Source organism: Limimaricola pyoseonensis, assembly GCF_900102015.1.
Taxonomy (GTDB): domain Bacteria; phylum Pseudomonadota; class Alphaproteobacteria; order Rhodobacterales; family Rhodobacteraceae; genus Limimaricola; species Limimaricola pyoseonensis.
The window spans coordinates 1-54262 of the sequence record NZ_FNAT01000001.1 but is presented as its reverse complement, the minus strand read 5'-3'; the positions used below and the strand labels follow the sequence as shown (position 1 = coordinate 54262).

Sequence of the window (54262 nt, the reverse complement as noted above, 5' to 3'; positions counted from 1 at the left end):
CCATCGGCAAGGTGAAGCCGGGCGAGCCCAGCATCCTGCATTTCGAGGTCCGCAAGGGCATGGACAGCCAGGACCCGACCAACTACCTGCCCTGATCCGTGCCGCCCGCCCGAACGAGAAAGGCCGCCCCCGTGGGGCGGCCTTTGTTGCATCGGCTTGCCGGAAACGGCAGGCAAAAGCTCAGCCCAGCCGCACCCCTTCGCGGCCGGCGAGATCGGTGAAGAACTGCCACGCCACCCGGCCCGAGCGGCCGCCCCGCGTCGCCTGCCATTCGATCGCCTCGGCCTTGAGCCGTTCCTCGGGGACCGCGAGGCCGAAGGCGTCGCAATAGCCGCGGATCATCGACAGGAACTCGTCCTGCGCGCAGGGATGGAAGCCCAGCCACAGCCCGAAGCGGTCCGAGAGCGAGACCTTTTCCTCGACCGCCTCGGACGGGCTGATCGCGGTGGAGCGCTCGTTCTCGATCATGTCGCGCGGCATCAGGTGGCGGCGGTTCGAGGTGGCGTAGAGCACCACGTTGTCGGGCCGGCCCTCGATGCCACCGTCGAGCACCGCCTTGAGCGATTTGTAATGCGCGTCGTCATGGCCGAAGGACAGGTCGTCGCAGAACAGCACGAACCGCTGCGGCGCATCGCGCAGGACCGAGAGGCAGCGGTCGATCGTGGGCAGGTCCTCGCGCTGGACCTCGACGATCTTGAGCTGCGGGTGATCGGCCTCGAGCGCGCCGTGAACCGCCTTGACGAGGCTCGACTTGCCCATGCCGCGCGCGCCCCACAAAAGCGCGTTGTTCGCGGGCAGCCCGGCGGCGAAGCGGCGAGTGTTCTCCAGAAGCGTGTCGCGCGCCCGGTCGATCCCCACCAGCAGGTCGAGATCGATCCGCGCGACCTTCGGCACCGGGATCAGCCGGTCCGGGTCGGGCTGCCACATATAGGCCGGGGCGCGGTCGAGATCCGGCGCCTCGCGCGGCGGCGGGCTGATCCGCTCCAGCGCCGCGGCGATCCGCTCGAGCGGGTCAGAGGTCATTTCGGCTCGTCCTCCTCGTCCTCGACCCACAGCCCCTCGGCCCGGAGCCGGGCCTCGCGCTGGCGCTCGACGCGGGCGACCAGCAGGATCGAGACCTCGTAGAGACCATAGACCACGGTGAACAGGATCACCTGGCTGATGACGTCGGGGGGCGTCGCCAGAGCGGCCAGCAGCAGGATCGCCACCACCGCGTATTTGCGGACCGCGCCGAGGCCCGCGGAGGAGACCAGACCCGCCTTGCCCATCAGCGTGAGCAGCACCGGCAGCTGGAAGCACAGCCCGAAGGCCACGACGAACTTGATGGTCAGCGACAGGTAGGCCTGCGCCGAGCCCTGGAAGGCGATGCCGGCCACGGCTGTCTCGGATTCGGGCCCGTCGACAAGGCTTCCGGGCTGCTGGAAGCCCAAGAAGAAGTCGAAGGCCAGCGGCGTCACCACGTAGTAGGCGAAGGCCGCGCCGAGGAAGAACATGAAGGGCGAGGCCACGAGGAAGGGAAGGAAGGCGCCCTTCTCGGACCGGTAGAGGCCGGGCGCCACGAAGCGCCACATCTGGTAGGAGATGACCGGGAAGGCCAGCACCAGCCCGCCCAGCATGGAGATCGAGACCGCGACGAAGAAGCCTTCCTGCAAGGCGATCAGGATCAGGCCGCAATCGTCCTGGCCGCGCTGCTCCATCGCGGCGCAGAGCGGGCGGGTGAGGAAGTCGAAGATCGGGTTCCACACCGCGAAGCTCACCGCCATGCCGGCCACGAAGGCCAGAAGCGAGCGGATCAGCCGGGTGCGAAGCTCGGCCAGATGCTCGATCAGCGGCGCGGAGCTGTCCTCGATCTCGTCAACGGGGCTCATGATCTGTCGTCATCCTTGCGGGCGGGGGCGTCCTCGGCCGTCTCGAGCGCCTCGGCCGGCGCGCTGATCGGCTCGGGCTCGAGGTCGGCCATCTCCTCGGGGGTCGGCGCCTCGGCTTCGCGGGCGCGGCGCTCGGCGGCGGCCTTGGCCGTCGCGGCCTCGACCTTGCGCTTGGCCTCGGCGCGCTCCTCGGAGAGCCCGCCGGCATCGTCTGCCGCGAGGCTCTTCTTCAGCTTGTCGGTGCCGAACTCCTTCGGGTCGGCGGCGGCGCGGATCGTCTTCTGGATGTCGCGCACGCCGCTTTCATCGGCGGCATCCTCCATGGCGCGCGAGAACTCCCGCGCCATGGCCTTCGCCTTGCCGGTAAAGCGCCCGACCGTGCGGAACATGCCCGGCAGGTCCTTGGGGCCGACCACGATCAGCGCCACGATCCCGATCAGAAGCAGCTCGGTCCAGCCAAGATCGAACATGTCGGTCTATCCTGCTGCGGCGGCCCTCAGACCCGGTCCTTGTCCTTGACGGTGCCCGCCTCGTCGACGGTCTGCGACTGGTCGTCAAGCTCGCGCTTGCCGTCGTCGACGCCGCGCTTGAAGGCGGTGATTCCCTTGCCGACCTCGCCCATCAGCGACGAGATCTTGCCGCGGCCGAACAGCACCAGCACCACGACGGCGATCAGAAGAAGGCCCGGAAGGCCAATGTTGTTGAGCATGGCGTCTCTCCAAACTGCGGCCCTTCCGGGCCGGTGACGTCTCGCGTCCTCCAGATACGCGCAGCGCGGCGCTCTTGAAAGGGCCCGGGGACGGGCGAGCGGGCCGGCGGCACACTTTTATTGACACCAGACTGTCAGTTGCCAGAATTCTGTCAGTAGCAGCCGCCAGAGGCCCGCATGACCCGCTCCGACCGTCTCGTCGAAATGATCCGCATCCTGCGCGACGGCCGGCTGCACCGGGCCGAGGATCTCGCCCGCAGGCTCGGCACCTCGCTGCGCACGATCTACCGGGACATGGATGCGCTGATTGCCGCGGGCGTCCCGATCGAGGGCCGGCGCGGGCTGGGATATCGCGCCGCGGCCGCCATCACCCTGCCGCCGATGAACCTCAGCGGCACCGAGCTCGAGGCGCTGCATCTCGGGCTGGCGGCGGTGGCGCGCTCGGGCGACCCCGAACAGCAGGAGGCGGCGCGGTCGCTGCTGTCGCGGATCGACGCGGCGCTGCCGGAGGACCGGCTCGACGCGGCGCCGGGCTGGCTCGGGCGCGGCCCGAGGATCGGCGACGCGGTGGCGGGGTTCCGGCACGTGGCCAGCCTGCGCGCCGCGATCCGGGCCCGGCAGAAGATCCGCGTCGCGGTAACGGCGCAGGCCGGCCCGCAGGCGGTGCCGGAAGTGGATGTGCTCAGGCCGCTGCGTCTGGACTACTGGGGCCGGGTCTGGACCCTGACGGGCTGGAGCGAGACGCGCCGCGACTTCGCCGACATCCGGGTCGACCGGATCGCGACGCTGAGCGTGCTGCCGCAGCTCTTCGTCGACGAGCCGGGCCGGACTCTGGGCGATCTGGAGGCCCGGCGCGACTGACGCCGGCCCGCCCCTATCAGCGTCCGCGCCTGGGAAAGACGAAGCAGCGGTCGCGCCGCATCATCAGCCACAGGCGGGTGCCGGGCTTGGGCAGGAAGACCGACGGCACCTGCGCGCGCAGGATCTCGCCGTCATGGTCCATCCGGAACTCGACGAGGCTCGAGGCGCCGAGAAAGCGTGCGCGCTCCACCGTCCCGGCGGCCGGCGTGCCCTCGGCCTTGGTCGGGTTCGGCCCCCGGCCGCCGCGGTCGAAGTCGATCCGCAGATGCTGCGGCCGGATCACGATCTCGACCTCGGTGCCGTCGGGCAGGCCCGGCGTCAGGAAGTCGCCGAAGGGGGTGTCGCAGAGCGCGCCCTCGACCACGCCCTCGATCACGTTGATGTCGCTGAAGAAGGCCGCCGCCTCGCGGTCGCGCGGGGCGTTGTAGATGTTGTAGGGCGCGCCGTGCTGCACCACGCGGCCGTCGCGCATCAGCGCGATCTCGTCGGCCATGCGCATCGCCTCGGCCGGCTCGTGGGTGACCAGCAGCACCGCCGTGCCCTCGGCCTTGAGCACCGCCAGCGTCTCGTCGCGGATGTCGTCGCGCAACCGGTCGTCGAGGCCGGAGAAGGGCTCGTCCATCAGCATGATGCGCGGGCTCGGCGCGAGCGCGCGGGCCAGCGCCACGCGCTGCTGCTCGCCGCCCGACAGCTCGTGCGGGAAGCGGTCGATGTGACGGCGCATGCCCACCTTGTCGAGCAGCGTCTCGACCCGGGCACGGATTTCGGCCCTCGGCCCCTTGAGGCCGAAGCCGACATTGCGCGCCACGTCGAGATGCGGGAACAGCGCGAAGTCCTGGAACATCAGGCCGATGCCGCGCTCCTCGGGCGGCACGTGCAGCGCGCCCTCGGAGATCGGCTTGCCGTCGACCAGCACCGCGCCCTCGTCCTGCCGGTCGACCCCGGCCACGACCCGGAGCGTGGTCGACTTGCCGCAGCCCGAGGGGCCGAGCAGGCAGGTCACCTGCCCCGGCATGATCTTGAGCGACACGTCGTCGACCACCCGCCGGCCGCCGAAGCTGCGGCAGAGGTTGCGGATCTCCAGCCGTGCGGCCGGTGGCGGGGCGGACTCGAACAAGGGCTATATCCCGATCAAATGCGTCGGGTTGCCCTAGCAATCCCGCCCCGCGCCCGCAAGTTCAGAGCGTCTGGTTGCCGACGCCGCCGTCGAGCAGGACGTTCTGGCCGACCATGAAGCCCGCATGCTGCGAGCACATGAAGGCGCAGGTGGCGCCGAACTCGGCGGCGGTGCCGTAGCGCCGCGCCGGGATGCTCGCCTCGCGCTGCGCGCGTGCCGACTCGACGCTGATGCCTTCCTTCTTCGACACGCCGCCATCGAGCGAGGCCGCGCGGTCGGTGTCGTGGATGCCCGGCAGCAGGTTGTTGATCGTCACGCCGTGCGGGGCGACCTGGCGAGAGGTGCCGGCGACATAGCCGGTGAGACCGGCGCGGGCCGAGTTCGACAGGCCGAGCTGCGGGATCGGCGACTTGACCGATTGCGAGGTGATGTTGACCACCCGGCCCCAGCCGCGCTCGATCATGCCCGGCATCAGCGCCTTCATCAGCGCGATCGGCGCCAGCATGTTGGCGTCGAGCGCCTTGATGAAGTCGTCGCGGTTCCAGTCGGTCCACAGCCCCGGCGGCGGGCCGCCGGCATTGGTGACGAGGATGTCGACGCCCTGCGCCGCATCGATCAGCTGCTGCTGGCCCGCCTCGGTGGTGACGTCGCAGGCCACCGTGACGACCTTCACGCCGTGGCGGTCGCGGATCTCCTGCGCCGCCGCCTCCAGCGCCTCGGCGCCGCGCGCGTTCATGACGAGATCGACGCCCGCCTCGGCCAGCGCCTCGGCGCAGCCGCGCCCCAGCCCCTTCGACGACGCGCAGACCAGCGCGCGCTTGCCCTTGATGCCCAGATCCATGTGGCTCCTCCTTGGTTCGGACAAAGGGCTAGCACCCCGGCCGGGGGGCGGCAATCGCCGCCCCGGCCGCGGCGGGCGGCCCGACCCGCCGGGACCGACCCGGGGCCTATGCCGCCCCTGCCCTACAGCGCGCCGACATCGGCATCGACGCTCACGCCGTCGCGCGAGACGCCGACATCCGCGTCGACGTCGAGCAGGCCGCCGGAGCCGCCGCCGCTGCCGGAACCGCCGCTGCCGGAGCCGCCGGAGGAGCCGGAACCGCCCACGCCCGCGTCGACATCCGCATCGACGAGGCTGCCGCCGGAGCCACTCGATCCGCCCGAGCCGCCAGAGCCGCCCGACCCACCTGAGCCACCGACCGACACGTCCGCGTCGGCATCGACGAGGCCGCCGGACCCGTTCGACCCGCCGCCGACGGAGACGCCGGCATCCGTGTCGACCAGCCCGCCGGAATTGCCACCCGTCGAGCCGCCGCCCGACCCACCGCCGGAGCCGCCACCCGAGCCGCCACCGCTCGACCCGCTCCCGCCGGAACCGCCGGAGCCGGAAGTTGCGCCGCCCCCGCTCGATCCGCCTCCGCCCGAGCCGGACGAGGTGCCGCCACCGGAGGCGCCGCCGCCCGCCGTGCCGCCGCCGGTTCCGGAACCGCCGCCCGTGCCCGAAGTCCCGCCGGACCCACCTCCGCCGGTGCCACCTGAGCCGCCGGCGCCACCGGTTCCGCCGGCGCTGCCGCCGTCGTCACTGCTCGATCCGGAGGCGCTCGCCGCGACGCTGCCCGTTTCGTCCTCTCCCATCGCCCCGCCATCGTCGCGGAACGCCATGCCGTTCGAAGGCTCGCAGCCGGCCAGGATCGTCCCGGCCAGCAGCAACCCGAGTGCGGTACCGCAAGTCGTCTTCGTCATGTCGAACTCCTTCGCTTGCAGCGGTCGCGCCCGTGCAGGGACGACCTGCTTGACGAGCAGCGTCATGGCCAATTGCGGCAGACTCGCGGTTTAAGTTTGATAAGTTATTGTTTTTGCTATATTAATAACCCAGACGTGATGGAACAACGTCATTACTCGCGCGTTAATAATCTCGCGCGATGTCCCGGCGCCTGCGGATCCGTCCCGATTGCCCTCGTTCCTGTGAATGCGTATGACCGCGCGCATGAGCAACCGCCCTTCCCTCCCGCCCGAGATCGCCCGCCGCCGGACCTTCGCGATCATCTCGCATCCGGACGCCGGCAAGACCACGCTGACCGAGAAGTTCCTGCTGTTCGGCGGCGCGATCCAGATGGCCGGACAGGTCCGCGCCAAGGGCGAGGCGCGGCGCACCCGCTCGGACTTCATGCAGATGGAGAAGGATCGCGGGATCTCGGTCTCGGCCTCGGCGATGTCCTTCGACTTCGACCGCTTCCGCTTCAACCTCGTCGACACGCCCGGCCACTCGGACTTCTCCGAGGACACCTACCGCACGCTCACCGCGGTGGATGCCGCGATCATGGTGATCGACGGCGCCAAGGGCGTGGAGAGCCAGACCCGCAAGCTGTTCGAGGTCTGCCGGCTGCGCGACCTGCCGATCCTGACCTTCTGCAACAAGATGGACCGCGAGAGCCGCGACACCTTCGAGATCATCGACGAGATCCAGGAGAACCTCGCCATCGACGTGACGCCGGCCTCGTGGCCGATCGGCGTCGGGCGCGAGTTCCTCGGCTGCTACGACCTTCTGAACGACCGGCTCGAGCTGATGGACCGGGCCGACCGCAACCGCGTGGCCGAAAGCGTCAGCATCTCGGGTCTCGATGACCCGAAGATCGCCGAGCACGTCCCGGCGCATCTGCTCGAGCAGCTGCGCGAGGAGGTGGAGATGGCGCGCGAGCTTCTGCCCGCGCTCGACCCCCAGGCGGTGCTCGAAGGGCACATGACGCCGATCTGGTTCGGCTCGGCGATCAACAGCTTCGGCGTACGCGAGCTGATGGCCGGGATCGGCGCCTACGCGCCCGAGCCGCAGCCGCAGCGCGCCGAGCCGCGCCAGATCGCCCCCGATGAAAACAAGGTGGCGGGCTTCGTCTTCAAGGTGCAGGCCAACATGGACCCCAAGCACCGCGACCGCGTCGCCTTCGTGCGCCTCGCCTCGGGGCATTTCGAACGCGGGCAGAAGCTTCTGCACGTGCGCTCGAAGAAGCAGATGGCGATCTCGAACCCGGTGCTGTTCCTCGCCTCCGACCGCGAGCTGGCCGACGAGGCCTGGGCCGGCGACATCATCGGCATCCCGAACCACGGCCAGCTGCGCATCGGCGACACGCTGACCGAGGGCGAGGCGCTGAAGGTCTCGGGCATTCCCTCCTTCGCGCCCGAGCTTCTGCAGACCTGCCGCGCGGGCGACCCGATGAAGGCCAAGCACCTCGACAAGGCGCTGTCGCAGTTCGCCGAGGAAGGGGCCGCCAAGGTATTCAAGCCGACCTTCGGTTCGGGCTTCATCGTCGGCGTGGTGGGTGCGCTGCAGTTCGAGGTTCTGGCCAGCCGGATCGAGATGGAATACGGCCTGCCGGTCCGCTTCGAACCCTCGCAGTTCACCTCGGCGCGCTGGATGGCCGGCGACAAGGCGGCGGTCGAGAGCTTCGCCGCCAAGAACAAGCAGCACATCGCCACCGACAATGACGGCGACCTCGTCTACCTGACGCGGATGCAGTGGGACATCGACCGGGTCGAGCGCGACCACCCGGAGATCCGGCTGACTGCAACCAAGGAGATGATGGCCGGCTAAAAATGCATCCCATGGGTTGAACTTTTCTCACGCATCCGTGAGCGTGCCTCGGCGTCAATACTCGGCGCGGAGAAAAGGACGACTGAATGTTCAAACCTATTCATTTCACAGCCCTCATTGCCCTTGGTGGACTCGCGGCCTGCAGCTCCTCTGGCGGCGGCGTCAGCTATGACGAGCTGGTCGAGGACGGCGAGGCGCTGGCGGCATTCTACGAGGATGCCGAGATCTTTCCGGCAGGCGACCTGCCGACCAGTGGCCGGGCCACCTACAACGGCTACATGGGCTTTGAAGTCGAAGGCGACGAGGGCGGGCTCGACGTCGGCGGCAAGATGGAGATGACCGCCGATTTCGATCCGGCCTCGGCCGATCCGATCACCGGCCGTGTCTACGACCTGGCCAGCGAGGAAGGCAGCATCGGCGGCTCGCTGCGCATCGACAATTCCACCCTCGATCGCAACGCCGATCCCGATGAGGAATGGCAGTTCGACGCGGACCTCACCGGTACGCTGAGCGAGGATGGCGACGATTTCGAAGTCAACGCCTACATCATGGGCGACTTCGTTGGCAGCGAGCGTGAAGGCGCGCGCGGCGTGGTCTTTGGCGAGATCTCCGACGAGGACGGCGCGTCGATGGACATGGAAGGCGGCTTCGTCGTCGAACGCTGACGCGGTCAGGGCGGCCTCTCGCTCGGGCCGCCCACACCATTGGCCGAGATCAGCCGACGAGCTTCGCATCCATCGTCACTTCGGCATTGAGCAGCTTCGACACCGGGCATCCGGTCTTGGTCGCCTCCGCGGCCTTTTCGAACTGCGCCTGGGAGGCGCCGGGCACCTTGGCGGTGACGTCGAGATGCACCTTCGTGATCGCGAAGCCGTTCTCCTGTTCCTCGAGCGAGACGGTGGATTTCACCTGGATGTCGTCAGGCGTGAGGTCGTCCTCGCCGAGATTGAGGCTCAGCGCCATGGCGTAGCAGCTGGCATGGGCCGCGCCGATCAGCTCCTCGGGGTTGGTGCCGGGCTTGCCCTCGAACCTGTTGCTGAAGCCGTAGGGCTGGTCGTCGAGCACGCCCGTCTCGGTGGAGACATGGCCCTGCCCCGTCTTCAGCCCGCCGGTCCACTTCGCCGTCCCGAACTTGTTGATCATGCTGTGCCTCTTTCTCTGCGTGTCGTGATCAAACGCGAGGGCATCCGCCGCGTTCCGGACGATTTCTTGACCTCGGAGGCAATTCGGCCTATGGGCCACCCAAGTCGAACGCCCCGGCAATCCGGCCGGGCGGGCCGCGCCTGCTTCAGCGGCCATCGGTGCCGCAGCAGCGAAAGGCTCACATGACCCAATTCAACGACCTCAACCTCGACCCCAAGGTGCTCAAGGCGATCGCCGAGGCGGGCTACGAGACCCCGACCCCGATCCAGGCCGGCGCGATCCCGCCCGCGCTCGAGGGCCGCGACGTGCTGGGCATCGCCCAGACCGGCACCGGCAAGACGGCGAGCTTCACGCTGCCGATGATCACGCTTCTGGGCCGCGGCCGCGCCCGCGCCCGGATGCCGCGCAGCCTCGTGCTCTGCCCGACGCGCGAGCTCGCTGCGCAGGTGGCCGAGAACTTCGACACCTATGCCAAGCACACCAAGCTCACCAAGGCGCTGCTGATCGGCGGCGTGAGCTTCAAGGAGCAGGACGCGCTGATCGACAAGGGCGTCGACGTGCTGATCGCCACGCCGGGCCGGCTGCTCGACCATTTCGAGCGCGGCAAGCTGCTGCTGACCGGCGTGCAGATCATGGTGGTCGACGAGGCCGACCGGATGCTCGACATGGGCTTCATCCCCGACATCGAGCGGATCTTCGGGCTCACGCCCTTCACCCGGCAGACGCTGTTCTTCTCGGCCACCATGGCGCCCGAGATCGAGCGGATCACCAATACCTTCCTGTCGAACCCCGAGAAGATCGAGGTGGCCCGCGCCGCCACCACGGGCGAGAACATCAAGCAGGGCGTGGTCAAGTTCGCCCCCTCGCGCAAGGACCGCGAAAGCGCCGAGAAGCGCGCGCTGCTGCGCCGGCTGATCGACGCCGAAGGCGAGGCATGCACCAACGCGATCATCTTCTGCAACCGCAAGATGGACGTGGACATCGTCGCCAAGAGCCTGAAGAAATACGGCTACAACGCCGAGCCGATCCATGGCGACCTCGACCAGAGCCAGCGGACCCGCACGCTCGAAGGGTTCCGCAGCGGCGACGTGACGATCCTGGTGGCCTCCGACGTGGCGGCGCGCGGTCTCGACGTGCCCTCCGTGAGCCATGTCTTCAACTTCGACGTGCCCAGCCACGCCGAGGATTACGTGCACCGGATCGGCCGGACCGGCCGCGCCGGCCGCAAGGGCACAGCCGTCATGATCTGCAGCCCGCGCGACGAGAAGAACCTCGAGGATGTCGAGCGGCTGGTGCAGTCGCAGATCCCGCGCCTCGACAACCCGCTGGGCACCACCGCGGCGGACGAGACGCCGGACGAGGCCGAGGAGCGCCCGCGCCGCGGTCGCAGCCGCCGGGTCGAGCGCAACGCGCCGAAGGCCGCGGAGCGCGACGCCAAGGCCAAGCCGGAGCAGTCCAAGCCGGAGCAGTCCAAGGCCGAGCAGCCCAAGGCCGAACAGCCCAAGGCCGAGACCGTGACCGAGGTGCAGCAGCCGCGCCCCGCACCGGCACCCGAGGCCAAGGCAGAGCAGCCCCGCGCCCAGCAGCGCGGCCGTTCGGGCCGCGACCGCCGCCGCGACGACGCCGACGAGCAGGTGGTCGGCATGGGCGAGGACGTCCCGGCCTTCATCCTCAAGAGCTTCAAGGAGCGCCGCGCCGGCTGACCCCGCCACCATGCGAACGCTCCTGCTCCCCGCCGCGATCCTCGCGCTGCTGCCGGCCCTGCCGGCGGCGGCCGAGGAGCGGCATTGCACCGCCACCGTCAACGGCCAGGAAACCGTCGTCACCTATGACGACGAGATCGCCTTCGACACCGAGATCGGCACCCGAGAGCGCATCGCCCGCTGGCCGGGCGCGGTGTGGAACCGCGCCTGGGGCCAGGCGCCGGATTGCGACAGCCGGGTGCTCTTCACCTATCTCGCGGTCGAACTGCCGCCCGAGGAGACCGAGGGCTACTGCCTCGCGCCCGACCCGGAAGACGCGGGCTGGCTGCTGGTTCCGGGCGAACGCGGCCGGACCGCGCAGTGCCGCGTCACGGCCTGCGACCGGGTCAATTCGGCGACCGACACGGCGATCGACACCGGCGCGGCGCTGGCCGGGCTGATGCTGACGCCGCCGCCGACGCCCGCGCAGGCGGCCGAGGACCCGGCGCGGCTGCTGCACAGCTCCGGCGCGCTGATCCTGAAGGGCACGGCCGAGTGGCTCGCCACCAGCATCGGCACCGCCGCCCCCGGCGTCACCGCGGCCCTGACCGGGCCGGTGGCGATCGGCGCCGCCGCCGCCTCGGTCGTGGTGATCGGCGGCGCGGTCTATGTCTGCAGCGGCTGACGCGGCCGCACCGGCCCGGCGCATCCGATCTGAGTGAGACATGAAAAAGGGGGGCGCGATGCCCCCTTCTTCTTGTGGCGCGGCCTCCGCGAGAGGCGCGGTGTCAGCTCAGCCGGCTGACCACCACGTTCACCTCGGGCTTCTTGCCGGTTTCGGCCTGCGCGGTCGAGCGGGTGATCCGGCGCAGCTCCTTGTCGAGACGGTCCTCGTTGCGCAGCATCTTCGCCCCGGCCCGGTTCACGAACTGCGCGAGATCCTCTTCCAGCACCTCGACCAGCGGCTTCTTGGAGCGGCCGGTCTCGGGCAGGCCCATCACCTCGCACCACGGCTCGCCCAGCGGCTCGTCGTTCTCGTCGACGATCATCGTCACGGTGACGTGGCCATTGAGCGCCATGCGGATGCGGTCGCGCACGATGCCGTCCATCGCCCCCACCATGACCGAGCCGTCGAGATAGCTGCGGCCGGTGTCGATGTACTCGGCCACCTTCGGCGCGTTCCCGGACAGGTCGAGCATCATGCCGTTCACCGCGACGATGCCCGAAAGGCCGCGCTCGGCGCCGAGCTTCACGTGTTCGCGCAGGTGACGGTGCTCGCCATGCATCGGGATCAGGAACTGCGGCTTGACGATGTCGTGCAGCAGCTGCAGGTCCGGCCGGTTGGCGTGGCCCGACACGTGGTAGAGGCCGTGCGTGTCCTCGATCACGTCCACGCCCTTCTCGGAGAGCAGGTTCATGATCTTGATCACGCCGCGCTCGTTGCCGGGGATGGTGCGCGAGGAGAACAGGAAGCTGTCGCCCTCCTGCAGCTTCAGCCCCAGATAGGAGCCCTGCGCCAGCTGCGCGCTGGCCGCGCGGCGCTCGCCCTGGCTGCCGGTGACGAGAAGCAGCAGGTTCTCGCGCGGGATCGAGGCAGCCTCTTCCGGGCCGACGGTCTTGGGGAAGCCGTGCAGCAGCCCGCACTCGGTCGCGGTCTCGACCATGCGGCGCATGGCGCGGCCCAGAAGGCAGACGGTGCGCCCGGCGCGGTCGGCGGCGACCGCGATGGTCTTCAGCCGCGCCACGTTCGAGGCGAAGGTGGTGGCGACGACCATGCCCGGCTGCGCCGCGATCAGCTTCTCGATCTCGGGGGCGAGCGTCGCCTCCGAGCGGCCCGGCAGCGGCGAGAAGACGTTGGTCGAGTCGCAGACCAGCGCCTTGACGCCGTCCTGCGCGACCTCGGCCCAGAGGTCGGGGTTGAAGGGCTCGCCCACCACCGGGGTGTGGTCGATCTTGAAGTCGCCCGAATGCAGCACACGGCCTTCGGGGCTGTCGATCACGAGGCCCGAGCTTTCGGGGATCGAGTGGCTGATCGGCACGAAGCCCACCTTGAACGGCCCGGCCTCGACGGTGGCGGGCCAGGGCTCGACCACGTTGAGGATGCTGTCGGGCGCGCCGTGCTCGTCGAGCTTGTGGCGCGCGATGGCCGCGGTGAACTTGCGGGCATGGATCTGCGCGCCGAGACGCTGCCAGAAATGCCCGACCGCGCCGACGTGATCTTCATGCGCATGGGTGATGAAGATCGCCTCGATGCGATCCTTGCGCTCGGCCAGCCAGGTGATGTCGGGCAGGATCAGGTCGACGCCGGGCGTCGTGTCCATGTCGGGGAAGGTCACGCCGAGATCGACGACGATCAGCCGTTCCTGACCCGGTTTGCCGTAGCCGTAGACATAGGCGTTCATGCCGATCTCGCCGGCGCCGCCGAGAGGAAGGTAGATCAGTCTTTCGCCGCTCATGCGGTCTCCTTGTTGTATCTGTGGATGACGGTCAGCCCGTGCATCGTCAAATCGTCCTCGATATCGTCGAACAGCATGTCGCCCTGCGCGAACAGGGGTGCAAGCCCCCCGGTTCCAATGATCCGCATCGGCCGGTCGCGCTCGGCCCGGATGCGGTCGCAGATGCCGCGCACGAGGCCGACATAGCCCCAGAAGATGCCCGACTGCATGCAGGCCACGGTGTTGGTGCCGATCACCTTCTCGGGCTTGCTGACATCGACATGCGGCAGCGCCGCGGCCGCCTGGTGCAGCGCCTCGAGGCTCAGGTTCACCCCCGGCGAGATCACGCCGCCGACATAGGCGCCGTCGGTGTCGACCACGTCGAAGGTGGTGGCGGTGCCGAAATCCACCACGACGATGTCGCCGCCATGCCGGTCCCAGGCCCCGACGGTGTTGACCAGCCGGTCGGGCCCGACCTGCGTGCCGGCATCGACGCGCGGCGCCACCGGCAGCCGGCAGTCGGGCTTGCCGACCACGACGGGCCGGCAGTTGAAGTAGCGGTCCGCGAGGACACGCAGGTTGAACACCACGCGCGGCACGGTCGAGGAGATGATCATCTCGTCGATCTCGGCCTCGATGCCGCGCATCTTCATCAGGGTGGACAGCCAGACGAAGTACTGGTCGGCCGTGCGCTGCCACTCGGTCGAGGTGCGCCACGTGGCGAGGAACTTGGTCCCGTCCCAGATCGAGAAGACGGTGTTGGTGTTGCCGCAATCGATGGCGAGAAGCATCCGGCCCCCCTAGAAGAACACGTCGGCCGCGCTGATGACGCGGCGGCCCTGCGGGGTCGAGAGGACGAGATTGCCGTCCTCGTCCACGGTCTCGAAGACGCCCGTGACCTCGTCGCGCCCGGTGCGGGCGGTGATCACCTCGCCCAGCCGCGCCGCGTGGCGCAGCCAGTCCTCGCGCATCCGGCGGAAGCCGAAGGCGTCGAGCTTGCCCTCCTCGGTGGCGTAGGCATCCGCGAGCACCGTCAGGAACTCTTCGGGGTCGACCTGCGGGCCGCCCTCGTCGGCCACCGCCACCGGTGGGAAGGCGGCGTCGCGCAAGCCCTCGGGCTTCGTCGCGAGGTTGACGCCGATACCGATGGCGAGCCAGTCGACATAAGGCCCCTGCCCGGCGCTCTCGAGCAGGATGCCCGCGACCTTGCCGCCGTCGAGCAGCACGTCGTTGGGCCATTTGAGCGAGAGGCGGGTGCGGTCGACATAGATCGACAGCGCCTCGAACAGGGCGACGGCGGCGGCGAAGCTGCGCTTGGCGGCCTCGTGCGGCGTGGCCTCGGGGCGGAATACCAGCGTGGCGGCGAGGTTGCCCTCGGGGCTGGTCCAGTCGCGCCCCCTGCGGCCGCGGCCATGCGCCTGCCGATGCGCCATGATCCAGGTGGGGCCATCAAGGCCGGAGGCCGCGCGTCGCGCGGCCTCCGCCATGGTGCTGTCGACGGTGTCGAGCACGACCCGCTCGTAGCCCTCGGGCCAGAGCCCGGCGGGGCTGCCGTCAGTCGACAAGGGTCGCCGCCGCGGCCGCGGCCAGCGGCTCGATGCCGAACAGGTTGACCACGCCGAACACCATCACCGCGGCCGAGGCCATCAGCACGCCCCACAGGAGCGGCGAGGTGCCGGTGTCGAGCGATTCCTTCTCCTCGCCAAAATACATGAAGTAGACGATGCGGAGATAGTAGTAGGCGCCGATCACCGAGGCGATCACCCCGAGGATGGCAAGCCAGGTCAGCCCGCCCTCATAGGCCGCGCGCAGCACGTAGAGCTTGCCGAAGAAGCCCACCATCGGCGGCACGCCGGCCAAGCTGAACAGCAGCACCAGCATCGCGAGCGCGCGCATCGGCGCGTAGCGCGAGTACATGTTCAGCGCACGGATGTCGGTGACCGGGCGGCCGTCGCGCTCCATCGACAGGATGAAGGCGAAGGTGCCGATGTTCATGGTGACGTAGATCGCCATGTAGATCAGCATCGCCTGCACGCCGAAGGCGGTGCCCGAGGCGAGGCCCATCAGCGCGAAGCCCATATGGGCGATCGAGGAATAGGCCATCAGGCGCTTGATGTCGGTCTGGCCGATGGCGGCGACGCCGCCCCAGAACACCGAGACCACCGACAGGAAGGCCACGATCTGCTGCCAGTCGCCGACCACGCCGCCGAAGCCGTCGAAGACGACGCGGGCGAAGAGCGCGATCGCCGCCACCTTGGGCGCGGTCGCCATGAAGGCGGTGACCGGGGTCGGCGCGCCTTCGTAAACGTCGGGCGTCCACATGTGGAACGGCGCGGCCGAGACCTTGAAGGCGAAGCCGGCGAGCAGGAAGACGAGACCGAAGATCACGCCGAGCGGCGTCTCGCCGGCCGTGGCCAGCAGGATGCCGTCGAAGGCGGTGGTGCCGGCGAAGCCGTAGACCAGCGAAGCGCCGTAAAGCATCAGGCCCGAGCTGAGCGCGCCCAGCACGAAGTACTTCAGGCCGGCCTCGGTCGACTTGACGCTGTCGCGGCGCAGCGCGGCGATGACGTACATGGCGAGCGACTGCAGCTCGATGCCCATGTAGAGCACCATCAGGTCGCGGGCCGAGACCATCACCATCATGCCGACCACGGCCAGAGCCACCAGCACCGGGTACTCGAAGCGCAGCAGGTTGCGGCGGGCGAGGTATTCCTGGCTCATCACCAGCACCACGGCGGCCGAGATCAGGATGGTCACCTTGGCGAAGCGGCCGAAGCCGTCATCGACGAAGCTGTCGCCGAAGGCCGGGTCGACCCCCTCGCGGGTGGCGATGAGGAAGGCCACGAGGCCGAACATCGCGGCGGTCGCCCAGATCAGGAGGCCGGCCGACTTGTCCTTGGTGGTGTAGACCCCGGCCATCAGTGCGGCCATGGCGTAGACCGACAGGATCACCTCCGGCAGGACGGTCTGGAGATCGAGAGAGAACATGTGTCCTGGTCCTTAGTGCTGTGCGGTCTCGGCGACGTCGAGGGTCGCCTCGGCGGCGTGGGCGGCGGTCGCGACCTCGACCTGATCGACGAGCTGCGCGACGCTCGGCCCGATCACGTCGGTCACGAGGCTCGGATAGACGCCGAGCAGGATCGTCATCACCACCAGCGGCGCGAAGATCCACTTCTCGCGGGCGGTCATGTCGGTGATCGACTTCAGGCTTTCCTTGATCAGGTCGCCCATCACCACCCGGCGGTAGAGCCACAGCGCGTAGCCGGCCGAGAGGATCACGCCCGAGGTGGCCACGAAGGCGACCCAGGTGTTGGCCTGGAACATGCCGACCAGCGTCAGGAACTCGCCGACGAAGCCCGAGGTGCCCGGCAGGCCGACATTGGCCATGGTGAACAGCATGAACACCGCCGCGTAGGCCGGCATCCGGTTCACGAGGCCGCCATAGGCGTCGATCTCGCGGGTGTGCATGCGGTCGTAGATCACGCCGACGCAGAGGAAGAGCGCGCCAGACACGAAGCCGTGGCTGATCATCTGGAAGATCGCGCCGTCGAGGCCCTGCTGGTTCAGCGCAAAGATGCCGGCGGTGACGAAGCCCATGTGGGCGACCGAGGAATAGGCGATCAGCTTCTTGATGTCCTGCTGCACCAGCGCGACGAGCGAGGTGTAGACGATGGCGATCGCCGACATCCACAGCACCAGCGGCGCCCACATCTCGGAGGCCACCGGGAACATCGGCAGCGAGAAGCGCAGGAAGCCGTAGCCGCCCATCTTCAGCAGGATCGCGGCCAGCACCACGGAGCCCGCGGTCGGCGCCTGCACGTGGGCGTCGGGCAGCCAGGTGTGCACCGGCCACATCGGCATCTTCACCGCGAAGGAGGCGAAGAAGGCGAACCACATCAGCGTCTGCACGCCGCCCAGGATCTGCACCCCGAGGATCGGGAAGGTCTCGGCCGAGAAGTTGAAGCTCATCAGCTGCTCGATGTCGGTCGTGCCCGCCTGCGCGAACATCACCACCATCGCCACCAGCATCAGCACCGAGCCGAGGAAGGTGTAGAGGAAGAACTTGAAGCTGGCGTAGATCCGGTCCTTGCCGCCCCAGATGCCGATGATCAGGAACATCGGGATCAGGCCGGCCTCGAAGAACAGGTAGAACAGCACAAGGTCGAGCGCCACGAACACGCCGATCATCAGCGTCTCGAGCACGAGGAAGGCGACCATGTACTCCTTCACGCGGTGGGTCACGTCCCAGCAGGCGGCGATGACCAGCGGCATCAGGAAGGTGGTCAGCAGCACGAAGAGCAGCGAGATGCCGTCGACGCCGAGCTTGTAGCGCATGCCGAGGAGCCACTGCCGGTCCTCGACGAACTGGAAGCCCGTGTCGGAGGGGTCGAAGCCCGCGAGGATGAACAGCGACACTACGAAGGTGAAGACCGTGGTGGCCAGCGCCACCCACTTGGCGTTGCGCTGCGCCGCCGGATCGTCACCGCGCAGGAACAGCGCGAGGATGCCGGCGCCGAGCAGCGGGATGAAGGTGGTCAGAGAGAGAAGGTTGCCCATCGTTTATTCGGCCCCCCCGGCCAGAGTCATCCAGGTCAGGATCAGGGCGAGACCCAGAACCATCGCGAAGGCATAGGTGAAGACGTATCCGCTCTGCGCGCGGCCGGCGAGCCGGGTGAAGAAGGGCACCACGCCCATCGCCACGCCGTTGATGCCGCCGTCGATGACGCTGCCGTCGCCGCGCTTCCAGAAGAAGCGGCCGATGGCCTGCGCCGGGCGCACGAAGACGAAGTCGTAAAGCTCGTCGAAGTACCACTTGTTGAGCAGGAAGTTGTAGAGCGGGCGCTGGTTGCGCGCGAGCCGGCCGGGCGCCTCGGGGTCGCGGATATACATCGCCCAGGCCAGCAGCAGGCCCGACAGCATCGCGACGAAGGGCGAGACCTTGACCCAGACCGGCGCGTGGTGCGCCTCGTCCATGACGTGGTTCTCGGGCGCCATGTAGATCGCGCCCTCGCCCGGCGCCGCGACGCCGGCCACGGCGTGGTCGTCATGCCCGGCACCATGGCCGTCCTCGGCCACCGCGTCCTCGGTCACGGCCTCGGCGGCGTGCTCGAGGTCGCCCTCGGCCAGCTCCTCGGTCGCGCCGGCGACGCCCTCGGCGTGGCCATCCGCGCCCTCGACGCTGTCATGCGCCGACGGGATGCCGAAGAACTGGTTGACGCGGGCATGGTCGCCGAAGAACGGCGAGTACCAGATCATGCCGGCCAGCACGGCGCCGAGGCTCAGCACGCCGAGCGGCACCAGCATCGTGCCGGGGCTCTCATGCGCGTGGTCGTGGGTGTGCTGGTCGCCGCGCGGCTTGCCGTGGAAGGTCAGGAAGATGAGCCGCCACGAGTAGAAGCTCGTCATCGCCGCCGCGATCACCAGCAGCCAGAAGGCGTATTCGCCACCGCCGGCCCAGGCGCTCTCGATGATGGCGTCCTTCGACAGGAAGCCCGCGAAGCCGATATGGGTCAGCGGAATGCCGACGCCGGTGATCGCCAGCGTGCCGATCATCATCGCCCAGTAGGTGTAGGGGATCTTCTTGCGCAGGCCGCCGTAGTTCCGCATGTCCTGCTCGTGGTGCATCGCGTGGATGACCGAGCCGGCCCCGAGGAACAGCAGCGCCTTGAAGAAGGCGTGGGTGAACAGGTGGAACATCGCCGCCGAGTAGACGCCCGAGCCCGCGGCCACGAACATGTAGCCCAGCTGCGAACAGGTCGAATAGGCGATCACGCGCTTGATGTCGGTCTGCACGAGGCCGACGGTCGCGGCGAAGAAAGCGGTGGTGGCGCCGATGAAGACGATGATCGTCTTGGCGTCGGGCGCGAATTCGAGGATCGGCGACATCCGGCAGACCAGGAAGACGCCCGCGGTCACCATGGTCGCGGCGTGGATCAGCGCCGAAACCGGGGTCGGGCCTTCCATCGCGTCGGGCAGCCAGGTGTGCAGCAGCAGCTGCGCCGACTTGCCCATCGCGCCGACGAACAGCAGCACGGCCACGATCTCGACCGCGTCGAACTGCAGGCCGATGAACTCGAGCTCGAGCCGGGCGATCTGCGGCGCCGCCGCGAAGATGTCGGAGAACTGAATCGAGTCGACGAGGTAGTAGAGCGCGAAGATGCCGAGCGCGAAGCCGAAATCGCCGACGCGGTTGACCACGAAGGCCTTCATCGCCGCGGCGTTGGCGCTGGGCTTGCGGAAGTAGAAGCCGATCAGCAGGTAGGAGGCGACGCCGACGCCTTCCCAGCCGAAGAACATCTGCACGAGGTTGTCCGCCGTCACCAGCGTCAGCATCGCGAAGGTAAAGAAGGACAGGTAGGCGAAGAAGCGCGGCCTGTAGCTTTCGCCCGGGCGGAAGTTCTCGTCATGCGCCATGTAGCCGAAGCTGTAGAGGTGCACGAGGAAGGAAACGGTGTTGATCACGATCAGCATGATCGCGGTCAGCCGGTCGAGCCGGATCGCCCAGTCGGTGGCGAGGCTGCCGCTCTCGATCCAGCGCAGGATCTGGATCTGCTCGAGCTGGCCGTCATGGCCAAGGAACACGATCCACGACAGCAGGCAGGACAGGCCGACCAGCGAGGTCGCGACCCATTGCGCGCCGGCCTCGGAGATCAGGCGCCAGCCGAAGCCGGCGATCAGCGCGCCGACGAGGGGTGCGAAGAGGATGATCGTTTCCATGACCCTCAGCCTTTCATCATGTTGACGTCTTCGACGTCGATGGTGCCGCGGGTGCGGAAGAAGCAGACCAGGATGGCGAGGCCGATCGCCGCCTCGGCGGCGGCCACGGTCAGCACGAACAGCGTGAAGACCTGGCCGACGAGATCGCCGAGGAAGGCCGAGAAGGCGACGAAGTTGATGTTCACCGCCAGCAGGATCAGCTCGATCGACATCAGGATGATGATGACGTTCTTGCGGTTCAGGAACAGCCCGAAGATCCCGATCACGAAGAGCGCCGCCGCGACGGTGAGGTAATGTTCGAGCCCGATCGGGCTTTCGGCGAGTACAGCGTCCATTCTTGTCCCTCCGGGCCTTGCCTACCCGTTGCAATATCTATCAGCGACCCGGGAGGGGCCGCGCGGCCGCGGCCCGGGGCCGCGGCGGAAAGCTCAGAGCCCCTGGCCGGGCTTCACGTCCTTCATCTCCAGCGCCTTGGCCGGGTCGCGATACATCTGCGCCAGCACGTCCTGGCGCTTGACGTCCTTGCGGTGGCGCAGCGTCAGAACGATCGCCCCGATCATCGCCACCAGCAGCACGAGACCCGCGAGCTGGAACAGCAGGATGTAGCGGTCGTAGAGCAGCATGCCCAAGCCCTGCGTGTTCTCGACGTCGAGCACGTAGGGCGCGGCGAGACGCTCGGCATAGCCTTCCGAGGTGTCCCAGACGCCGAAGGCCAGCGCCAGCTGCATCAGGAGAACCACGCCGATCAGCAGCGCCAGCGGCATGTACTTGGCCATTTCCGCCTTCAGCTCGGCGAAGTCGACGTCGAGCATCATCACCACGAAGAGGAACAGCACCGCGACGGCGCCGACATAGACGATGACCAGCAGCAGCGCGACGAACTCGGCGCCCACCAGGATGAACAGGCCGGCCGAGCTCAGGAAGGAGAGGATCAGCCAGAGCACCGAATGCACCGGGTTGCGGGCGATCACCGTGAACAGGCCGCCGGTGATCACCGACAGCGCGAAGAGGTAGAAGATGATGGCGACGGCGTTCATCGTTCACTGTCCTTTCCGGGATCCGCATCCATGACCTCGGTGGCGAGCTCCATCGCCTTGGTCATCGCGGGGACGCCGCCGAACATGCCCGCCTGGGCGATGGTCTCGGCGATCTCCTGTTTCGTGGCGCCGGCCTCGCGCGCGTGGCGCACGGTTAGGCGGATCTGGCTCTCGGCTTGCGCGCCGAGGATGGTGAGACCGGTCAGGGTCAGCAGCAGACGGGTCTTGGCGTCCAGCCCCTCGGGGTTGAGGGTGCGTCCCATGAACGCCTCCATCATCTCCTTAGGCATGGTCGGCCAGAGCTGTTCGAAGCCCTTGGGCGTGAAATGCTCGAGCGCGGGGTTCATCTGGCGGGCCCAGTCCTGGCCCATCTTCATCATCTGCGCGAAGGGGTTCTGATCGGTCATCGCCCGGTCCTTCAGCGGTACGGCGCGTCGAGCTCGAGGTTGCGCGCGATCTCGGCTTCCCAGCGGTCGCCGTTCGCCAGCAGCTTCGCCTTGTCGTAGTAGAGCTCTTCGCGGGTCTCGGTCGAGTACTCGAAGTTCGGCCCCTCGACGATGGCATCCACCGGGCAGGCCTCCTGGCAGAAGCCGCAATAGATGCACTTCGTCATGTCGATGTCGTAGCGCGTGGTGCGGCGCGAGCCGTCCTCGCGCGGTTCGGCATCGATGGTGATCGCCTGCGCCGGGCAGACCGCTTCGCACAGCTTGCAGGCGATGCAGCGCTCCTCGCCGTTGGGATAGCGGCGCAGCGCGTGCTCGCCGCGGAAGCGGACCGAGAGCGGCCCCTTCTCGTGCGGATAGTTCACGGTCGCCTTGCGGCCGAAGAAGTACTTCAGCCCGAGCTTCATGCCCTTGGCGAAATCCTGCAGCAGGAAATACTTGGCGGCGCGGGTGTAGTCGATCTGCGTCATGCTCAGACTCCCAGGGTCCAGCGGGCCCAGAACCCGCCCAGGACCTCGAATTTTGCGAGGAAGGACACGATCACCACCCAGGCCAGCGACAGCGGCAGGAACACCTTCCAGCCCAGGCGCATCAGCTGGTCGTAGCGGTAACGGGGGGTGATCGCCTTCACCATCGCGAAGATGAAGAAGACGAAGAACATCTTCAGGACCATCCACAGCACGCCGTCGGGCAGGCCGGGGATGGGCGACAGCCAGCCGCCGAAGAACAGCAGCGACACCAGCGCGCACATCAGCACGATCGCGACGTATTCGCCGATCATGAACAGCAGGAACGGGGTCGAGCTGTATTCCACCTGGTAGCCGGCGACGAGCTCGGACTCGGCCTCGGGCAGGTCGAAGGGCGGGCGGTTGGTCTCGGCCATGGCCGAGATCAGGAACAGGAACAGCATCGGGAAATGCGGCAGCCAGTACCAGTTGAACAGGCCGAAATCACCGTCCTGCGCCGCCACGATCTGGCCGAAGTTGAAGCTGCCGGTCGAGATGATCACGCCGACGATGATCAGGCCGATCGAGACCTCGTAGGAGATCATCTGCGCCGCCGAGCGCAGCGAGCCGAGGAACGGGTATTTCGAGTTCGAGGCCCAGCCGCCCATGATCACGCCGTAGACCTCGAGCGAGGAGACCGCGAAGACGTAGAGCAGCGCCACGTTGAGATCGGCCAGCACCCAGCCATCCGCGAAGGGGATCACCGCCCAGGCGATCACCGCCATCACGAAGGAGATCATCGGCGCCAGGAAGAACACCGAGCGGTCGGCGCCGGCGGGCACGACCACTTCCTTGACGATGTATTTCAGAAAGTCGGCGAAGCTCTGCAGCAGGCCGAAGGGCCCGACGATGTTCGGCCCCTTGCGCATCTGCACCGCCGCCCAGACCTTGCGGTCGATCAGCAGCAGGAAGGCCAGCGCCACCAGGAGCGGCACGATCAGCAAAAGCGACTGACCGAGGATCAGCAGCACCTGACCGATGCTGGTTTCGGTGAAGAATTCGACCATGGTGCGTCCCTCAGACCGTCGGGATGCCGTTCAGACCGCAGTTTTCCACGGTGACTTCGGCATCGATCGTGCGCGACCCCTGCGGGAGGGCCGGCGAGATGGTGTAAACAGCATCGGCGCGCCAGTTTCCAGCCGATTCATCGATTTGCGTCCGCACGTGCCGGGCGAAACCGTAGCCCCGGATCAGCGCGTATTGCGCCGCCGCGCATTCGGCGTAGCGCGTCACGTCATCCGCCCCCGCGCCGCCCCGCATCGCGACGTGGAAGTTGACGAGATCGCCGTCGAGCAGGCGGGTTTCCACCCCCTGGTAGAGCGGGGCCGCCGCCGAACCCCGCGCCGCCTCGGCGGCGGGGCTGCAGCCGGCCGAGAGGCCGGCCAGCGCGATGAGCGCGACGGCCCGCACCCTCACTCCGCCGCGAGCGCGCTCTGGCGCCGCGCCCGCGCGTTGCCGGCCAGCTCGCCCATCAGCTCGCTGGCGCGGGCCACCGGGTTGGTGAGGTAGTGCTCGGCGACGGTGCTCTCGAAATCGCCCAGCGACTCGTCGAGGCTGCCCTCGGGCAGCGGCTGCCACTCGTTCTCGGCGACCTCGTCGATGCGCTGCAGGTGCGGATGCGCCGCGACCAGCGCCTGGCGCAGCTGCGCGATCGAGCTCCAGGGCTGGGCGGCGCCCAGCTCGGCCGAGAGCGCGCGCAGGATGGCCCAGTTCTCCTTGGCCTGGCCCGGCGCGAAGTTCGCCCGCAGCGCCAGCTGCGGCCGGCCTTCGGTGTTGACGAAGAGACCGGTCTCCTCGGTCCAGGCCGCCGCCGGCAGGATCAGGTCGGCGCGGTGCGCGCCGCGATCGCCGTGGCTGCCCTGATAGATGACGAAGGCGCCATCGGGCAGCGCGATCTCGTCGGCGCCCATGTTGTAGATCACGTCGGCGCCCTCGAGAGCGGCCGCGACGCCGCCCTCGGCGGTGGCGCCCACATCCATCGCGCCGACCCGGCCCGCGGCCGAATGCAGCACGAGAAGCTTGCTCTTGGTGCGCTCGGCCAGCGCCATGGCGTGGCCCAGGACGGCCTCGCCATCGGCCCCGGTCAGAGCGCCCTGCCCGACCACGACCACCGACGGCTCGTCGAGCACCGCGCCGAACTCGTGGCCCAGCAGGTCGGCCAGCGCCTTGCGGCCGGTGCCGGCATGGTGATGCTCGTAGGTCAGCTCGGCGGCCTTGCCGACATGGCCGACATTGGCGCCCGCGAGCCAGGCCTTGCGGATCCGCGCGTTGAGCACCGGCGCCTCGACGGCCGGGTTGGTGCCGACCAGCATGATGTGCCTGGCGGTGTCCAGATCCTCGACCCGGGCGGTTCCGACATAGGCCGAACGGTTGCCCGCGGGCAGCTTCGCGCCGTCGGTGCGGCATTCCACGACGCCGCCCTGCCCTTCGACCAGCTGCTTGAGCGCGAAGGCCGCCTCGGTCGGGGCGAGATCGCCCACCAGGCCGGCGAGCTTCTGGGCGCCGCCGATCGCGGATGCGGCCGCGGCCAGCGCCTCGGGCCAGTCGGCGCGGCGCAGCTTGCCGTTCTCGCGGATGTAGGGCGAGTCGAGACGCTGGCGCGACAGGCCGTCCCAGACGAAGCGCGCCTTGTCGGAGAGCCACTCCTCGTTGGTGCCGTCATGGTTGCGCGGCAGGATGCGCATCACCTTGCGGCCCTTGGTGTCCACCCGGATCGACGAGCCGAGCGCGTCCATCACGTCGATGGTCTCGGTCTTGGTCAGCTCCCAGGGGCGGGCGTTGAAGGCGTAGGGCTTGGAGACCAGCGCGCCCACGGGGCACAGGTCGATGATGTTGCCCTGCAGGTTCGAATCGAGCGTCTCGGCGAGGTAGCTGGTGATCTCGGCATCCTCGCCGCGACCGGTCTGGCCCATCTGGCTGATGCCCGCCACCTCGGTGGTGAAACGCACGCAGCGCGTGCAGGAGATGCAGCGCGTCATGTGGGTCTCGACCAGCGGCCCGAGATCGAGATCCTCGACCGCGCGCTTGGGTTCGCGGAAGCGCGAGAAGTCGACGCCGTAGGCCATGGCCTGGTCTTGCAGGTCGCATTCGCCGCCCTGGTCGCAGATCGGGCAGTCGAGCGGGTGGTTGATGAGCAGGAACTCCATCACCCCTTCGCGCGCCTTCTTGACCATCGGCGAGTTGGTCCTGACCTGCGGCGGCGCGCCTTCCGGCCCGGGGCGCAGGTCCTTGACCTGCATGGCGCAGGAGGCGGCGGGCTTCGGCGGACCGCCGACGACCTCGACCAGGCACATGCGGCAGTTGCCGGCGATGCTCAGCCGCTCGTGATAGCAGAAGCGGGGAATTTCGATCCCCGCGGTCTCGCAGGCCTGGATGAGCGTCATCGCCCCCGGCACTTCGATGACCTTTCCGTCGATGCTGACTTTGCGCAAATCGGACATGGCAGGCCGCCCCTTTCCTCGCGTCGGACGCGGCCACCGACAGGGGGGCCGCGGTCCGGGGCCTTCTAGCGTGCCTCGCCCGGCGATGCCAGACGCATCCATAGCCGGTATCGGGGAAAATTGTCGCGCGGGGGGGCCTGCGCCCCCCTGCCCGCTATTGCAGCAGCGTGCCGATGCGGCTGCCGGCGGCGATTTCGCGGCGGCCGACCTCGCAATAGGTCTCCCACTGGCCCTCGACGCCGCCCTTGGCCTCCAGCAGCGCCCGCGCCTCGGCCTCGAGGATGTCCTTCTCGGCGTCGTCGTCGATGAAGGCGCTGATCTGCGCCCGGCTGTAGCCGAGGTCGAGCGCATGGCTGCGCAGGGAGTTCAGAAAGCCGATGCCCGTCAGCCAGCGCGCGTCGAGACTGTCGCATTTGCGGCCGATCTCGTAGGCGATGGCGGTCGAGATCAGCCCGTCGCGGATCTTCTGGTTGTCGCGCAGCGCCGGCAGCGCCGCGGTCGCGCCGGCGACCAGCACGAAGCCAAGGATCAGCGCGGATCCCTTGACGATATGGGGAACGGTCATCGTGGTCTCTCCTCAGGGGGCGCCGGTTCGGGCGGTGCTTGTCGGCCCGCCGGCGCTTCTCGGGGCAGAGACTGGACCCGGTGCGGCGATATTCAATATCACGCTGTCGCGATGCGTTATCCCGGGCGGAACACCGCCGCGCCGAAACGAAAAAGGCCGGCCCGGAGGTCCGGGCCGGCCGTGTCGTCCAGGGCTTCCGCCCGTCAGCTTTTCGACTTGCGTCCGCCGGGGGCTTCCTCGGCTTCCTCGCGCTTCATCTCGGCCGGCGTGGTGTTCTCGTAATCGGCGATCAGCTTCTCGACGATCGGCACCGCGACGTAGGAAATGAGCGGCACCGTCAGCGCGGTCGAGATCAGGATCTCGATCCACAGCGCCACCTCGATGCCGAGCCACTTGAAGCCGTAGCTGAAGGCCAGCACCGAGGGGTAGACCGCGAGCCAGACCCCGACGTTCTTCAGGATCTCGTCGCGCAGCTTCATTCGGCCGCGACCGCGTGGGTGCTCCGGCCCTTGATCCGGTCCTCGATCTCGTCGCGGAAGTTGCGGATCAGGCCCTGGATCGGCCAGGCCGCCGCGTCGCCGAGCGCGCAGATGGTGTGGCCCTCGACCTGCTTGGTCACGTCGAGCAGCATCTCGATCTCCTCGACCGCCGCGTCACCGCGCACCATGCGCTCGAGCACCCGCATCATCCAGCCGGTGCCTTCGCGGCAGGGCGTGCACTGGCCGCAGCTCTCGTGCTTGTAGAACTTGGCCAGCCGCCAGATCGCCTTGATCATGTCGGTGGACTGATCCATCACGATCACCGCCGCGGTGCCGAGGCCCGAGCGCTGCTCGCGCAGCCAGTCGAAGTCCATGATCGCGTCTTCCATGGTCTCGGCGCGCAGGCAGGGCACCGAGGAGCCGCCGGGGATCACCGCCTTGAGGTTGCCCCAACCGCCGCGGATGCCGCCGCAATGCTTGTCGATCAGCTCCTTGAACGGGATCGACATCTCTTCCTCGACCACGCAGGGCTTGTTCACGTGGCCCGAGATCGCGAAGAGCTTGGTGCCGGTGTTGTTCGGCCGGCCGAAGCCCGCGAACCATTCCGGCCCGCGACGCAGGATGGTCGGCACGACGGCGATCGACTCGACGTTGTTCACCGTGGTCGGGCAGCCGTAGAGGCCCGCGCCCGCCGGGAAGGGCGGCTTCATGCGCGGCATGCCCTTCTTGCCCTCGAGGCTCTCGAGCAGCGCGGTCTCCTCGCCGCAGATGTAGGCGCCAGCGCCGTGATGCAGGTAGAGGTCGAAATCCCAGCCCGAACCGGCGGCGTTGCGACCCAGAAGGCCCGCGTCGTAGCACTCGTCGATGGCGCGCTGCAGTTCCTCGCGCTCGCGGATGTATTCGCCCCGCAGGTAGATGTAGCAGGCATGCGCGCCCATCGCGAAGGAGGCGATCAGGCAGCCCTCGATCAGCGTGTGCGGATCGTGGCGCATGATCTCCCGGTCCTTGCAGGTGCCGGGCTCGGATTCGTCGGCGTTGACGACGAGATAGGCGGGCCGGCCGTCGCTTTCCTTGGGCATGAAGGACCACTTCAGGCCGGTCGGGAAGCCGGCGCCGCCGCGGCCGCGCAGGCCGGACGCCTTCATCTGCTCGACGATCCAGTCGCGCCCCTTCTGGATGATGCCGGCGGTGCCGTCCCAGTGGCCGCGCGAGCGCGCGCCCTTCAGGCTGCGGTCGTGCATCCCGTAGAGGTTGGTGAAAATGCGGTCCTGATCCTTGAGCATCGGCTCACCTTTCGTCGTCCTGGCGCGCGCGCCAGGTTTGATATGTCATCCACAAGCCCATGACGAACCCAGCGAGGGCCATCAGGTCGAACAATCCGCGCCAGCGCTGCGGCAGGTCCAGAAGGATCCCCGCCGCCGTCGCCGCGATCCAGAACACGCCGGTCCCGGCCAGCACCAATGCCGCCCGCCGGCCCCGCGCGCCCTCTCGGCTCACGCGGATTCCTGCCCGGTCAGCTCGCGGGCCTGGCCGATCCAGTCATCGCGCAGGATGCGGCCCCTGAAGCCTTCCAGGTGGTCGTCGATCCAGAGCGCCTCGGCCTCGCTCCAGCCGGCGATCTGGTCGAGATGCCAGACACCGAGCCGGTTGAGCTGCTCCTCGAGCTTCGGCCCGACGCCGCGCAGCTGCTTGAGGTCGTCTCCGGCCCCGCCGCGCGGCGCTTCGAGCAGCTTCGGCGCGCGCTGCGCGTCGGCCGCCACGGCGTCGGGCATGTCGACATCGCCGGCGGCGGCGGTCTCATGGTGCGTGATCCCGCTCACCTCGTCGCCAAGATCCGCATCCTCCTGCTCGACCTCGTCCGAGCCGGCCTCGTCCAGCACGGTCGCGCCGTTGACCGGCCGCGCCATCGCGCGTTCGGACGGCACGCCGGCCTCGGCCGGCCTTTCAGGTGTCGCCTCGGCGGTATCGGGCGCGTCGCGCCGCGCCGCCGCATCGCCTTCGCTCTCGGCCGCCCGGTGCTCGGGCTCGGCCGTGGGCGTCGCGAAGGGCGCAGGCGGCGTCTCGGCCTCGTCGATCCGCGCCGTCTCCGGCGTGGTGCCGCTCTCGCCGCCCGCCGCGGCATCCTCGCCGGTGCAGACATAGGCGAGCAGCAGGAACCCCGCCGCTACGGCCAGCGCGGCGCCGATCAGCAGCGAGGTGAACAGCCCCCGCTCGCCGGCCGCCAGCAATAGCGCGATCAGCAGGCCGCCAAGCGCGGAGCCCCCGATCGAGATGGTCCGGCAGTCCAAGTTCATGCCACGTCCTCCCTCTGGCCGGGGCTCGCGGCCCCTCCCTTCGTGATAGGACGCTGCGCCGCCGAATCAAACGCCGACACGGGCCACGCGGGCCCGCACCGGTCATCCGTCCCTGCGGCGCGAGGCGGCATCATTCCTCCGAGGGCTTCTTCTTGTCGCCCTCGCCGGTGCCGCCCGGCTTCTGGGTCTTGGGGGCGTTGTAGACCCCGCCCGGCGCGGCCGGGTCGGCGGTGCCGGCCTTGTCGGCGGTCTCGTCGTCCTCGTCGACGATCGGCGCGGCCTCGCCCTCGTCCACCACCGGCTTGCCGCCCTCGGGCGTTTCGTCGCCGTCGACGGCGTCGCGCGGCTCCTCGGCCGGGAAGTCGGCCGAGACCGGCTTGGCGGCGCTGGAGGCCGGGGCCTCCTGCTCGGTCACGCCAGAGGCGTCGGCCGGGCGGTCATGCGCGGGCGCGGGCTCGGCCGGGTCCTCGAGACCCTCGGCCTCGTGGTCGTCCTGGCGCTGCCAGGAGGCGACCAGCGGCACCTCGGTGCCGTCGATGCGCTTGATCGTGTCGCCGATATCGGTGGCCAGCGCGACCGAGGCGTTGCCCGCCGCGCGGCCCTCGGAGCCCTCGGCCAGCGAGGTCAGGTTCTCGAGCGGCTCGGAGGCGTAGCGGCCGTTCTGCGGCCCCGGGGTCGGCACGCGACCGGCGGCCATCTCGTCGAGGATCTCGGCCAGGCGCTCGGTGGTCAGGTCCTCGTAGTAGTCCTTGCCGATCTGCGCCATCGGCGCGTTGGCGCAGGCGCCGAGGCACTCGACCTCCTCCCAGGAGAACTTGCCGTCGGCCGACAGCTCGTGCGGCTTGTCGGCGATCTTCTCGCGGCAGACCTTCATCAGGTCCTCGGAGCCGCAGAGCATGCAAGACAGCGTGCCGCAGACCTGCACATGCGCCACCGAGCCCACGGGCTGCAGCTGGAACATGAAGTAGAAGGTCGCGACCTCGAGCACGCGGATATAGGCCATGCCGAGCATGTCGGCGACATGCTCGATCGCCGGGCGGGTCAGCCAGCCTTCCTGTTCCTGGGCGCGCCACAGCAGCGGGATCACCGCCGAGGCCTGGCGGCCTTCGGGATACTTGGTGATCTGCGCCTCGGCCCAGGCCTGGTTGGCCGGGGTGAAGGCGAAGCTCTCGGGCTGATGGGGGTGCAGTCTGCGCAGCATCGTTCGGTTCCGGTCGTCTGGGCGCCGCTCGCCGGCGGCGGAAGAAAATCAGGGGCGCAGGACGCCCGGGGTCACAGGCAGCTCGGCGACAGCACCCTGATGGTGCCCTCGTCCGAAACCCGGACACGGCCCTCGGCGGCGAGCTCGGGGGTGATCCGCATCAGCTCCTGCTGGGTCAGGTTGGCGCGCAGCAGCACCGCGCCGACATTCTCGGCATTGAGCCGGCAGCCCTGCGCCTCGATCGCGGAGACCAGGCGGTCCTGCGGCGAGACCGGCATGGCGGGCTGCGCGGCGGGCGCCACGCTGGTCGGGGCCAGGCTGCCCACCACGCCGCGATTGCCCAGCTGCACCCCCGCCGAACAGGCCGAGAGCGCGCCGAGCACGCCGAGAGCCACGATCACACGCATCGCCGTCATTCCGTTCCCGTCCCGTCTGGGGGCCGCCGCCGCGCGGAGGCCCGATTGAGATGCGGCCGGCCGCCTTAGCGGTCGACCTCGCCGAACACGATATCCATGGTGCCGATGATCGCCGCCACGTCGGCCAGCTGGTGGCCCTTGGTGACGTGATCCATCGCCTGCAGGTGCAGGTAGCCCGGCGCGCGCAGCTTGGCGCGGTAGGGCTTGTTCGAGCCGTCGGCCACCAGGTAGACGCCGAACTCGCCCTTGGGCGCCTCGACCGCGGCATAAGTCTCGCCCGCGGGCACGTGGAAGCCCTCGGTGTAGAGTTTGAAATGATGGATCAGCGCTTCCATCGAGGTCTTCATGTCGCCGCGCTTGGGCGGCGTGATCTTGCCTCGCGCCAGCACGTCGCCGGGCTCGTTGCGCAGCTTCTCGCAGGCCTGCTGGATGATCTTGATGCTCTCGCGCATCTCGGCCATCCGCACGAGGTAGCGGTCGTAGCAGTCGCCGTTCTTGCCGACGGCGATCTGGAAGTCGAACTCGTCGTAGCACTCGTAGGGCTGCGCGCGCCGCAGGTCCCAGGCCATGCCCGAGCCGCGCACCATCACGCCCGAGAAGCCCCACTCCTGCGCCTCGTCCTGGCTGACCACGCCGATATCGACGTTGCGCTGCTTGAAGATGCGGTTCTCGGTCAAGAGCCCGTCGATGTCGTCGAGCACGCTGGGGAACTCGCGCGACCATGTCTCGATGTCGTCGATCAGCTCGGGCGGCAGGTCCTGGTGCACGCCGCCGGGGCGGAAATAGGCGGCGTGCAGCCGCCCACCCGAGGCCCGCTCGTAGAAGATCATCAGCTTCTCGCGCTCCTCGAAGCCCCACAGCGGCGGGGTGAGCGCGCCCACGTCCATCGCCTGCGTGGTGACGTTGAGCAGATGCGACAGGATGCGCCCGATCTCGCAGTAGAGCACGCGGATCAGCTGCGCCCGGCGCGGCACCTCGGTGCCGGTGAGCTTCTCAATGGCGAGGCACCAGGCGTGTTCCTGGTTCATCGGCGCCACGTAGTCGAGGCGGTCGAGATAGGGCAGGTTCTGCAGGTAGGTGCGGCTTTCCATCAGCTTCTCGGTGCCGCGGTGCAGCAGGCCGATATGCGGATCGCAGCGCTCGACGATCTCGCCGTCGAGCTCGAGCACGAGCCGCAGCACGCCGTGCGCCGCCGGGTGCTGGGGCCCGAAGTTGATGTTGAAGTTGCGGATCTTCTGTTCGCCGGTCCTGGCGTCTTCGAAGCCGCGCGCGTTGATCGTGCTGCCGTCCATCGCCTTACCCCTTCGCGCCCGCATCGCCGGCCTTGTCGTCGCCGGGAAGCACGTATTGCGCCCCTTCCCAGGGGCTCATGAAGTCGAACTGCCGGTACTCCTGCACCAGCTTCACGGGCTCATAGACCACCCGCTTCTGCACCTCGTCGAAGCGCACCTCGGTGTAGCCCGTGGTCGGGAAGTCCTTGCGCAGCGGATGACCGCGGAAGCCGTAATCGGTGAGGATTCGGCGCAGGTCCGGATGCCCGGAGAACAGGATGCCGAACATGTCGAACATCTCGCGCTCGAACCAGTTGGCCGAGGGGTGCAGCTCGATGATCGAGGGCACCATCTCGTCCTCGCGCAGCTCGGCGCGGATCCGGATGCGCTGGTTCTGCCACATCGACAGGAAATGGTAGACCACGTCGAAGCGCTTCTCGCGGCCCGGGTAGTCCACCGCCGTGATGTCCACCAGCGTGGTGAAGCGGCAGGTCGGGTCGGTCTTGAGCAGCTCAACGAAGCCGGGGATCGCCTCGGGCGAGACGGTGACGGTCAGCTCTCCGAAGGCGACCTCCCACCCGATCACGCAATCGGGGCGCTTGGATTCGAGATGCGCGCCCAGGTCGTTCAATGCCTCGCTCATGGCGATTCCCCCAAAGGATGGTCAGGGCCGGCGCGCCGGGCGCCGGCGAGGCTTCAGCGGACGATCGTGCCGGTGCGGCGGATCTTGCGCTGCAGCTGCAGGATTCCGTAAAGCAGCGCCTCGGCGGTGGGCGGGCAGCCCGGCACGTAGACGTCGACCGGAACGACCCGGTCGCAGCCCCGCACCACCGAGTAGCTGTAGTGGTAGTAGCCGCCGCCATTGGCGCAGCTGCCCATCGAGATCACGTAGCGCGGCTCGGGCATCTGGTCATAGACCTTGCGCAGCGCCGGCGCCATCTTGTTGGTCAGCGTGCCCGCGACGATCATCAGGTCGGACTGGCGCGGGCTGGCGCGCGGCGCGGTGCCGAAGCGCTCGAGGTCGTAGCGCGGCATCGAGGTGTGCATCATCTCGACCGCGCAGCAGGCCAGACCGAAGGTCATCCAGTGCAGCGAGCCGGTGCGCGCCCAGTTGATCATGTCCGCGGTCGAGGTGACCAGGAAACCCTTGTCGGTCAGCTCGCGGTTCAGGGTCTGGGTCGCGACCTCGCGGTCCGCGCCCGCGGTGTTGGCGCCGGTCATCACTCCCATTCGAGAGCTCCCTTCTTCCATTCATAGGCGAAGCCGATGGTCAGCACGGCGAGGAACACCATCATCGACCAGAAGGCCAGCATGCTCAGCTCGCCGAAGGCCACGGCCCAGGGGAACAGGAAGGCCACCTCGAGGTCGAAGATGATGAACAGGATCGAGACGAGGTAGAACCGCACGTCGAACTTCATCCGCGCGTCGTCGAAGGCGTTGAAGCCGCATTCATAGGCCGAGACCTTCTCCGGGTCGGGCCGGCGCACCGCCAGCACCACCGCCGCGAGGATCAGGATCGCGCCCAGCGCGACGGCGAGGCCGAGAAAGATCAGGATCGGAAGGTATTCCGCTAGGAGCAGTTCCACGTCGGGTCCTTTCACGCGGGAGCTGGCAATCGATTGGGCGATCCTTAAACCCGCCCCCCGGAAGGGTCAACCGAGCGAGGGGGTTGCGGGATGCGTCAGGTGCGCGCGGAGGGCGGCGGCTTTCGATCCCGGCGCGGCCGGCGGGCCTCGTCGTCCGGCCAGTCACGCAATTCCTGCTTCACCTGCTCCAGCTCGCGGTCGAGAAAGAAGGAGATGAGCGAGCGGATGATCACCAGCAGGCCGAGGAAGACGAGGTCGGCCAGCGCCAGGCTCAGCGCGGTATGGATGATGTCCGAGACGATGAACAGCTCGAGCCCGGCGAGGATGTAGCGCCCCAGCTCGATCCGCTCGGCATTGGTGGCGCGCACCCGCTCGCCGTCGTCGCCGCGGATCTCGGCCTTCGCGACCCCGGCGATGAAGCGCGCCGCGCCCAGAAGCAGCAACGCGATGGCGAAGAGGTCGATAATCGCCGCCACCCATTCGAGCCCCGCCACCAGCCAGTCGAGGTGATGGTGCAGCACGCCGCCGTCGCTGCCGGTCTCCCAGATCGATTCCATGCCGCGCCTCCGTCGTCGTCCTTGGCGAGAACTGGCCCGCCCGGCCGGGGCGTCAAACGCCGCGCCGGGGTGGAACCGACCACCCTGCCCGGCGTTGCCCGGCCATGACACGCCTGCTCGCGCCCCTGCTCGCCCTTCTCGCCCTGCCCGCCCCGGCGCTTGCCGAGAAGGTCGGCCAGGTCGGGGTCGACTGGGTCGGCAACGACATCATCGTCGAGGCGATCCCGGATCCGGAGGTCGAGGGCGTGACCTGCCACATCGCCTATTTCGAACGCTCGATCATCGACCGGCTGAGCCAGGGCAACTGGTTCGAGGACCCGTCGAACGCCTCGATCGACTGCCGCCAGACCGGCCCCATCACGCTGGGCGACATTGACCGGTCGCGCGACGGCGAGCCGGTGTTTCGCGAAAGCCGCTCGATCATCCTCAAGACGCTGCGGATCAGCCGCATCTACGACGAGACCAACCAGGTGCTGATCTACCTTGCCCATGGCAACGAGCTGACGCAGGGCTCGGCCAAGATGTCGATCTCGACCATCCCGCTCTACGACACCGACGCGATCGAATAAGCCCGCGGCGCGAGCGACGGCCGGATCTGCGAAACGGCTTAGAGCAGCACGCCGAGGGCGCGCTGCATGTTTCCAGTGAAACGAAACGGCAGATGGCCGCGGCGCGCTCAGCCCAGCGCCTGCACCGCCGCCACCAGTTCGTCGTAATGCGAGATCAGCGCCTCGGGCCGCAGGTCGGCCGTGCGGTGGCCGTTGGGCCCGAAGGCTACCAGGATCGACGGCACACCGGCCGCGCGCGCCGTGACACGGTCGGTCTCGGTGTCGCCGACGAGGACGCAATGCGCCGGATCGCCGCCCGCCCGGCGCACGGTCTCGCGCAGGCATTCCGGGTCGGGCTTGCGCATCGCCAGCGTGTCGGCGCCGACGAGGCAGGCGAAGCTTGCCCGCACGCCCAGCCGGACGAGGAGCTTCTCGGCCAGGGCTTCGGGCTTGTTGGTGCAGATGCCCACCGGGTGGCCCAGCCGCGACAGCTCCGCCACCGCCTCGACCGCACCGGGAAAAAGCACGGAATGCCGGTCGATCTCCTCGTCGTAATAGGCCAGCAGGCGCGGGTATTGCCGCTCGATCTCCTGCTCGTCCACCTCGCCCACCCGGCTCAGCCCCAGCCGCAGCATGGCCCGCGCCCCGTGCATCGCGGTGGCCGCGTCCTCGCGCGGATCGAGCAGCGGCCCGAGTCCGAGATCGCCAAAGCACCGGTTGGCGGCGGCGATCAGGTCGCCGCTGGTTTCCGCGAGAGTGCCGTCGAGGTCGAAGATCACGGTGCGCATGGCGCCTCCTGTAACGATGCGTAGCCGGATTTGATCGCGTCCCGGTCATTCAAGCCTTGTCGCCATGGTTGCGGCTAGTAGAACAGCGGCCAAACGACAAGAGGGGCAGAGATGGGCACGGCCTTGATCGTCCTGGCCGCCGGCCGGGGCACACGGATGAATTCGGACCTGCCGAAGGTCCTGCACGAGATCGGCCAGTCGCCGCTTCTGCACCATGCGATGGCGGCGGGACTGGCGCTCGAGCCCGAGCGCATGGTGGTGGTCGCGGGCCATGGCGCCGAGGCGGTCGAGACGGCGGCGCGCGCCTTCGACGAGACGGCCGCGACGGTGCGGCAGGAGACGCAGGAGGGCACCGGCCACGCGGTCCAGCAGGCCCGGCCCGCGCTCGAGACCTTCTCGGGCGACGCGGTGGTGCTCTACGGTGACACGCCGTTCATCCGGCCCGAGACGCTCGAGACGATGCTCGCCGCCCGCGCCCGCGCCGATCTCGTCGTGCTGGGCTTCGAAGCCGCCGATCCCGGCCGCTACGGCCGGCTGGTGACAGAGGGCGACCGGCTCGACCGGATCGTCGAGTTCAAGGACGCCGACGAAGCCACCCGCGCCATCCGGCTGTGCAACTCCGGGGTGATCGCGGCCGATGCCGAAACCCTCTTCGGCCTGCTCGACCGCGTCACCAACGACAACGCCGCGGGCGAATACTACCTGACCGACATCGTCGGCCTCGCCCGCGAGGCCGGGCTTTCGGCCGAGGTGGTGCGCTGCGAGGAGGCCGAGACGCTGGGCATCAACACCCGCGCCGAGCTGGCCGCAGCCGAAGCCGCCTTCCAGACGCGCCGGCGCGCCGAGGCGATGGAGGACGGCGTCACCCTGCTCGCCCCCGAGACCGTCACCTTCGCCCGCGACACGGTGATCGGCCGCGACACGGTGATCGAGCCCAACGTGGTCTTCGGCCCCGGCGTCACCATCGAGAGCGGCGCCAAGATCCGCGCCTTCAGCCATCTCGAGGGCTGCCACGTCTCGCGCGGCGCCACCGTCGGCCCCTTCGCGCGGCTGCGGCCGGGCGCGGAGCTGGCCGAGGAGGTGCATGTCGGCAATTTCGTCGAGATCAAGAACGCGCAGGTCGGCACCGGCGCCAAGGTCAACCACCTGACCTATCTGGGCGACGCCGATATCGGCGCGGGCACCAATATTGGCGCGGGCACCATCACCTGCAACTACGACGGCGTGTTCAAGCACCGCACCACCATCGGCCGCGACGCCTTCATCGGCTCGAACACCATGCTGGTGGCGCCGGTGACGCTGGGCGACGGCACGATGACCGCCACCGGCACCGTGGTCACCCACAACGTGCCGGCCGGCGACATGGCGGTGGGCCGCGCCCGGCAGACCAACAAGCCGGGCTTCGCGGCCCGGTTCTTCGAGAAACTGCGCGCCGCCAAGGCCGCGAAATCGAAAGGCGACTGAGATGTGTGGAATCGTAGGCGTTCTCGGCCGTCACGAGGCGGCGCCGCTGCTGGTGGATGCGCTCAAGCGGCTGGAATATCGCGGCTATGACAGCGCCGGCGTCGCCACGCTGAACGAGGGCCGGCTCGAGCGCCGCCGCGCGGTCGGCAAGCTGGTGAACCTGTCGGACCGGCTGGTGCACGAGCCGCTGCGCGGCCATGCCGGCATCGGCCACACCCGCTGGGCCACCCACGGCGCGCCCACCGAGACCAACGCCCACCCCCATGCCGGGGCCCGCGTCGCGGTGGTCCACAACGGCATCATCGAGAACTACCGCGCGCTGCGCGAGGAGCTCGCCCGCGCCGGAATCTCGCACCAGACCGAGACCGACACCGAGACCGTCGCGCTGCTGTGCCAGATGCATCTCGACCAGCAGATGTCGCCGCGCGACGCCGCCGCCGCGACCATCGCGAGGCTCGAGGGCGCCTATGCGCTGTGCTTCCTGTTCGAGGGCGAGCCCGACCTGCTGATCGCCGCGCGCAAGGGCAGCCCGCTGGCGATCGGCCATGGCGAGGGCGAGATGTTCGTGGGCTCCGACGCGATCGCGCTCGGCAACCTGACCGACCGCATCACCTATCTCGAAGAGGGCGACCGCGCCGAGGTCACCCGCGCCGGCGCGGTGATCTTCGACGCACAGGGCCGCGAGGTCACCCGCTCCGAAAAGCGCATCGCCGCCGCCAGTGCCCAGGTCGACAAGGCCGGGCACAAGCACTTCATGGCCAAGGAGATCGCCGAGCAGCCGCGCGTGCTGGCCGATGCCATGGCGCATTACCTGCGGCCCGAGGGCGGCGTCGTCCTGCCCGAGCCCGGCATCGACTTCGCGTCGATCGACCGGCTGACGCTGGTGGCCTGCGGCACCGCCTTCTACGCCTGCAACGTCGCGAAATACTGGTTCGAGCAGATCGCCCGCCTGCCGGTCGAGATCGACGTGGCCTCCGAGTTCCGCTACCGCGAGCCGCCGGTGGCGCCGCGCAGCGCCGCGCTCTTCGTCAGCCAGTCGGGCGAAACCGCCGACACGCTCGCCGCGCTGCGCTACATGCAGGGCAAGGCCGAGACCGTGCTGTCGGTGGTCAACGTCACCGAAAGCTCGATCGCGCGCGAAAGCGACATCGCCCTGCCGATCCTCGCCGGCGCCGAGATCGGCGTCGCCTCGACCAAGGCCTTCACCTGTCAGCTCCTCGTGCTCGGCACGCTCGCGCTCGAGGCGGCGCGGCAGCGCGGCACGCTCGGGGCGGAAGAGCTCGCCCGCCTCGAGGCCGGCCTGCGCGCCCTGCCGGGGCTGATCCATCAGGGCCTGACCGTGGAGGCCGAGTGCCAGCGCATCTCGCGCCAGCTCGCCGAGGCGCGCGACATCCTGTTCCTCGGACGCGGCCGGATGTATCCTCTGGCCCTCGAGGGCGCACTGAAGCTGAAGGAAATCAGCTACATCCACGCCGAAGCTTATGCTTCGGGCGAGCTGAAGCACGGCCCGATCGCGCTGATCGACGAGCATGTGCCGGTGGTGGTCATCGCGCCGCATGACGAGCTGTTCGACAAGACCGTCTCGAACATGCAGGAGGTGATGGCGCGCGGCGGCAAGGTATTGCTGGTCACCGACGCCAAGGGCGCCGAGGTCGCCGGCGAAGGGGTCTGGGAGCAGATCGTCCTGCCCGAGATCGACCCCTTCTGGGCGCCGGTCCTCTATGCCGTCCCGGCCCAGATGCTGGCCTACCACACCGCCGTCTCGAAAGGCACCGACGTGGACCAGCCGCGCAACCTCGCCAAATCCGTCACCGTGGAGTGACACGGTCCGGGCCGGTGCTTCAGGCGCCGGCCCGTTCCTCCATCCAGCGACAGGCGAAATCGACGATGGCGCCCGCCCCGACCAGCAGAGCGGGCGCGTCGCCCACCCGCCCCTCGCGGCCCTGCCCCGACGCCACGAAGTCGCGCACGATGTCGCCGAAATAGTCGTCGCGAAATTCCGGCAGCACCGGTATCCGGGTCTCGAACTCCTCGATCATCCGCCACGAGACGCCGTCTTCCACCGCAAGCGGCACCTCGTAACGGCGCACGCGCCGGTCTGGCAGGCGGGCCATCTGCTCGGCGTGGTGCAGAAGCGTCATTGTCTCCCACGGCGCCCCCAGCATCAGCACCCGCCCGCCCGGCAGCGCGGCGAGCCGGCCGAAGGGCGAGTCCGCCCCGTAGCCGTAGTCATGGGGATGATCCCGCGTCAGGTCCGGCGCGCGGGCGCCCAGCGCCGCGCAGGCCGCGCCCGGGTTGGCGCTGCGGCGCGCCCCGGGCCGGGTGCGCAGCAGCTCCGGCCATGCGCCCACCTCGCGGATGGCGGGCGTGGCGGCCGGGTCGAAGGGCGGCAGGTGCGGCCGCCACTGCGCCGGCACCCGCCCCTCGCCATCGAGCAGGTCGTCATACTCGGTGCCGAAATCGGTATAGGCCATGACCGTTCCGCCGGGGCCCGTGGCGTCGAGCAGGGCATCGACCAGCACGACGGCGCCGCCCAGCACCCGGCCAAGCCGGCGCAGCGCGGCATGCACCATCACCGTGTCGCCCGCCCGCAGGCCGAGCGCGCGGAGGTCGCGCGCAAGGTCGGTGCGGCTGTGCGGATTGGCGGCCATGGGCGAAGGCTACGGCCCGCCCGGTCCGCCGATCAAGCCCTAGCCCCGGTAGACCGTGAGCTCCGGCAGCGAGGTGAGCGGCACTTCCAGCAGGCGCATCGCCGGCAGGCTGATCTCGCTGCCCGAACCCGCGGCGCCGCCCGAGGGGCGCAGCTCGAGCTTCACCGTCTTGCCGTTGGCGGCCTCGACCCGTCCTTGCGTGACCGCGCTGACGAGCGGCGTTTCCATCCACAGCCCCGGCTCGGCGGGCGCGCCGAGCGAGGCGATGGTGGTTCCGAGCTGCTGCTCGCCACCCGGCTCGGGGGCGCTGACCGCCTCGGCCCGCTCCTCCTCGGAGGTGGTGTCGAGCGCCGCGGCGCTGGCGCCCGCCGGCGGCGGGGGCGGCGGCGCGGGCCGCGCCGCCGGGGCGGGCTGCGCGGTGGGCTGGGCGGCCTCTGCGGCCGTCTCGGGCGCGGCGGCCTGCTGCAGTTCCGCGCAGCCCGAAAGCAGGCCGAGCGCGACGAGGGCGGAGGGAATGATCAGGCGTGTCATGCGCCGAGAGTAGCGGCGGCGCCCCCATCGGCAAGAGCCGCCGCAGACCCGCCGGCGGCCGTTTGCCGGCCCGGCCGCGCGGCGGGGTTTCACGATGCCCTCGCCACCGGCGGCTTCGCTTGCCAAGCGCGCCCGCGATACCTAGTTTCTCGGCATGACAGCCGCACCCATCCCGCAGCCTGCCGTCCCCCTCGTCGATCCTTTCGCGAGGGCGATCCGCTACCTGCGGGTCTCGGTGACGGATCGCTGCGATTTCCGCTGCGTCTACTGCATGTCCGAGAAGATGCAGTTCCTGCCCAAGGCCGAGCTTCTGACGCTGGAGGAGCTCGACCGCCTCTGCTCGGCCTTCGTCCGGCTGGGCGTCGAGAAGCTGCGCATCACCGGCGGCGAGCCGCTGGTGCGCCGGGACATCATGACCTTCTTCGCCGCCATGGGCCGGCATCTCGAAACCGGTGCGCTGAAGGAGCTGACCCTGACCACGAATGGCAGCCAGCTCGGCCGCCACGCGAAGGATCTCTACGCCGCCGGGGTGCGCCGTGTGAACGTCTCGCTCGACACGCTCGACGAGGCGAAGTTCGCCCGCGTCACCCGCTGGGGCCGGCTGCCGCAGGTGCTGGCCGGGATCGACGCCGCCCTCGCCGCCGGTCTGCGCGTCAAGATCAACACCGTCGCGCTCAAGGGCTTCAACGAGGACGAGCTCTTCGCGCTCACCGAGTTCTGCGCCGCCCGCGACATGGACCTGACCTTCATCGAGGTCATGCCGATGGGCGACATCGGCAACGAGGACCGGATCGGCCAGTACTGGAGCCTGCAGGACCTGCGCGCGGATCTGGCGCGGCGCTACACGCTGCACGACCTGCCCGACCGCACCGGCGGCCCCGCGCGCTACGTCATGCTGGGCGAGACGCGCCAGCGGGTGGGCTTCATCACGCCCCTGAGCCACAATTTCTGCGAAAGCTGCAACCGGGTGCGCGTGACCTGCACCGGCGAGATCTACACCTGCCTCGGGCAGGAGGGCCATTCCGACCTGCGGGGCCCGCTGCGCTCGAGCGAGGGCGACGCCACGCTCGAGCGGGCGATCCGCGCCGCGATCGCGCTCAAGCCCAAGGGGCATGATTTCGACTACTCGCGCGAGGATGTCGCGGGCCGCGTCAGCCGCCACATGAGCCACACCGGCGGATGAGCGGCACGCCCTGGCCGCTGCGACTGTGGCTCGGCGGATCGGCGGCGCTACCGCGGCCCGTCGAGGACCGGATCGCCCGCCGGGTCCATGACGGTCAGCGCGCCGCGCCGGACCGCCTGGCCGAGCGGCTCGGCCGGGCCACCCGCCCCCGTCCCGAGGGGCGTCTGTGCTGGATCAACGCCGCCTCCGTCGGCGAGGTGGCCTCCATCGCCGACCTGGCCCGCGACCTCGCGGAGGCCGGCTGGCGGGTGCTGGTCACGACCACCACCTCGACCGGCGCGGCGCGCGCGGCGCGCATCGAGGCGGGCGTGATCCACCAGTACCTGCCGCTCGACACCGCGCGGGCCGCGCGGCGGTTCCTCGATCATTGGCGGCCGGATCTCGCCTGCATGGTCGAGGGCGACCTGTGGCCCCGCCTGCTCGCCGAGGCCCGCGAGCGCGGCGTGCCGCTGGCGCTGCTCAACGCGCGACCCTCGCGCAGCCGGGCCCGCGCGCCGCGCCTGACCGCCGCGCTGATGCAGGGCTTCGGCCTCGTGACCGCGCAGGACGAGGACGTCGCCGCCGAGATCGCGGCGCTCGGCTTCGCGCGCGACCGGATCACCGTGCCGGGCGACCTCAAGGCCGCCGCCGCGCCGCTGCCCGTCGATGCCGAGCGGCTGGCCGCGGCGCGGCAGGCCATCGCGGACGCGCCGCTCTGGGCCGCGGTCTCCACCCATGCCGGCGACGAGGAGGCGGTCATCGCCGCCCATCTTCAGGCCCGGGCACGGCATCCCGGCCTGCGGCTGGTCCTCGCGCCGCGCCACCCCGAGCGCGCCGACGCCGTGGCCGCGCTGCTGGAGCAAGCCGGTCTTTCCCATGCCCGGCATACCGAGACGGCGGGCCCGGGGTCGCAGGAGGTCTGGTTGGTCGACGCGATCGGCGAGACCGGCCTGATCTTCCGGCTGGCGCCGCTGGTGTTTCTGGGCGGCTCGTTCGGCCCGCAGGGCGGGCACAACCCCTGGGAGGCGGCCCGGCTCGGCGCGGCGCTCCTGCACGGGCCGCGCCTGCACAACGCCCCGGCCGCCTATGCCGCGCTCGACCGGTCCGGGGCCGCGCGCTGCGTCGAGCGCCCCGAGGCGATCGGCGCCGTTCTGGCCGACCTGCTCGGCTCGAACGAGCTCGCGGCGATGCGCACCGCGGCGGGGCGGGTCATGGCGGATCGCGGCGCGGCACGGCTGCGGACGCTGTCGGCGCTGCGCCGCCTGTGCGACGAGGAATGACTTACAACGCCCGATGAAACCGCCTATGCAACCGGCGCCATGACCCGTACCGCCGTCATACTCAACGACACTTCGACCCGTTATCATCACGGCTGCGCCCGGGTGATGCGGCTTCTCGTCGATGGGCTCGAACGCCACGGGCTGGACGTGACCGCCCGCAGCCCGGCGCGCAACGACTGGACCCGCGACGAGGCCTTCCTGCGCGAGATGAAGCGCGCCAGCCTGATCGTCGTCAACGGCGAGGGCACGCTGCATCACGGCCGCGCCGCCGGCGCGGCGCTTCTGAAGGTCGCCGATCACCCGGCTCGCGGCCAGACCCCCCTGGCGCTGGTCAACGCGCTTTGGGAGCACAACCCCGACGAGTGGGGCGCGCGGCTGCGCCGCTTCGACCTGATCGCCGCGCGCGACAGCGCCAGCGCCGAGGCGATGCGCCTGGCCAGCGGCCGGGACGTGCGCTGGCTGCCGGACCTGTCGCTCTCGGCCCCGGCCGAGGTGTCCCCCACCCGGCGCAACGGCGTGATCGTCGGCGACAGCGTGAAACCCGCGCCGCGCCGCGTGCTCGGCGCCGCCGCCGCGCGCCTGCCGCAGGCGCGGCTGGTGCCGACCAAGACCCTGCGCTCGAAGATCTGGAGCGCCGCCCCGGCCCGCGCCGCCCTGGCCAGCGCCTGGTACGGGCGGCTACGGCTGCCGCCGCTCGAGATGCCGCGCGACGAGGCGGCCTATCTCGAACGGATCGCCGCGGCCCGGTTGCACCTCACCGGCCGGTTCCACGCCGTGTGCCTGTCGATGCTGACCGAAACGCCGTTCCTGGCGCTGGCCTCCAACGCCTCGAAGATCGAACGCCTTCTTTCGGATTCGGGGCTCGGCCTCGACCGGCTCATCGCGCTCGACGAGGCCGACGACCTGCCCGCGCGCCGGGATTTCGAGCCGCGCGAGACCGCTGCCATCCGTGCCTTCCTGGAAACCGCGCAGACCCGGGCCGAGGCGCTCTTCTCCGATCTCGCGGCGCTGGCGAAGGCGCGCAGATGAACCGGCTCCGCTTCGAGATCGCCAAGTTCCGGCAGGACGAGGCGCAACTCTCCACGCTGGGCCTGCCGCGCGCCGCGCTGCTGGAGCGGCTGGAGAGCCGGCGCGTGGCGCTGGTCGGCAATGCCCGCGCCCTCGCCGCCACCGATTTCGGGCGCGAGATCGACATGGCCGACCTGGTGATCCGGCTCAATTCCGCGCCGATGCCCGCCGCGCGCTCGCATGGCAGCCGCACCGACTGGCTCGCCATGTCCACCCCGGTGCCCGAGGCCACGCTCCGCGACCGCCGGCCCGACCTGCTGCTGTGGATGACGGCAAAGCGCAAGCGCCTGCCCTGGCGTATAGCCCGGCGCGAGGGGTTCCACCTCAACCCCGCGGACGAGAACGCGCGGCTGCGGCGCCGGCTGGACGCCCCGGCCACCACCGGCCTGATGGTGATCGACCTGCTGGCCCGCTCCGGCGTCAGCCGCGCCGCGCTCTACGGCTTCGACTTCTTCGCGTCGAAGTCGCTGTCGGGCCGGCGCGACGCCACGCAGGTGCCGCATGATTTCGATGCCGAGCGGCTCTTCGTCGAGATGCTGCTCAGCACCGATCCGCGCTTCGTCCACCGCAAGGGCTGAGGCGCGCTCAGGCCGCCGGCATCCGCCGCTCGACCAGCTCCGCCCACCACGAGCAGCCCGACGGGATCGCCTCGTCCGAGAAGTCGTATTCCGGGTGATGCACCGAGGCCGTGTCGCCGTTGCCGACGAGGATGTAGGCCCCGGGGCGCTCCTCGAGCATGTAGGCGAAATCCTCGCCACCCATGATCAGCGGCGCCTCGGCGCAGTCACCCGACACCGCGCGCGCCACCTCGGCCGCGAACTCGGTCTCGGCCTCGTGGTTGATCATCACCGGGTAGCCCTTGATGTAGTTCACCTTGGCGGTCGCGCCGAAGGCCCGCGCCGTGGTCTCGGCGATGGCGGTGAGACGCTCCTGCGCCATGGCGCGGAACTCGGGCGACATGGTGCGCACCGTGCCCTTCAGCGTCACCCGTTGGGCGATCACGTTGAAGGCCTTGGACGAGGTCTCGAAGGAGGTGACCGAAACCACGATCTGCCCGGTCGGGTCGGCGTTGCGGCTGGCGATCGATTGCAGCGCGATCACCACGTGGCTCGCCACCAGCGTCGAGTCGACCGTCTCGTGCGGCTTGGCGGCGTGGCCGCCCTTGCCCTCGATCGTGATCTCGAACTGGTCGGTCGAGGCGAAGAAGGCGCCGGGGCGGATCGCGAACTGCCCGAGCGGGATGCCCGGCCAGTTGTGCATGCCGTAGACCTCCTGCACGCCGAAGCGCTCCATCAGCCCGTCCTCGCACATCTCGCGGCCGCCGCCGCCGCCCTCTTCGGCGGGCTGGAAGATCACCACCACGGTGCCGTCGAAGTTGCGGGTCTCGCTCAGGTACTTCGCGGCGCCGAGCAGCATCGAGGTGTGGCCGTCATGGCCGCAGGCATGCATCGCGCCATCGGTCTTCGAGGCGTAGGGCTTGCCGGTCTGCTCGTGGATCGGCAGCGCGTCCATGTCGGCGCGCAGGCCGATCACCCGGCCCGAGTTCGTCTGCTTGCCGCGGATCACGCCGACCACGCCGGTGCGGCCCAGCCCCTCGGCCACCTCGTCGCAGCCGAAGGCGCGCAGCTTCTCGGCGACGACGCCGGAGGTGCGGTGGGTGTCGTAGAGGATCTCGGGGTTCTCGTGCAGGTCGTGCCGCCAGGCGGTGATCTCGGGCAGGAGCTCGGCGAAACGGTTCTTGATCGGCATCGGGAATCCTCGGCTGTCGGGGTCGCGCGCAGACTGCGCCCTCGCGCGGGCAGGTGCAAGCCGGCACCCCGCGCCAAGGTCGCCCCGCCTGCGCGGCCTAGTGCAGCTTCTGCCGGATACGCCGCAGTGTCAGCCAGACCAGCCCGGCCACCGGCAGCACCAGGACCGCCGTGAGCACCGCCTTGTCGATCCCGAGCCCGAGGGCGACGGGCCCGAACAGGTAGGCGGCGAGGCTCACCGCGTAGTAGCTGATGGCCACGACGCTCAACCCCTCGACCGTGCGCTGCAGCCTGAGCTGCATGTCGGCGCGCCGGTCCATCGACGCCAGAAGCTCCTGGTTCTGGGCGGAACGCTCGACATCCACCCGGGTGCGCAACAGGTCGGCGGCGCGGGCCGCGCGCTCGGAGAGCTGGGCGAGCCGGCGGTCGGTCGACTCGACCGTGCGCATCGCCGGGTCGAAGCGGCGCATCATGAACTCCGCGAAGGTCTGGCGGCCGCCGAAGCGGGTCTCGCGCAGCACGCCGATGCGCTGGTTCACCAGCGTCTCGTAGGCCCGCGTCGCGCCGGACCGGAAGCTCGACCGGGCGCGCAGCTCCTCGAGCTCGGACGACACCGACAAGAGCACCGCCAGCGTCGCCGCCGGGTCGCCGGGACCGGCCGCCATCTCGGAGGCGAGGTCCGAGAGCTTCGCCTCCAGCGCGGCGATCTCCGGCCCCATCCGGCGCGCCTGCGCCAGCCCCAGCATCGCCATCGCCTTGTAGGTCTCGATCTCGCAGAGCCGCTGCACCACCCGGCCGATCCGTCGCCCGCCGGTGCCGGGGCGCGCGAAGACGGCAAAGCGCATGTGGCCCGCCGCGTCGATCCGGAAGTCGCCCGCCACCATCAGCTGGTCGTCGAGCACGCGGCTGAGCGCGAGGCTCTCTGGCACGAACCACGATTCCGCCCGGCGCGCGATCTCCTCCTCGCCCGCCGCAAGCTCCACCCGCACCAGCGCGGAGGTCAGCCGCCGCCCCGGCGCGGCCTCGAGCCAGTCGGCGGGAAACCCGGCGAGACCCTCGCGGAACGGCGGCTCCGAGGCGCCGTCGGTCAGGATCATGTAGCTCACGAACTCGGTGTGGCTTTCCCATTTCAGCCGGTGCCGGCCGATCTGGCCGGACCAGTGCGTCGCCCCGGGCTGCGGATGCGGCGCGCCGAACCAGTCGAGCAGCGCCAGCAGATGCGCGCGCTCGGCCTCGGGGTCGCGGGGGTTGCCATCCTCGGGTCCGAGCGCCAGGTAGGCCGCCTGCCCCGGCGCATCCAGCGCCGGAAAGGGGCGCGCATGCAGCTCGTTGGCGAGCTCGTGCCGCAGCGGGTGGTCGGTGAGGGGCATCGGCGCTCTCCCGGTTTGACGCAGCGGCAGAATGACCGCGCCGCCCGGGCGAGTAAACCTGCGAAGTCGAACCCGGACAGCATGTTAGCGCATGTCTTCGCAGGCTGCGTCCGGGTTGTGCGCCCGCGGTGGTTTTCGCGCCGCTCCCGATCTCCCATATCGGGGGCCAAGCCAGGAGCAGATCATGCAGAACTATTCGCTACTCGACCTCGCGCCCGTGACCGAGGATGAAACCCCGGCCGAGGCGCTGCACAACGCCGCCGATCTCGCCCGCCATGCCGAGGCGCAGGGCTACCACCGCTACTGGCTGGCAGAGCATCACAACATGCCCGGCATCGCCAGCGCAGCGACGGCGGTGGTGATCGGCCATGTCGCGCAGGCGACCTCGACCATCCGCGTGGGCTCTGGCGGGATCATGCTGCCCAACCACGCGCCCTTGGTGGTGGCCGAGCAGTTCGGCACGCTCGACGCGTTGCATCCCGGCCGCATCGACCTCGGGCTGGGCCGCGCGCCCGGCACCGACGGCGCGACCGCGCATGCGCTGCGCCGCTACCACCAGAGCGCCGACGCCTTCCCGCAGGACGTGGTCGAGCTGATCGGCTATCTCGACGACGAGGACGGCCGCGCCCCGGTGCGCGCGGTGCCCGGCATGGGCTCGCGCCTGCCGGTCTGGATCCTCGGCTCCTCGACCTTCGGCGCGCAGCTCGCGGCCTATCTCGGCCTTCCCTACGCCTTTGCCAGCCATTTCGCGCCGCAGATGCTCGAGCAGGCGATCACCGCCTACCGCGAGGGCTTCCGCCCTTCGGCCCGGCTCGACAAGCCGCATTTCATGATGGCGGCGGGGATCTTCGCGGGCGAGAGCGACGACGAGGGCGAGTACCTTCGCTCCTCGCAGATCCAGGCCTTCGCGCGGCTCCGCACCGGCAATCCCGGCCGCCTGCCCCGCCCGGTGCGCGACGTCGCGGCCCATGTGCCCGCCCCGGCGCTGGCGGGTGCGCAGGCGGCGCTGTCGGTCTCGGCCACCGGCGGCAAGGACAAGGTGCGGCGCGAGCTGCGCGAGATGGTCGAGCGCTACCGCCCCGACGAGCTGATGCTGACCTCAATGATCTTCGATCCAGAGGCCCGCAAGCGCAGCGTCAGCATCGGCGCCGAGATCCTGTCGGACATGAAAACGCCCGTCCCGGCCTGAGGCCGGAACGGGCGCGAACCGTCGTGGGAATGCAGCCCCGCGGGTCGTGACCCGGGCGGAGCGCTCCGCCCGGGATCTCTCAGATGGTCACGACGTCCAGCGGCGGGAAGCCGTTGAAGCAGACCGAGGAATAGGTCGAGGTGTAGGCGCCGGTGTTGCGGATCAGCACCCGGTCGCCCGACTTCAGGCCCAGCGGCAGGTTCACCGGGCGCTTCTCGTAGAGCACGTCGGCGCTGTCGCAGGACGGGCCGGCGAGGATGCAGGGACCGGTCACCTCGCCGTCGCGGGCGGTGACGAACTGGTAGCGGATCGCCTCGCCCTCGGTCTCGGCCAGCCCCGAGAAGCGGCCGATCGAGAGATAGACCCAGCGGTGCAGGTCGCGCTCGGACTTGCGCGAGGTCAGCATCACCTCGCAGGCGATCATGCCGGCCTCGGCGACCATGCCGCGGCCGGGCTCGGCCATCACGCGGCGCGCACCGGGGAAGCGGGCCTCGACCAGCGCCATCACGGCGGCGGCATAGTCGGTCGGCGCCTGGATCTCCTCGCCGTAGAAGGCCGGGAAGCCGCCACCGATGTTCAGCAGCTCGAGGTCGTGACCGGCTTCCTTGGCGGCGGTCCAGATGCGCGACAGCTCGTCGAGCACCGGGGTCCACATCTCGGCGTGGCGGGTCTGCGAACCGACATGGAACGAGAAGCCCAGCGGCTCGAGACCCAGCTCGACGGCGCGGTCCAGAAGCTTCAGCGCGGTGTCGCGGTCGCAGCCGAACTTGCGGGTCAGCGGCCAGTCGGCGGTCGAGGTCTCGACGATCAGCCGGACATAGACCTGCGCGCCGGGCGCGTGCTCGGCGATCTTCTCCAGCTCCTCGTCGGCATCGACCGCGAACATGCGGATGCCGGCATTGTGGGCGAAGGCGATGTCGGAGACGCGCTTGATGGTGTTGCCGAAGGAGACGTGCTCGGGACGCGCGCCCTGGCTCAGGCACAGCTCAATCTCGGCGCGCGAGGCGGCGTCGAAATGCGAGCCGAGCTTCACGAGGCGCTCGATGATCGCCGGGTGCGGGTTGGCCTTCACGGCGTAGTGGATGTCGGCGCGGCCGAGGCCCGCCTTCAGCGCGTCGTACTGCGCCTCGACCCGGTCGACGTCGATCACCAGCGTCGGCCGGTCGAACTCGGCCGTGGCGGCATAGGCTTCCAGGCGGGAATCGGCAACGAAGGAGGGGGCGCTGGCGCCCGCGACGAATGCAGTCATGTGCATCTCCGATAGAGTGACGGGGGCCCGGAGGGGGCCGGCGGTTCCAAGGGAGACGTTACCGTCGCTGCATAAACGCGTGCTGGGGTCCGTTCTCGCCTCCCATCCGGGAGGCTCGACCAGGCGTGGCCAGAGGCGCGTGCGTTGGCGTCTTGCGGGCGCATTTGGGGCAAGTGCCGAGTCGGATCAAGGGAAAATTCCAAGTGCGGGCGGATTTTTTTCCCGCCGGCCTTTCGCGCCCTGCCCCGCCTTGTTCTATAGGGGTCCGAGCCCTTGGGGAGAGTGCCGCCGATGCCGCGACTGGTCCTGTTCAACAAGCCGATGAACGTGCTGTCGCAGTTCACCGACGCGCGCAGCCCGACCCCGCGCGCCACGCTGTCGGACTTCATCGACCGCCCCGGGGTCTACCCGGCCGGCCGGCTCGACCGCGACAGCGAGGGGCTCATGCTGCTCACCGACGACGGGCGGCTGCAGGCGCGGATCGCCGATCCGAAGCACAAGATGGAGAAGACCTATCTCGTGCAGGTCGAGGGCGCGCCGGACGAGGCCGCGCTCGAGCCGCTGCGCCGCGGCCTGACGCTCAAGGACGGGCCGACGCAGCCCGCCCGCGCGCGGCTGATCGAGGCGCCCGATCTGTGGCAGCGCGACCCGCCGGTGCGGTTCCGCAAATCGGTGCCCGACGCCTGGGTCGAGATCGGTCTGCGCGAAGGCCGCAACCGGCAGGTCCGGCGCATGACCGCCGCGATCGGCTTTCCGACGCTCAGGCTGGTGCGTTGGCGGATCGGGCCGTGGAGTCTCGAGGGCCTCGGCCCCGGCGAATGGCGCGAGATCGACGCCTGAGCCGCGCGGCTCAGCCCGGCGCGGCGGGCTCCCACAGCTCGATCGGGTTGCCCTCGGGGTCGCGGATGCGCGCGAAGCGGCCGATCCCGCTGTCCCACTCGGCCCGGGTCTCGACCGCGATCCCCGCGCCTTCGAGCTGCGCGATCATCGCGTCGAGATCGGCGACCCGGAAGTTGACCATCCACTGCTGCTCGGGCCGGTCGAAATAGTCGGTGGCCTGCGGGAAGGGCATGAAGACGGTCGGCCCGGCCTCCTGCTGCCAGACCGAAAGCGAGATGTCGTCGATGCCGAGATGGGTCTTGTACCACTCGGTAAGCGCCGCCGGGTCACGCGCCCGGAAGAACACGCCGCCTATGCCGGTCACCTTTTCCATGCTCGCCTCCTGCCGCTGCCCGCCAAGCCTAGCATGCCGGGTGCGCCGCGTCAGCGCGGGCGCACCGGGCCGGGCTGCGCGCCGGGCCGCCAGCTGGCGAAGGTCACCAGCAACGCCGCTCCGGTGATCGCCGCCACGCCCAGGAGCCCGAGCCCGTCCGGCATCGCGCCGAACAGCACCGCGTCGAACAGCAACGCCCAGACCAGCCCTGTGAAGTCGAACGGCGCCAGCACCGCGACCGGCGCGCGTGCCACCGCCTCGGTCGCCGCGACATGCGCGAGGCCGCCGGTCAGCCCGGCGCCGATCAGCCAGCCCAGCATCTCGCCCGAGGGCGCGTCCCAGCCCGAAGGCCATGTCGCGAGCCCCGCCAGGGCCGAGACCGCCGCGAACCAGAAGGCGATGGTCGAGGGCCTCTCGCTCGCCGTCATCGCCTTGATGTGCACGCGTAGCACCGCCATCGTCACCGCGTAGCCCAGGCCCGCCGCGACGCCGATCAGCGCGCCCTGCCCCGGCGCCTCGAGCGCCGAGCCGAGCATCGCCAGCACGCCGCCGAACCCCAGCGCCGCCGCGCCCCAGACCATCGGCCCGATCCGCTCGCCCAGGAACCACGCCGCCAGCGGCAGCGTCAGCACCGGGGCGAGGTACCCCAGCGCCTGCGCATTGGCGACCGGCAGCCAGGCCAGCGACAGGAAGGACAGCGCCATCGACAGCGCGCCGAACAGGCTGCGGGTCAGGTGCAGGCCGGGCCGTTTCGCGGCGATGGCCGAGGGAAATTCGCGGCACAGCGCCATGTAGAGGCAGATCGGGATCAGCGCCACGGCCGAGCGCCAGAACACGACCTGTCCCAGCCCGACCTCCCGCGTCGCCATCGCGACCATCGCCGACATCGCCGTGATGAGAAAGGCCGCGAGCAGCCGCAAGCCGATGCCGTTCAGGGGGGTGCGGGCCGACATGGCGCGACACTCGCCCATGGCGGGCAGGCCCGCAACGCGAAAAGGCCCCGCGGATGCGGGGCCTTTCCTCGTCTCTCGCGCCGGTCAGGCGACCCGAGTCAGCAGCTCGTCGAGCGACTTCTTGGCGTCGCCGTAGAACATGCGGGTGTTGTCCTTGAAGAAGAGCGGGTTCTCGATGCCGGAATAGCCGGTGCCCTGGCCGCGCTTGGAGACGAAGACCTGCTTGGCCTTCCAGACCTCGAGCACCGGCATGCCGGCGATGGGCGAGTTCGGGTCGTCCTGCGCGGCGGGGTTCACGATGTCGTTCGAGCCGATGACGATGGCGACGTCCGTGGTGGGGAAGTCGTCGTTGATCTCGTCCATCTCGAGCACGATGTCGTAGGGCACCCGCGCCTCCGCGAGCAGCACGTTCATGTGGCCGGGCAGCCGCCCCGCCACCGGGTGGATCGCGAAGCGCACGGTCTTGCCCTGCGCCCTGAGCCGGCGGGTCAGCTCGGAGACCGACTGCTGCGCCTGCGCCACGGCCATGCCGTAGCCCGGCACGATCACCACGCTCTCGGCCTCGTCGAGCGCCTGCGCCACGCCCTCGGCGTCGATCGCCACCTGCTCGCCCTCGACCTCCATCGCGGGTCCCGTGCTGCCGCCGAAGCCGCCGAGGATGACCGAGACGAACTTGCGGTTCATCGCCTTGCACATGATGTAGGACAGGATCGCGCCCGAGGCGCCCACCAGCGCGCCGGTGACGATCAGCAGGTCGTTGCCCAGCGTGAAGCCGATCGCGGCGGCGGCCCAGCCCGAGTAGGAGTTCAGCATCGAGACGACCACCGGCATGTCGGCGCCGCCGATGCCCATGATCAGGTGCCAGCCGATGAAGCCGGCGATGACAGTGACCAGCACCATGGTCCAGATGCCGGCCCCGGTGAGGTAGAGAAGCCCCAGCGCCACGCAGAGCGCCAGTGCCGCGGCGTTGAGCATGTGGCCGCCGGGCAGCTTCTTCGGCTTGCCGTCGACCCGGCCGGCGAGTTTGCCGAAGGCCACCACGGAGCCGGTGAAGGTGACCGCGCCGATGAAGATGCCCAGGGCCACCTCGGCCTTCAGGATCGCGATCTCGGCCGCGTCCTTCAGCGCCAGCTTCTTGCCGAAGCCGGTGAGCTCGCCGAAGAAGCCGCCGCCCGCGGCCTGAAGCTCGTCGGGGTCCAGGAGCGCCAGCGCCGCGCGGTCGAGCCCGAGCCCGGCCAGCGTCGCCTCGATGTCGGCGAGCATGATGTCGGCGTTGAGCCCGATGAACACCGCGGCCAAACCGACGAAGCTGTGCAGCGCCGCCACCAGCTGCGGCATCTCGGTCATCTGCACCCGGCCGGCGACGACCCAGCCGGCGAAGCCGCCGGCGATCACCGCGATCAGGATCAGGAAGAGGTTGTGCACGCCGGGGCCGAACACGGTGGCGGCGACCGCCACCGCCATGCCCGCGATGCCGTACCAGACCGCGCGCTTGGCGCTTTCCTGGTTCGACAAGCCGCCCAGCGACAGGATGAAGAGAATGGCCGCGACGATATAGGCGGCCGAGACGATGCCGATGCTCACGATCCGGCCCCCTTACGACTTGCGGAACATGGCGAGCATCCGGCGCGTGACCAGGAAGCCGCCGACGATGTTGATCGAGGCGATCAGCACCGCGATGAACGAAAGCAGCACCACGAGGAAACTGCCCGAGCCGATCTGCAGGAGCGCGCCGAGGATGACGATGCCCGAGATCGCGTTGGTGACCGCCATCAAGGGCGTGTGCAGCGAGTGGCTGACGTTCCAGATCACCTGGAAGCCGACGAAGCAGGCCAGCGCGAAGACGATGAAGTGGCTCATGAAGCTCGCCGGCGCCACCGCGCCCAAAAGCAGCATCACCGCGCCGCCGGCGGCCAAGAGCGTCACCTGGCTGCGGGTCTGGGCGCGGAAGGCCGCGACCTCCTGGCCGCGCTTTTCCTCGGCCGTCAGCTCGCGCGGCTTCTCCTTCTTCGGCGCCGCGGCGATGGCCGCGGTCCTGGGCTTGGGCGGCGGGTAGGTGATCTCGCCCGCATGGGTGGCAGTGGCGCCGCGGATCACGTCGTCGTCCATGTCGTGGTCGACGACGCCGTCCTTGCCCGGCGTGAGATCAGCCAGCATGTGGCGGATGTTGGTGGCGTAGAGCGTCGAGGACTGCGCCGCCATGCGCGAGGGGAAGTCGGTGTAGCCGACGATGGTGACGCCGCCCTCGGTGACGAACTTGTCGTCCGGCACGGTCAGCTCGCAATTGCCGCCGCGCTCGGCGGCGAGATCGACGATCACCGAGCCGGGCTTCATCGCCTCGACCATGTCCTTCGTCCACAGCACCGGCGCGTCGCGGCCCGGGATCAGCGCGGTGGTGATGACGATGTCGGTCTCGGGCGCGAGCTCGCGGAACTTGGCGAGCTGCTTTTCGCGGAACTCAGGCGAAGACGGCGCGGCGTAGCCGCCCGTCGCCGAGCTGTCCTGCGTGTCCTCGAAGTCGAGGAAGACGAACTCGGCGCCCATGCTCTCGATCTGCTCGGCCACCTCGGGGCGCACGTCGAAGGCCTGCACCTGCGCGCCGAGCGAGGTCGCGGTACCGATCGCGGCGAGGCCCGCCACGCCCGCGCCGATCACCAGCACGCGGGCGGGCGGCACCTTGCCCGCGGCCGTCACCTGCCCGGTGAAGAAGCGGCCGAAATTGTTGCCCGCCTCGATCACCGCGCGGTAGCCGGCGATGTTGGCCATCGACGACAGCGCGTCCATCTTCTGCGCCCGGGAGATGCGCGGCACCATGTCCATCGCGATCACCGTGGCGCCGGCGTCCCTGGCGCGGCCCAGCGCTTCGGCGTTCTGGCCCGGGTAGAAGAAGGAAATGAGCGTCTGGCCCTCGCGCAGGCGGCCCAGCTCGTCCTCCAGCGGCGGCCGCACCTTGGTGACGATCTCCGCCTCGGCCCAGAGCGTCGCGGCATCCGCCACGACGGTGACACCGGCCGCCTCGTAGGCCGCGTCGGTGAACCCCGCCGCCAGGCCCGCCCCCGCCTCGACCAGGCAGTCATGCCCCAGCTTCTGCAAGTCCCGTGCCGAGGCCGGCGTCATCGCCACGCGCGACTCGCC

The 54262-nt window shown here is 69.7% G+C and carries 58 protein-coding genes (1 of these 58 cut by a window edge); 15 read left to right on the top strand and 43 right to left on the bottom strand.

Features of this window, described 5'->3' with window-relative positions; genetic code table 11:
- On the top strand, positions 1–95 hold the 3' portion of the coding sequence (locus tag BLT43_RS00290; protein WP_090109109.1) for a M23 family metallopeptidase. The gene continues 1171 nt to the left of window position 1, outside the view; only the last 95 of its 1266 coding nucleotides appear in the window; its start codon lies beyond the left edge, outside the window; it ends in the stop codon at positions 93–95.
- A gap of 85 nt (positions 96–180) precedes the next feature.
- Here the strand turns inward: BLT43_RS00290 and BLT43_RS00285 are convergent, their stop codons facing one another.
- From BLT43_RS00285 to BLT43_RS00270, 4 genes are read right to left on the bottom strand one after another with little or no spacing between them, the layout of a single operon-like run.
- Positions 181–1023, bottom strand: coding sequence for an ATP-binding protein (locus tag BLT43_RS00285; RefSeq protein ID WP_090109107.1), 843 nt, complete (start codon positions 1021–1023; stop codon positions 181–183).
- Positions 1020–1868 carry a twin-arginine translocase subunit TatC gene (gene tatC, locus BLT43_RS00280; RefSeq protein WP_090109105.1) on the bottom strand — a complete coding sequence of 283 codons (849 nt, stop codon included), beginning with the start codon at positions 1866–1868 and terminating at the stop codon, positions 1020–1022. Before tatC ends, BLT43_RS00285 begins: the two co-directional genes overlap by 4 nt.
- Positions 1865–2338, bottom strand: coding sequence for a Sec-independent protein translocase protein TatB (tatB, locus tag BLT43_RS00275; RefSeq protein WP_090109104.1), 474 nt, complete (start codon positions 2336–2338; stop codon positions 1865–1867). Before tatB ends, tatC begins: the two co-directional genes overlap by 4 nt.
- Positions 2339–2364: 26 nt before the next feature.
- Positions 2365–2577: a twin-arginine translocase TatA/TatE family subunit gene (locus tag BLT43_RS00270; RefSeq protein WP_090109102.1), complete on the bottom strand. Its 213-nt coding sequence runs from the start codon at positions 2575–2577 to the stop codon at positions 2365–2367.
- Between the two features lie 177 nt (positions 2578–2754).
- Between BLT43_RS00270 and BLT43_RS00265 the strand changes: the two genes are divergently transcribed.
- The gene (locus BLT43_RS00265) at positions 2755–3438 is read left to right on the top strand and encodes a helix-turn-helix transcriptional regulator (RefSeq protein WP_090109100.1); all 684 of its coding nucleotides are present in this window, start codon (positions 2755–2757) and stop codon (positions 3436–3438) included.
- Positions 3439–3454: 16 nt separating this feature from the next.
- Here BLT43_RS00265 and BLT43_RS00260 read toward each other — a convergent pair whose 3' ends face one another.
- The 3 genes from BLT43_RS00260 to BLT43_RS18815 all read right to left on the bottom strand — a co-directional run bounded on the left by BLT43_RS00260 (position 3455) and on the right by BLT43_RS18815 (position 6364).
- Positions 3455–4555, bottom strand: a complete 1101-nt coding sequence (locus BLT43_RS00260) for an ABC transporter ATP-binding protein (RefSeq protein WP_242652165.1) — start codon at positions 4553–4555, stop codon at positions 3455–3457.
- Positions 4556–4616: 61 nt separating this feature from the next.
- Positions 4617–5396 carry an SDR family oxidoreductase gene (locus BLT43_RS00255; protein ID WP_090109098.1) on the bottom strand — a complete coding sequence of 260 codons (780 nt, stop codon included), beginning with the start codon at positions 5394–5396 and terminating at the stop codon, positions 4617–4619.
- Between the two features lie 122 nt (positions 5397–5518).
- A complete protein-coding gene (locus BLT43_RS18815; RefSeq protein ID WP_131802606.1) occupies positions 5519–6364 on the bottom strand; it encodes a hypothetical protein in 846 nt (281 codons plus the stop codon).
- 178 nt (positions 6365–6542) lie between these two features.
- Here BLT43_RS18815 and BLT43_RS00245 point away from each other — a divergent pair, with 178 nt between their 5' ends.
- Positions 6543–8141 (top strand): peptide chain release factor 3, encoded by a 1599-nt coding sequence (locus BLT43_RS00245; protein ID WP_090109096.1) that lies wholly within the window; start codon positions 6543–6545, stop codon positions 8139–8141.
- An 86-nt stretch (positions 8142–8227) separates the two neighbouring features.
- On the top strand, positions 8228–8806 hold the full coding sequence (locus tag BLT43_RS00240; protein ID WP_090109094.1) for a hypothetical protein: 579 nt from the start codon (positions 8228–8230) through the stop codon (positions 8804–8806).
- 49 nt (positions 8807–8855) lie between these two features.
- On the opposite strand, the gene BLT43_RS00235 is transcribed toward BLT43_RS00240, so the two are convergent.
- Positions 8856–9284 carry an OsmC family protein gene (locus BLT43_RS00235; RefSeq protein ID WP_090109093.1) on the bottom strand — a complete coding sequence of 143 codons (429 nt, stop codon included), beginning with the start codon at positions 9282–9284 and terminating at the stop codon, positions 8856–8858.
- A 182-nt stretch (positions 9285–9466) separates the two neighbouring features.
- Here BLT43_RS00235 and BLT43_RS00230 point away from each other — a divergent pair, with 182 nt between their 5' ends.
- Both BLT43_RS00230 and BLT43_RS00225 read left to right on the top strand, forming a co-directional pair.
- Positions 9467–10987, top strand: coding sequence for a DEAD/DEAH box helicase (locus BLT43_RS00230; protein ID WP_090109092.1), 1521 nt, complete (start codon positions 9467–9469; stop codon positions 10985–10987).
- Positions 10988–10997: 10 nt separating this feature from the next.
- On the top strand, positions 10998–11651 hold the full coding sequence (locus tag BLT43_RS00225; protein WP_090109091.1) for a hypothetical protein: 654 nt from the start codon (positions 10998–11000) through the stop codon (positions 11649–11651).
- Between the two features lie 103 nt (positions 11652–11754).
- Here BLT43_RS00225 and BLT43_RS00220 read toward each other — a convergent pair whose 3' ends face one another.
- The 25 genes from BLT43_RS00220 to BLT43_RS00100 form a co-directional block, all read right to left on the bottom strand.
- Entirely contained in the window at positions 11755–13422 is a 1668-nt protein-coding gene (locus BLT43_RS00220) for a ribonuclease J (protein WP_090109090.1), read from the bottom strand.
- Complete coding sequence (locus BLT43_RS00215) at positions 13419–14192, bottom strand: type III pantothenate kinase (protein WP_090109089.1); 774 nt, start codon at positions 14190–14192, stop codon at positions 13419–13421. The genes BLT43_RS00220 and BLT43_RS00215 overlap by 4 nt, the downstream gene beginning before the upstream one ends.
- A 9-nt stretch (positions 14193–14201) precedes the next feature.
- On the bottom strand, positions 14202–14966 hold the full coding sequence (locus BLT43_RS00210; protein ID WP_278245628.1) for a biotin--[acetyl-CoA-carboxylase] ligase: 765 nt from the start codon (positions 14964–14966) through the stop codon (positions 14202–14204).
- Entirely contained in the window at positions 14956–16389 is a 1434-nt protein-coding gene (gene nuoN, locus BLT43_RS00205; RefSeq protein WP_090109088.1) for an NADH-quinone oxidoreductase subunit NuoN, read from the bottom strand. Before nuoN ends, BLT43_RS00210 begins: the two co-directional genes overlap by 11 nt.
- Before the next feature lie 12 nt (positions 16390–16401).
- Entirely contained in the window at positions 16402–17958 is a 1557-nt protein-coding gene (locus BLT43_RS00200) for an NADH-quinone oxidoreductase subunit M (protein ID WP_090109087.1), read from the bottom strand.
- A 3-nt stretch (positions 17959–17961) separates the two neighbouring features.
- Positions 17962–20118, bottom strand: coding sequence for an NADH-quinone oxidoreductase subunit L (gene nuoL, locus BLT43_RS00195; RefSeq protein ID WP_090109086.1), 2157 nt, complete (start codon positions 20116–20118; stop codon positions 17962–17964).
- 5 nt (positions 20119–20123) lie between these two features.
- Positions 20124–20453 carry an NADH-quinone oxidoreductase subunit NuoK gene (gene nuoK / locus BLT43_RS00190; protein ID WP_090109084.1) on the bottom strand — a complete coding sequence of 110 codons (330 nt, stop codon included), beginning with the start codon at positions 20451–20453 and terminating at the stop codon, positions 20124–20126.
- 93 nt (positions 20454–20546) lie between these two features.
- Positions 20547–21155 (bottom strand): NADH-quinone oxidoreductase subunit J, encoded by a 609-nt coding sequence (locus BLT43_RS00185; protein ID WP_090109082.1) that lies wholly within the window; start codon positions 21153–21155, stop codon positions 20547–20549.
- Positions 21152–21562 (bottom strand): carboxymuconolactone decarboxylase family protein, encoded by a 411-nt coding sequence (locus BLT43_RS00180; RefSeq protein WP_090109080.1) that lies wholly within the window; start codon positions 21560–21562, stop codon positions 21152–21154. The genes BLT43_RS00185 and BLT43_RS00180 overlap by 4 nt, the downstream gene beginning before the upstream one ends.
- Before the next feature lie 11 nt (positions 21563–21573).
- A complete protein-coding gene (gene nuoI / locus BLT43_RS00175; RefSeq protein ID WP_090109078.1) occupies positions 21574–22068 on the bottom strand; it encodes an NADH-quinone oxidoreductase subunit NuoI in 495 nt (164 codons plus the stop codon).
- A 2-nt stretch (positions 22069–22070) separates the two neighbouring features.
- Positions 22071–23111, bottom strand: coding sequence for an NADH-quinone oxidoreductase subunit NuoH (gene nuoH, locus BLT43_RS00170; protein ID WP_090109076.1), 1041 nt, complete (start codon positions 23109–23111; stop codon positions 22071–22073).
- Positions 23112–23121: 10 nt separating this feature from the next.
- Positions 23122–23514, bottom strand: coding sequence for a hypothetical protein (locus tag BLT43_RS00165; RefSeq protein ID WP_090109074.1), 393 nt, complete (start codon positions 23512–23514; stop codon positions 23122–23124).
- 2 nt (positions 23515–23516) lie between these two features.
- On the bottom strand, positions 23517–25544 hold the full coding sequence (gene nuoG, locus BLT43_RS00160; RefSeq protein ID WP_090109072.1) for an NADH-quinone oxidoreductase subunit NuoG: 2028 nt from the start codon (positions 25542–25544) through the stop codon (positions 23517–23519).
- A 154-nt stretch (positions 25545–25698) separates the two neighbouring features.
- Positions 25699–26109: a DUF5333 domain-containing protein gene (locus BLT43_RS00155; protein ID WP_090109070.1), complete on the bottom strand. Its 411-nt coding sequence runs from the start codon at positions 26107–26109 to the stop codon at positions 25699–25701.
- A 203-nt stretch (positions 26110–26312) separates the two neighbouring features.
- A complete protein-coding gene (locus BLT43_RS00150; protein ID WP_090109068.1) occupies positions 26313–26588 on the bottom strand; it encodes a putative antibiotic biosynthesis monooxygenase in 276 nt (91 codons plus the stop codon).
- Positions 26585–27871 carry an NADH-quinone oxidoreductase subunit NuoF gene (gene nuoF / locus BLT43_RS00145; RefSeq protein WP_090109066.1) on the bottom strand — a complete coding sequence of 429 codons (1287 nt, stop codon included), beginning with the start codon at positions 27869–27871 and terminating at the stop codon, positions 26585–26587. Before nuoF ends, BLT43_RS00150 begins: the two co-directional genes overlap by 4 nt.
- Positions 27872–27875: 4 nt before the next feature.
- On the bottom strand, positions 27876–28085 hold the full coding sequence (locus tag BLT43_RS00140) for a DUF5337 domain-containing protein (RefSeq protein ID WP_090109064.1): 210 nt from the start codon (positions 28083–28085) through the stop codon (positions 27876–27878).
- A complete protein-coding gene (locus BLT43_RS00135; RefSeq protein WP_090109062.1) occupies positions 28082–28882 on the bottom strand; it encodes a hypothetical protein in 801 nt (266 codons plus the stop codon). The genes BLT43_RS00140 and BLT43_RS00135 overlap by 4 nt, the downstream gene beginning before the upstream one ends.
- 130 nt (positions 28883–29012) lie before the next feature.
- Complete coding sequence (gene nuoE, locus BLT43_RS00130; RefSeq protein WP_090109060.1) at positions 29013–30083, bottom strand: NADH-quinone oxidoreductase subunit NuoE; 1071 nt, start codon at positions 30081–30083, stop codon at positions 29013–29015.
- Between the two features lie 71 nt (positions 30084–30154).
- Positions 30155–30499: a hypothetical protein gene (locus BLT43_RS00125; protein ID WP_090109059.1), complete on the bottom strand. Its 345-nt coding sequence runs from the start codon at positions 30497–30499 to the stop codon at positions 30155–30157.
- Positions 30500–30564: 65 nt separating this feature from the next.
- The gene (locus tag BLT43_RS00120) at positions 30565–31791 is read right to left on the bottom strand and encodes an NADH-quinone oxidoreductase subunit D (protein WP_090109057.1); all 1227 of its coding nucleotides are present in this window, start codon (positions 31789–31791) and stop codon (positions 30565–30567) included.
- Between the two features lie 4 nt (positions 31792–31795).
- Positions 31796–32413, bottom strand: a complete 618-nt coding sequence (locus BLT43_RS00115) for an NADH-quinone oxidoreductase subunit C (RefSeq protein WP_090109056.1) — start codon at positions 32411–32413, stop codon at positions 31796–31798.
- 53 nt (positions 32414–32466) lie between these two features.
- Complete coding sequence (locus tag BLT43_RS00110) at positions 32467–32991, bottom strand: NuoB/complex I 20 kDa subunit family protein (protein ID WP_090109054.1); 525 nt, start codon at positions 32989–32991, stop codon at positions 32467–32469.
- Positions 32991–33356 carry an NADH-quinone oxidoreductase subunit A gene (locus BLT43_RS00105; RefSeq protein ID WP_090109052.1) on the bottom strand — a complete coding sequence of 122 codons (366 nt, stop codon included), beginning with the start codon at positions 33354–33356 and terminating at the stop codon, positions 32991–32993. Before BLT43_RS00105 ends, BLT43_RS00110 begins: the two co-directional genes overlap by 1 nt.
- Before the next feature lie 95 nt (positions 33357–33451).
- On the bottom strand, positions 33452–33913 hold the full coding sequence (locus BLT43_RS00100) for a DUF1622 domain-containing protein (RefSeq protein ID WP_090109050.1): 462 nt from the start codon (positions 33911–33913) through the stop codon (positions 33452–33454).
- Between the two features lie 104 nt (positions 33914–34017).
- Between BLT43_RS00100 and BLT43_RS00095 the strand changes: the two genes are divergently transcribed.
- On the top strand, positions 34018–34482 hold the full coding sequence (locus BLT43_RS00095; protein ID WP_090109048.1) for a CreA family protein: 465 nt from the start codon (positions 34018–34020) through the stop codon (positions 34480–34482).
- A gap of 107 nt (positions 34483–34589) precedes the next feature.
- On the opposite strand, the gene BLT43_RS00090 is transcribed toward BLT43_RS00095, so the two are convergent.
- Positions 34590–35249 carry an HAD-IA family hydrolase gene (locus BLT43_RS00090; RefSeq protein WP_090109047.1) on the bottom strand — a complete coding sequence of 220 codons (660 nt, stop codon included), beginning with the start codon at positions 35247–35249 and terminating at the stop codon, positions 34590–34592.
- 111 nt (positions 35250–35360) lie between these two features.
- Here BLT43_RS00090 and glmU point away from each other — a divergent pair, with 111 nt between their 5' ends.
- Together glmU and glmS are read left to right on the top strand one after the other, a co-directional pair.
- Positions 35361–36713: a bifunctional UDP-N-acetylglucosamine diphosphorylase/glucosamine-1-phosphate N-acetyltransferase GlmU gene (gene glmU, locus BLT43_RS00085; protein WP_090109046.1), complete on the top strand. Its 1353-nt coding sequence runs from the start codon at positions 35361–35363 to the stop codon at positions 36711–36713.
- Between the two features lies 1 nt (position 36714).
- A complete protein-coding gene (gene glmS, locus BLT43_RS00080; protein WP_090109045.1) occupies positions 36715–38535 on the top strand; it encodes a glutamine--fructose-6-phosphate transaminase (isomerizing) in 1821 nt (606 codons plus the stop codon).
- A gap of 19 nt (positions 38536–38554) precedes the next feature.
- On the opposite strand, the gene aac(3) is transcribed toward glmS, so the two are convergent.
- Positions 38555–39364, bottom strand: coding sequence for an aminoglycoside 3-N-acetyltransferase (gene aac(3) / locus BLT43_RS00075; RefSeq protein WP_090109044.1), 810 nt, complete (start codon positions 39362–39364; stop codon positions 38555–38557).
- 39 nt (positions 39365–39403) lie between these two features.
- The gene (locus BLT43_RS00070) at positions 39404–39895 is read right to left on the bottom strand and encodes a D-galactarate dehydratase (RefSeq protein ID WP_165612506.1); all 492 of its coding nucleotides are present in this window, start codon (positions 39893–39895) and stop codon (positions 39404–39406) included.
- Positions 39896–40049: 154 nt separating this feature from the next.
- Between BLT43_RS00070 and moaA the strand changes: the two genes are divergently transcribed.
- Genes moaA through BLT43_RS00050 form a run of 4 tightly spaced genes read left to right on the top strand, consistent with a single transcriptional unit; the run spans position 40050 to position 43983 of the window.
- Positions 40050–41078: a GTP 3',8-cyclase MoaA gene (moaA, locus tag BLT43_RS00065; RefSeq protein ID WP_090109043.1), complete on the top strand. Its 1029-nt coding sequence runs from the start codon at positions 40050–40052 to the stop codon at positions 41076–41078.
- Positions 41075–42337 carry a 3-deoxy-D-manno-octulosonic acid transferase gene (locus BLT43_RS00060; RefSeq protein WP_090109042.1) on the top strand — a complete coding sequence of 421 codons (1263 nt, stop codon included), beginning with the start codon at positions 41075–41077 and terminating at the stop codon, positions 42335–42337. Before moaA ends, BLT43_RS00060 begins: the two co-directional genes overlap by 4 nt.
- Positions 42338–42376: 39 nt before the next feature.
- Entirely contained in the window at positions 42377–43366 is a 990-nt protein-coding gene (locus BLT43_RS00055) for a polysaccharide pyruvyl transferase family protein (RefSeq protein ID WP_090109041.1), read from the top strand.
- The gene (locus BLT43_RS00050) at positions 43363–43983 is read left to right on the top strand and encodes a glycosyltransferase family 29 protein (RefSeq protein ID WP_090109040.1); all 621 of its coding nucleotides are present in this window, start codon (positions 43363–43365) and stop codon (positions 43981–43983) included. Before BLT43_RS00055 ends, BLT43_RS00050 begins: the two co-directional genes overlap by 4 nt.
- A 7-nt stretch (positions 43984–43990) precedes the next feature.
- Here BLT43_RS00050 and BLT43_RS00045 read toward each other — a convergent pair whose 3' ends face one another.
- Entirely contained in the window at positions 43991–45154 is a 1164-nt protein-coding gene (locus tag BLT43_RS00045; protein ID WP_090109039.1) for a M20 aminoacylase family protein, read from the bottom strand.
- A gap of 97 nt (positions 45155–45251) precedes the next feature.
- Positions 45252–46523 carry a DUF3422 family protein gene (locus BLT43_RS00040; protein ID WP_090109038.1) on the bottom strand — a complete coding sequence of 424 codons (1272 nt, stop codon included), beginning with the start codon at positions 46521–46523 and terminating at the stop codon, positions 45252–45254.
- Positions 46524–46707: 184 nt separating this feature from the next.
- Here BLT43_RS00040 and BLT43_RS00035 point away from each other — a divergent pair, with 184 nt between their 5' ends.
- Positions 46708–47712 carry an LLM class flavin-dependent oxidoreductase gene (locus BLT43_RS00035; RefSeq protein ID WP_090109036.1) on the top strand — a complete coding sequence of 335 codons (1005 nt, stop codon included), beginning with the start codon at positions 46708–46710 and terminating at the stop codon, positions 47710–47712.
- Between the two features lie 79 nt (positions 47713–47791).
- Here the strand turns inward: BLT43_RS00035 and BLT43_RS00030 are convergent, their stop codons facing one another.
- Positions 47792–48961, bottom strand: a complete 1170-nt coding sequence (locus tag BLT43_RS00030) for a type III PLP-dependent enzyme (protein ID WP_165612505.1) — start codon at positions 48959–48961, stop codon at positions 47792–47794.
- Positions 48962–49252: 291 nt separating this feature from the next.
- Between BLT43_RS00030 and BLT43_RS00025 the strand changes: the two genes are divergently transcribed.
- Complete coding sequence (locus tag BLT43_RS00025; protein WP_090109033.1) at positions 49253–49801, top strand: pseudouridine synthase; 549 nt, start codon at positions 49253–49255, stop codon at positions 49799–49801.
- Between the two features lie 10 nt (positions 49802–49811).
- Here the strand turns inward: BLT43_RS00025 and BLT43_RS00020 are convergent, their stop codons facing one another.
- From BLT43_RS00020 to BLT43_RS00005, 4 genes are all read right to left on the bottom strand, one after another.
- On the bottom strand, positions 49812–50174 hold the full coding sequence (locus tag BLT43_RS00020) for a VOC family protein (RefSeq protein WP_090109029.1): 363 nt from the start codon (positions 50172–50174) through the stop codon (positions 49812–49814).
- Positions 50175–50224: 50 nt separating this feature from the next.
- Positions 50225–51127, bottom strand: coding sequence for a DMT family transporter (locus BLT43_RS00015; protein ID WP_242652164.1), 903 nt, complete (start codon positions 51125–51127; stop codon positions 50225–50227).
- Between the two features lie 84 nt (positions 51128–51211).
- Positions 51212–52711 carry an NAD(P)(+) transhydrogenase (Re/Si-specific) subunit beta gene (locus tag BLT43_RS00010; protein ID WP_090109025.1) on the bottom strand — a complete coding sequence of 500 codons (1500 nt, stop codon included), beginning with the start codon at positions 52709–52711 and terminating at the stop codon, positions 51212–51214.
- 12 nt (positions 52712–52723) lie between these two features.
- Positions 52724–54262, bottom strand: a 1539-nt coding sequence (locus BLT43_RS00005) for a Re/Si-specific NAD(P)(+) transhydrogenase subunit alpha (RefSeq protein WP_242652163.1), incomplete at its 5' end; no start/stop codon positions are given.

Excerpts from the sequence above, each read along its gene's own strand:
- tatC (WP_090109105.1), bottom strand. The coding sequence starts at position 1,868 with ATGAGCCCCGTTGACGAGATCGAGGACAGCTCCGCGCCGCTGATCGAG.
- BLT43_RS00240 (WP_090109094.1), top strand. The coding sequence starts at position 8,228 with ATGTTCAAACCTATTCATTTCACAGCCCTCATTGCCCTTGGTGGACTC.
- BLT43_RS18815 (WP_131802606.1), bottom strand. The coding sequence starts at position 6,364 with ATGACGCTGCTCGTCAAGCAGGTCGTCCCTGCACGGGCGCGACCGCTG.
- BLT43_RS00070 (WP_165612506.1), bottom strand. The coding sequence starts at position 39,895 with ATGACACGCCTGATCATTCCCTCCGCCCTCGTCGCGCTCGGCCTGCTT.
- BLT43_RS00220 (WP_090109090.1), bottom strand. The coding sequence starts at position 13,422 with ATGAGCGGCGAAAGACTGATCTACCTTCCTCTCGGCGGCGCCGGCGAG.
- BLT43_RS00060 (WP_090109042.1), top strand. The coding sequence starts at position 41,075 with ATGAGCGGCACGCCCTGGCCGCTGCGACTGTGGCTCGGCGGATCGGCG.
- nuoG (WP_090109072.1), bottom strand. The coding sequence starts at position 25,544 with ATGTCCGATTTGCGCAAAGTCAGCATCGACGGAAAGGTCATCGAAGTG.
- BLT43_RS00055 (WP_090109041.1), top strand. The coding sequence starts at position 42,377 with ATGACCCGTACCGCCGTCATACTCAACGACACTTCGACCCGTTATCAT.
- BLT43_RS00265 (WP_090109100.1), top strand. The coding sequence starts at position 2,755 with ATGACCCGCTCCGACCGTCTCGTCGAAATGATCCGCATCCTGCGCGAC.
- BLT43_RS00015 (WP_242652164.1), bottom strand. The coding sequence starts at position 51,127 with ATGTCGGCCCGCACCCCCCTGAACGGCATCGGCTTGCGGCTGCTCGCG.
- BLT43_RS00200 (WP_090109087.1), bottom strand. The coding sequence starts at position 17,958 with ATGGGCAACCTTCTCTCTCTGACCACCTTCATCCCGCTGCTCGGCGCC.
- BLT43_RS00100 (WP_090109050.1), bottom strand. The coding sequence starts at position 33,913 with ATGGAATCGATCTGGGAGACCGGCAGCGACGGCGGCGTGCTGCACCAT.
- nuoN (WP_090109088.1), bottom strand. The coding sequence starts at position 16,389 with ATGTTCTCTCTCGATCTCCAGACCGTCCTGCCGGAGGTGATCCTGTCG.
- nuoK (WP_090109084.1), bottom strand. The coding sequence starts at position 20,453 with ATGGACGCTGTACTCGCCGAAAGCCCGATCGGGCTCGAACATTACCTC.
- BLT43_RS00090 (WP_090109047.1), bottom strand. The coding sequence starts at position 35,249 with ATGCGCACCGTGATCTTCGACCTCGACGGCACTCTCGCGGAAACCAGC.
- BLT43_RS00135 (WP_090109062.1), bottom strand. The coding sequence starts at position 28,882 with ATGAACTTGGACTGCCGGACCATCTCGATCGGGGGCTCCGCGCTTGGC.
- BLT43_RS00120 (WP_090109057.1), bottom strand. The coding sequence starts at position 31,791 with ATGGACGGCAGCACGATCAACGCGCGCGGCTTCGAAGACGCCAGGACC.
- BLT43_RS00215 (WP_090109089.1), bottom strand. The coding sequence starts at position 14,192 with ATGCTTCTCGCCATCGATTGCGGCAACACCAACACCGTCTTCTCGATC.
- glmU (WP_090109046.1), top strand. The coding sequence starts at position 35,361 with ATGGGCACGGCCTTGATCGTCCTGGCCGCCGGCCGGGGCACACGGATG.
- BLT43_RS00115 (WP_090109056.1), bottom strand. The coding sequence starts at position 32,413 with ATGAGCGAGGCATTGAACGACCTGGGCGCGCATCTCGAATCCAAGCGC.
- tatB (WP_090109104.1), bottom strand. The coding sequence starts at position 2,338 with ATGTTCGATCTTGGCTGGACCGAGCTGCTTCTGATCGGGATCGTGGCG.
- BLT43_RS00030 (WP_165612505.1), bottom strand. The coding sequence starts at position 48,961 with ATGACTGCATTCGTCGCGGGCGCCAGCGCCCCCTCCTTCGTTGCCGAT.
- glmS (WP_090109045.1), top strand. The coding sequence starts at position 36,715 with ATGTGTGGAATCGTAGGCGTTCTCGGCCGTCACGAGGCGGCGCCGCTG.
- BLT43_RS00180 (WP_090109080.1), bottom strand. The coding sequence starts at position 21,562 with ATGACCGATCAGAACCCCTTCGCGCAGATGATGAAGATGGGCCAGGAC.
- moaA (WP_090109043.1), top strand. The coding sequence starts at position 40,050 with ATGACAGCCGCACCCATCCCGCAGCCTGCCGTCCCCCTCGTCGATCCT.
- BLT43_RS00225 (WP_090109091.1), top strand. The coding sequence starts at position 10,998 with ATGCGAACGCTCCTGCTCCCCGCCGCGATCCTCGCGCTGCTGCCGGCC.
- BLT43_RS00040 (WP_090109038.1), bottom strand. The coding sequence starts at position 46,523 with ATGCCCCTCACCGACCACCCGCTGCGGCACGAGCTCGCCAACGAGCTG.
- nuoI (WP_090109078.1), bottom strand. The coding sequence starts at position 22,068 with ATGACGCAGATCGACTACACCCGCGCCGCCAAGTATTTCCTGCTGCAG.
- BLT43_RS00185 (WP_090109082.1), bottom strand. The coding sequence starts at position 21,155 with ATGAACGCCGTCGCCATCATCTTCTACCTCTTCGCGCTGTCGGTGATC.
- nuoE (WP_090109060.1), bottom strand. The coding sequence starts at position 30,083 with ATGCTGCGCAGACTGCACCCCCATCAGCCCGAGAGCTTCGCCTTCACC.
- BLT43_RS00125 (WP_090109059.1), bottom strand. The coding sequence starts at position 30,499 with ATGACGGCGATGCGTGTGATCGTGGCTCTCGGCGTGCTCGGCGCGCTC.
- BLT43_RS00045 (WP_090109039.1), bottom strand. The coding sequence starts at position 45,154 with ATGCCGATCAAGAACCGTTTCGCCGAGCTCCTGCCCGAGATCACCGCC.
- BLT43_RS00025 (WP_090109033.1), top strand. The coding sequence starts at position 49,253 with ATGCCGCGACTGGTCCTGTTCAACAAGCCGATGAACGTGCTGTCGCAG.
- nuoL (WP_090109086.1), bottom strand. The coding sequence starts at position 20,118 with ATGGAAACGATCATCCTCTTCGCACCCCTCGTCGGCGCGCTGATCGCC.
- BLT43_RS00095 (WP_090109048.1), top strand. The coding sequence starts at position 34,018 with ATGACACGCCTGCTCGCGCCCCTGCTCGCCCTTCTCGCCCTGCCCGCC.
- BLT43_RS00285 (WP_090109107.1), bottom strand. The coding sequence starts at position 1,023 with ATGACCTCTGACCCGCTCGAGCGGATCGCCGCGGCGCTGGAGCGGATC.
- BLT43_RS00270 (WP_090109102.1), bottom strand. The coding sequence starts at position 2,577 with ATGCTCAACAACATTGGCCTTCCGGGCCTTCTTCTGATCGCCGTCGTG.
- BLT43_RS00235 (WP_090109093.1), bottom strand. The coding sequence starts at position 9,284 with ATGATCAACAAGTTCGGGACGGCGAAGTGGACCGGCGGGCTGAAGACG.
- BLT43_RS00245 (WP_090109096.1), top strand. The coding sequence starts at position 6,543 with ATGAGCAACCGCCCTTCCCTCCCGCCCGAGATCGCCCGCCGCCGGACC.
- BLT43_RS00255 (WP_090109098.1), bottom strand. The coding sequence starts at position 5,396 with ATGGATCTGGGCATCAAGGGCAAGCGCGCGCTGGTCTGCGCGTCGTCG.
- BLT43_RS00020 (WP_090109029.1), bottom strand. The coding sequence starts at position 50,174 with ATGGAAAAGGTGACCGGCATAGGCGGCGTGTTCTTCCGGGCGCGTGAC.
- BLT43_RS00035 (WP_090109036.1), top strand. The coding sequence starts at position 46,708 with ATGCAGAACTATTCGCTACTCGACCTCGCGCCCGTGACCGAGGATGAA.
- BLT43_RS00155 (WP_090109070.1), bottom strand. The coding sequence starts at position 26,109 with ATGACCGTTCCCCATATCGTCAAGGGATCCGCGCTGATCCTTGGCTTC.
- BLT43_RS00230 (WP_090109092.1), top strand. The coding sequence starts at position 9,467 with ATGACCCAATTCAACGACCTCAACCTCGACCCCAAGGTGCTCAAGGCG.
- BLT43_RS00110 (WP_090109054.1), bottom strand. The coding sequence starts at position 32,991 with ATGACCGGCGCCAACACCGCGGGCGCGGACCGCGAGGTCGCGACCCAG.
- nuoF (WP_090109066.1), bottom strand. The coding sequence starts at position 27,871 with ATGCTCAAGGATCAGGACCGCATTTTCACCAACCTCTACGGGATGCAC.
- nuoH (WP_090109076.1), bottom strand. The coding sequence starts at position 23,111 with ATGGTCGAATTCTTCACCGAAACCAGCATCGGTCAGGTGCTGCTGATC.
- BLT43_RS00050 (WP_090109040.1), top strand. The coding sequence starts at position 43,363 with ATGAACCGGCTCCGCTTCGAGATCGCCAAGTTCCGGCAGGACGAGGCG.
- BLT43_RS00150 (WP_090109068.1), bottom strand. The coding sequence starts at position 26,588 with ATGAAGCTGCGCGACGAGATCCTGAAGAACGTCGGGGTCTGGCTCGCG.